The 57671-nt window shown below is 73.2% G+C and carries 41 protein-coding genes (1 of these 41 only partly in view); 32 read left to right on the top strand and 9 right to left on the bottom strand.

The features are described 5' to 3' along the window. The 9 genes from ACZ5WK_RS30155 to ACZ5WK_RS30115 all read left to right on the top strand — a co-directional run. Positions 1-260 carry the 3' portion of a DUF742 domain-containing protein gene (locus ACZ5WK_RS30155; protein ID WP_465552004.1) on the top strand. Its footprint begins 109 nt before the window's first position, so the window shows 260 of its 369 coding nt (coding positions 110-369); its start codon lies off the left edge, out of view; the stop codon is at positions 258-260. After that, the gene (locus ACZ5WK_RS30150) at positions 241-921 is read left to right on the top strand and encodes a GTP-binding protein (RefSeq protein ID WP_465552002.1); all 681 of its coding nucleotides are present in this window, start codon (positions 241-243) and stop codon (positions 919-921) included. Before ACZ5WK_RS30155 ends, ACZ5WK_RS30150 begins: the two co-directional genes overlap by 20 nt. Then, positions 918-2162 carry a cytochrome P450 gene (locus tag ACZ5WK_RS30145; protein ID WP_396323778.1) on the top strand — a complete coding sequence of 415 codons (1245 nt, stop codon included), beginning with the start codon at positions 918-920 and terminating at the stop codon, positions 2160-2162. Before ACZ5WK_RS30150 ends, ACZ5WK_RS30145 begins: the two co-directional genes overlap by 4 nt. A gap of 55 nt (positions 2163-2217) precedes the next feature. Further along, positions 2218-3423 carry a cytochrome P450 family protein gene (locus ACZ5WK_RS30140; RefSeq protein WP_465552000.1) on the top strand — a complete coding sequence of 402 codons (1206 nt, stop codon included), beginning with the start codon at positions 2218-2220 and terminating at the stop codon, positions 3421-3423. A gap of 323 nt (positions 3424-3746) precedes the next feature. Next, positions 3747-5147 carry an ABC transporter substrate-binding protein gene (locus tag ACZ5WK_RS30135; protein ID WP_465551998.1) on the top strand — a complete coding sequence of 467 codons (1401 nt, stop codon included), beginning with the start codon at positions 3747-3749 and terminating at the stop codon, positions 5145-5147. Between the two features lie 109 nt (positions 5148-5256). Beyond that, entirely contained in the window at positions 5257-6279 is a 1023-nt protein-coding gene (locus ACZ5WK_RS30130) for a carbohydrate ABC transporter permease (protein WP_465551996.1), read from the top strand. After that, positions 6276-7277, top strand: coding sequence for a carbohydrate ABC transporter permease (locus ACZ5WK_RS30125; protein ID WP_465551994.1), 1002 nt, complete (start codon positions 6276-6278; stop codon positions 7275-7277). Before ACZ5WK_RS30130 ends, ACZ5WK_RS30125 begins: the two co-directional genes overlap by 4 nt. Positions 7278-7505: 228 nt before the next feature. Further along, positions 7506-10688, top strand: coding sequence for an Ig-like domain-containing protein (locus tag ACZ5WK_RS30120; protein WP_465551992.1), 3183 nt, complete (start codon positions 7506-7508; stop codon positions 10686-10688). A gap of 451 nt (positions 10689-11139) precedes the next feature. Beyond that, positions 11140-12762, top strand: coding sequence for a DUF4153 domain-containing protein (locus tag ACZ5WK_RS30115; RefSeq protein WP_465551990.1), 1623 nt, complete (start codon positions 11140-11142; stop codon positions 12760-12762). A 149-nt stretch (positions 12763-12911) separates the two neighbouring features. Here ACZ5WK_RS30115 and ACZ5WK_RS30110 read toward each other — a convergent pair whose 3' ends face one another. After that, complete coding sequence (locus ACZ5WK_RS30110) at positions 12912-14459, bottom strand: MFS transporter (protein ID WP_465551988.1); 1548 nt, start codon at positions 14457-14459, stop codon at positions 12912-12914. A 160-nt stretch (positions 14460-14619) separates the two neighbouring features. Between ACZ5WK_RS30110 and ACZ5WK_RS30105 the strand changes: the two genes are divergently transcribed. The 3 genes from ACZ5WK_RS30105 to ACZ5WK_RS30095 all read left to right on the top strand — a co-directional run bounded on the left by ACZ5WK_RS30105 (position 14620) and on the right by ACZ5WK_RS30095 (position 17098). Then, a complete protein-coding gene (locus ACZ5WK_RS30105; protein ID WP_465551986.1) occupies positions 14620-15363 on the top strand; it encodes a TetR/AcrR family transcriptional regulator in 744 nt (247 codons plus the stop codon). A 219-nt stretch (positions 15364-15582) separates the two neighbouring features. Then, positions 15583-16287: a ribonuclease HII gene (locus tag ACZ5WK_RS30100; protein ID WP_465551984.1), complete on the top strand. Its 705-nt coding sequence runs from the start codon at positions 15583-15585 to the stop codon at positions 16285-16287. A gap of 100 nt (positions 16288-16387) precedes the next feature. Further along, positions 16388-17098 (top strand): hypothetical protein, encoded by a 711-nt coding sequence (locus ACZ5WK_RS30095; protein ID WP_465551982.1) that lies wholly within the window; start codon positions 16388-16390, stop codon positions 17096-17098. Positions 17099-17421: 323 nt separating this feature from the next. On the opposite strand, the gene ACZ5WK_RS30090 is transcribed toward ACZ5WK_RS30095, so the two are convergent. Continuing rightward, positions 17422-18117 (bottom strand): hypothetical protein, encoded by a 696-nt coding sequence (locus tag ACZ5WK_RS30090; protein ID WP_465552040.1) that lies wholly within the window; start codon positions 18115-18117, stop codon positions 17422-17424. A gap of 375 nt (positions 18118-18492) precedes the next feature. Continuing rightward, positions 18493-20748: a RecQ family ATP-dependent DNA helicase gene (locus ACZ5WK_RS30085; protein WP_465551980.1), complete on the bottom strand. Its 2256-nt coding sequence runs from the start codon at positions 20746-20748 to the stop codon at positions 18493-18495. 229 nt (positions 20749-20977) lie between these two features. Here ACZ5WK_RS30085 and ACZ5WK_RS30080 point away from each other — a divergent pair, with 229 nt between their 5' ends. Beyond that, the gene (locus ACZ5WK_RS30080) at positions 20978-22576 is read left to right on the top strand and encodes a DUF4192 domain-containing protein (RefSeq protein ID WP_465551978.1); all 1599 of its coding nucleotides are present in this window, start codon (positions 20978-20980) and stop codon (positions 22574-22576) included. 244 nt (positions 22577-22820) lie between these two features. On the opposite strand, the gene ACZ5WK_RS30075 is transcribed toward ACZ5WK_RS30080, so the two are convergent. Then, positions 22821-24134 carry an alpha/beta fold hydrolase gene (locus tag ACZ5WK_RS30075; protein ID WP_465551976.1) on the bottom strand — a complete coding sequence of 438 codons (1314 nt, stop codon included), beginning with the start codon at positions 24132-24134 and terminating at the stop codon, positions 22821-22823. 758 nt (positions 24135-24892) lie between these two features. On the opposite strand from ACZ5WK_RS30075, the gene ACZ5WK_RS30070 reads away from it, so the two are divergent. The 7 genes from ACZ5WK_RS30070 (at position 24893) to ACZ5WK_RS30040 (ending at position 35569) form a co-directional block, all read left to right on the top strand. After that, positions 24893-27085: a glycogen debranching N-terminal domain-containing protein gene (locus tag ACZ5WK_RS30070; protein ID WP_465552038.1), complete on the top strand. Its 2193-nt coding sequence runs from the start codon at positions 24893-24895 to the stop codon at positions 27083-27085. Positions 27086-27359: 274 nt separating this feature from the next. Beyond that, on the top strand, positions 27360-28118 hold the full coding sequence (locus tag ACZ5WK_RS30065) for an NUDIX hydrolase (RefSeq protein ID WP_396323763.1): 759 nt from the start codon (positions 27360-27362) through the stop codon (positions 28116-28118). A 276-nt stretch (positions 28119-28394) separates the two neighbouring features. After that, the gene (locus tag ACZ5WK_RS30060; protein ID WP_465551973.1) at positions 28395-30158 is read left to right on the top strand and encodes an ABC transporter ATP-binding protein; all 1764 of its coding nucleotides are present in this window, start codon (positions 28395-28397) and stop codon (positions 30156-30158) included. Between the two features lie 3 nt (positions 30159-30161). Then, entirely contained in the window at positions 30162-31079 is a 918-nt protein-coding gene (locus ACZ5WK_RS30055) for a hypothetical protein (protein WP_465551971.1), read from the top strand. Positions 31080-31232: 153 nt separating this feature from the next. Further along, positions 31233-32165, top strand: a complete 933-nt coding sequence (locus ACZ5WK_RS30050; protein WP_465551969.1) for a FadR/GntR family transcriptional regulator — start codon at positions 31233-31235, stop codon at positions 32163-32165. Positions 32166-32628: 463 nt separating this feature from the next. After that, the gene (locus tag ACZ5WK_RS30045; protein ID WP_465551967.1) at positions 32629-34278 is read left to right on the top strand and encodes an RNA polymerase sigma factor; all 1650 of its coding nucleotides are present in this window, start codon (positions 32629-32631) and stop codon (positions 34276-34278) included. Between the two features lie 484 nt (positions 34279-34762). Continuing rightward, positions 34763-35569, top strand: a complete 807-nt coding sequence (locus ACZ5WK_RS30040) for a S1 family peptidase (protein WP_465552036.1) — start codon at positions 34763-34765, stop codon at positions 35567-35569. Positions 35570-35832: 263 nt separating this feature from the next. On the opposite strand, the gene ACZ5WK_RS30035 is transcribed toward ACZ5WK_RS30040, so the two are convergent. Next, positions 35833-36066 carry a DUF7455 domain-containing protein gene (locus tag ACZ5WK_RS30035; RefSeq protein ID WP_396323758.1) on the bottom strand — a complete coding sequence of 78 codons (234 nt, stop codon included), beginning with the start codon at positions 36064-36066 and terminating at the stop codon, positions 35833-35835. A 594-nt stretch (positions 36067-36660) separates the two neighbouring features. Here ACZ5WK_RS30035 and ACZ5WK_RS30030 point away from each other — a divergent pair. The 6 genes from ACZ5WK_RS30030 to ACZ5WK_RS30005 all read left to right on the top strand — a co-directional run bounded on the left by ACZ5WK_RS30030 (position 36661) and on the right by ACZ5WK_RS30005 (position 43778). After that, the gene (locus tag ACZ5WK_RS30030) at positions 36661-38772 is read left to right on the top strand and encodes a DNA gyrase/topoisomerase IV subunit B (protein WP_465551965.1); all 2112 of its coding nucleotides are present in this window, start codon (positions 36661-36663) and stop codon (positions 38770-38772) included. A gap of 161 nt (positions 38773-38933) precedes the next feature. Then, complete coding sequence (locus ACZ5WK_RS30025; protein WP_465551963.1) at positions 38934-39419, top strand: DUF1453 domain-containing protein; 486 nt, start codon at positions 38934-38936, stop codon at positions 39417-39419. 34 nt (positions 39420-39453) lie between these two features. Then, entirely contained in the window at positions 39454-40611 is a 1158-nt protein-coding gene (locus ACZ5WK_RS30020) for a sensor histidine kinase (protein WP_465551962.1), read from the top strand. Then, the gene (locus tag ACZ5WK_RS30015; protein WP_465551960.1) at positions 40581-41312 is read left to right on the top strand and encodes a response regulator; all 732 of its coding nucleotides are present in this window, start codon (positions 40581-40583) and stop codon (positions 41310-41312) included. The genes ACZ5WK_RS30020 and ACZ5WK_RS30015 overlap by 31 nt, the downstream gene beginning before the upstream one ends. Positions 41313-41637: 325 nt before the next feature. Beyond that, the gene (locus ACZ5WK_RS30010; RefSeq protein ID WP_465551958.1) at positions 41638-42069 is read left to right on the top strand and encodes a DUF485 domain-containing protein; all 432 of its coding nucleotides are present in this window, start codon (positions 41638-41640) and stop codon (positions 42067-42069) included. Next, complete coding sequence (locus ACZ5WK_RS30005; RefSeq protein WP_465551956.1) at positions 42066-43778, top strand: solute symporter family protein; 1713 nt, start codon at positions 42066-42068, stop codon at positions 43776-43778. Before ACZ5WK_RS30010 ends, ACZ5WK_RS30005 begins: the two co-directional genes overlap by 4 nt. A gap of 81 nt (positions 43779-43859) precedes the next feature. Here the strand turns inward: ACZ5WK_RS30005 and ACZ5WK_RS30000 are convergent, their stop codons facing one another. Together ACZ5WK_RS30000 and ACZ5WK_RS29995 are read right to left on the bottom strand one after the other, a co-directional pair. Next, complete coding sequence (locus ACZ5WK_RS30000; RefSeq protein ID WP_465551954.1) at positions 43860-44549, bottom strand: response regulator; 690 nt, start codon at positions 44547-44549, stop codon at positions 43860-43862. Further along, on the bottom strand, positions 44549-46252 hold the full coding sequence (locus tag ACZ5WK_RS29995) for an ATP-binding protein (protein WP_465551952.1): 1704 nt from the start codon (positions 46250-46252) through the stop codon (positions 44549-44551). The genes ACZ5WK_RS30000 and ACZ5WK_RS29995 overlap by 1 nt, the downstream gene beginning before the upstream one ends. A gap of 386 nt (positions 46253-46638) precedes the next feature. On the opposite strand from ACZ5WK_RS29995, the gene ACZ5WK_RS29990 reads away from it, so the two are divergent. Genes ACZ5WK_RS29990 through ACZ5WK_RS29980 form a run of 3 tightly spaced genes read left to right on the top strand, consistent with a single transcriptional unit; the run spans position 46639 to position 49506 of the window. After that, positions 46639-47502, top strand: a complete 864-nt coding sequence (locus tag ACZ5WK_RS29990) for an ABC transporter ATP-binding protein (protein ID WP_396323748.1) — start codon at positions 46639-46641, stop codon at positions 47500-47502. Continuing rightward, on the top strand, positions 47492-48382 hold the full coding sequence (locus ACZ5WK_RS29985) for an ABC transporter permease (protein WP_465551950.1): 891 nt from the start codon (positions 47492-47494) through the stop codon (positions 48380-48382). Before ACZ5WK_RS29990 ends, ACZ5WK_RS29985 begins: the two co-directional genes overlap by 11 nt. Before the next feature lie 47 nt (positions 48383-48429). Continuing rightward, positions 48430-49506 (top strand): ABC transporter substrate-binding protein, encoded by a 1077-nt coding sequence (locus ACZ5WK_RS29980; RefSeq protein ID WP_465551948.1) that lies wholly within the window; start codon positions 48430-48432, stop codon positions 49504-49506. Positions 49507-49551: 45 nt separating this feature from the next. On the opposite strand, the gene ACZ5WK_RS29975 is transcribed toward ACZ5WK_RS29980, so the two are convergent. After that, the gene (locus ACZ5WK_RS29975) at positions 49552-50454 is read right to left on the bottom strand and encodes a sucrase ferredoxin (RefSeq protein WP_465551946.1); all 903 of its coding nucleotides are present in this window, start codon (positions 50452-50454) and stop codon (positions 49552-49554) included. A gap of 88 nt (positions 50455-50542) precedes the next feature. Next, positions 50543-52993 carry a DNA gyrase/topoisomerase IV subunit A gene (locus tag ACZ5WK_RS29970; protein ID WP_465551944.1) on the bottom strand — a complete coding sequence of 817 codons (2451 nt, stop codon included), beginning with the start codon at positions 52991-52993 and terminating at the stop codon, positions 50543-50545. A 224-nt stretch (positions 52994-53217) separates the two neighbouring features. On the opposite strand from ACZ5WK_RS29970, the gene ACZ5WK_RS29965 reads away from it, so the two are divergent. The 3 genes from ACZ5WK_RS29965 (at position 53218) to ACZ5WK_RS29955 (ending at position 57493) form a co-directional block, all read left to right on the top strand. Then, on the top strand, positions 53218-54591 hold the full coding sequence (locus ACZ5WK_RS29965; RefSeq protein WP_465551942.1) for a M16 family metallopeptidase: 1374 nt from the start codon (positions 53218-53220) through the stop codon (positions 54589-54591). 20 nt (positions 54592-54611) lie between these two features. Beyond that, the gene (locus ACZ5WK_RS29960; RefSeq protein ID WP_465552034.1) at positions 54612-55979 is read left to right on the top strand and encodes a M16 family metallopeptidase; all 1368 of its coding nucleotides are present in this window, start codon (positions 54612-54614) and stop codon (positions 55977-55979) included. Positions 55980-56299: 320 nt separating this feature from the next. Next, a complete protein-coding gene (locus ACZ5WK_RS29955; RefSeq protein ID WP_465551940.1) occupies positions 56300-57493 on the top strand; it encodes an RtcB family protein in 1194 nt (397 codons plus the stop codon). Positions 57494-57671: the final 178 nt, after the last annotated feature.

Below are 57671 nucleotides of genomic sequence, written 5' to 3'. Positions count from 1 at the left end.
TGATCGTCGCCGAGCGGGAGCCGGCGCCGGGTATGCAGTCGGAGCACGTCCGCATTCTGCGGATGTGCGAGGCCCCTACCGCCGTCGTGGAGGTGTCCGCCGAGCTGGCGCTGCCGGTCTCGGTGGTGAAGATCCTCCTCGGCGACCTGCTGGAGACCGGGGCGATCACCGCCCGCCACCCCCGGTTCGCCCCCAACAAGGCCCGGCTGCCCGATCTCGACACGCTGAAGCAGGTGCTGCATGGACTCCAACGGCTCTGAGGCACCGGCGGCCCGGCGCACCCCGCTGCGCGGCACCGCCGACAACGCGCTGAAGATCGTCGTGGTCGGCGGCTTCGGCGTGGGCAAGACCACGCTCGTCGGCGCGGTCAGCGAGATCCGTCCGCTGAACACCGAGGAGACCATGACCAAGGCGGGCGAGGGGATCGACGACCCCTCGGGCGCCTGGGGCAAGCGCTCCACCACGGTCGCGTTCGACTTCGGCCGGATCACGCTCTCCGCCAGCCAGGTGCTGTACCTGTTCGGCGCGCCCGGGCAGGAACGTTTCTGGTTCCTCTGGGACCGGCTGTTCAGCGGCGCCCTCGGCGCGGTCGTCCTGGTGGACACCCGGCGGCTGGAGGAGTCCTGGTACGCCATCGACCGGCTGGAACACCACGGCACGCCGTTCATCGTGGCCCGGAACAACTTCGGTGAGCCGACCCACACGCTGGAGCAGGTCCGCGAGGCGCTCGACCTGCCCGCGGACGTCCCCCTGGTGGACTGCGACGCGCGCGACCGGGAGTCGAGCAAGCAGGTGCTGATCGAGCTGGTCCGGCACCTGGCCGTCCGGGTCGAAGCGGCCGCCCGCGTCGGGGCCGACGCCGCCCTGCTCGCAGCAGAAGGCATCACCGACCCGTCCCTGTACGAGGAGAGCACGCCGTGACCGAGCCCGCCGCCACCCCGCCGCCGGGCTGCCCGGCGCACGCCGGCGCCACCCCGCTGTACGGGCCGCGCTTCCAGACCGACCCGGGGCAGCTCTACCGCGAGCTGCGGGCCGCCCACGGTCCCGTCGCCCCGGTGGAGCTGGCCGGAGGCGTCCCGGCCTGGCTGGTGATCGGCTACCGCGAGCTCCAGCTGGTGACCGGTCAGCCGCAGCTGTTCGGCCGCGACTCCAGCCGCTGGAACGCCTGGGAGACCATCCCCGAGAACTGGCCGCTCAAGCCGATGATGGCCCCGGTGCCGTCGATCCTGTACGCCGAGGGCGAGGAGCACGTCCGCCGTTCCCGGGCGGTCACCGACGCACTGGCCGCCGTCGACCCGTACGAGCTGCGCAAGCACGCGGAGGAGGTCGCCGACCGGCTGATCGACGAGTTCGCCGGGCGCGGCGAGGCCGACCTGGTCGCCGAGTACGCCCACCGGATGCCGCTGCTGGTGCTCTGCCGGCTGTTCGGGCTGAACGAGGAGCAGGCGCCGGTCCTGATCGACGGCCTGCTGACGATGCTGGACGGCGGCCCGGACGCGCCCGCCGGCGCGCAGCGGCTGCTCGGCGTGATGCTGCAGCTGGTCGAGGAGAAGGCCGAGCACCCCGGTAACGACATCGCCACCGCGATGCTCCAGCACGACGCGGGCCTGTCGCACGACGAGATCATGCGTGACCTGCGGGTGATCCTGATCGCCGGGCACCAGCCCAGTTCGTACTGGATCTCCAACGCGCTGCGGCTGATGCTCACCGACGAGCGGTTCGCCGCCTCGCTCTCCGGCGGCCGGCGCAGCATCAGCCAGGCGCTGAACGAGGCGCTCTGGGAGGACACCCCGACGCAGATCTTCGCCGGCCGCTGGGCGACCCGGGACACCCAGCTCGCCGGGCAGCGGATCGCCGCCGGGGACATGGTGCTGCTCGGCTTCGCGGGCGCGAACGCGGACCCGTCGGTGCGTCAGCCCGACGGCAGCCCGGCCGAGGGCAACCGGGCGCACATGAGCTACTCGTACGGCGAGCACGGCTGCCCGTTCCCGGCGCAGGAGGCGGCCGAGGTGATCGCCACCACTGCGATCGAGGTGCTGCTGGACCGGCTGCCGGACCTGCGGCTGGCGGTGGCCGAGCACGCGCTGGTCTGGCGCCCGTCGGCCTGGGTGCGCGGGCTGGTGGCGCTGCCGGTGTCGTTCACCGCGGGCTACCACGCCTGAGCCGGCCGGCTGTCCGGCTGTTGCAAGAACCAGGACCTCAAGGAGAGTTGTGCCGATGACCGCCCCGATAGCCCTCGATCCGCTGGCGCGCGACAACGCCGCCGAGGGTGCGCTGCTGCGCGCCGCCGGCCCGGCGGTGGCGGTGGAGCTGCCCGGCGGGGTCGCCGCCTGGGCGGTGACGCAGCACGCGGCCGCGCGGGACCTGCTGACCGACGCCCGGCTGGTGAAGGACGCCTCGCACTGGGCTGCCTACCAGCGCGGCGACGTGCCGAAGACGTGGCCGCTGATCGGCCTGGCGGTGCCCGGCCCGAGCATGGTGACCACCGACGGCGCCGAGCACCGGCGGCTGCGCGCGCTGGTGGCCCAGGCGTTCACGCCGCGCCGGGTGGAGCTGATGCGCCCGCGGGTGGAGGAGATCACCCTCGGGCTGCTGGACGCGCTGGCGGCGGGGGAGCGGGAGGTGGACCTCAAGACCGCGTTCGCCTTCCCGCTGCCGATGACGGTGATCTGCTCGCTGCTCGGCGTGCCGGAGTCCGACCACGGCCACCTGCGCGACCTGTACGAGCGGTTCTTCGGCATCCGGCCCAACCCCGAGGGCATCCAGGCGACCATCGCCGGGCTGAACGCCTTCGTCAACGACCTGGTGGCGCAGCGTCGTTCGGCGCCCGGCGACGACCTGGCCAGCGTGCTGCTGGCGGCGGACACCGAGGGCGGCGCGCTGAGCGACGCGGAGGCGGCGGCCACCCTGCGGGTGATCATCGCGGCGGGCCACGAGACCACCGTGAACCTGATCGGCAACGCCGTCCGGGCCTTGCTGGCCCACCCGGACCAGCTGGAGCTGGTGCGCTCGGGCAAGGTCGGGTGGGACGCGGTGGTCGAGGAGTCGCTCCGCTGGACGCCGCCGACCAGCAACTTCCTCTTCCGGTTCACCACCGGGGACGTCGAGGTGGGTGAGGTGGTGATCCCCGCGGGCGAGCCGGTGCTGATCTCGTACAACGCGATCGGCCGCGACCCGGCGCAGCACGGCATGACCGCCGAGCTGTTCGACATCACCCGTGACCCGATCCGCCACCTCTCGTTCGGCCACGGCCCGCATGTCTGCCCCGGGTCGCCGCTGGCCCGGCTGGAGGCGGGGGTCGCGCTGCCGGCACTGTTCGAGCGGTTCCCGGAGCTGGCGCTGGCGGTGGGGGACGAGGAGCTGCGGCCGAGCCCGTCGCTGGTGGTCAACTCGCTGCGGGAGCTGCCCGTCCGGCTCCGCTGACGGCAGGTCGTCGCACGGCCCCGTCCGGCCCGTCAGGCCCGGGCGGGGCCGTGTGGCGTTCGGGGGTGCCGTGCGACGGTAGGGCGGGGCCGTGTGGCGTTCGGGCGGGGCACGGCCCCGGGTCTCGGGTGCGGGCGGGGCACGTGCCCGGGTCACAACTTGGGCGATGCGTGGATGAAGGTCGAACGCGGACCTTGGCGAGGGGTGGCCGCTGCGTTAACGTCGTCAAACCGGCCGCCGCCGCGTCCATGTCGATCTCCGGTACAGCGCAATGTCGTTCTGTCGTACTGCCGGCGCTCTGCGCCCTGGCGAGGAGGACCGCATTGACCCCCACCCCGACCGTGCCGTCCACGTGTACGCCCTCCACCCGTTCCCGCCGTCTGGTCGCCGTACCCGCCCTGCTGGCGGCACTGGCGCTGACCGCGGCCTGCTCCAACAGTTCGAGCAGCTCGGGGGGCGGTTCGGGCGGCGGGGGGCAGACCCTGGCCGGTGACTGCGCCAAGTACCAGCCGTACGCGGGGCATTCGGGCACCACGGTGACGGTCTTCGCGTCGATCCTCAGCCCGGAGTCGGACAACCTGGAGAAGTCCTGGTCCGAGTTCAGCTCCTGTACCGGCATCAAGATCAGCTACGAGGGCTCGAACGACTTCGAGTCCCAGCTGCCGGTCCGGGTGACCGGCGGCAACGCCCCCGACTTCGCGATCATCCCGCAGCCCGGGCTGCTGGCGCAGATGGTGAAGAGCGGCAAGGTGGTGAAGCCGCCCGCGCAGACCGTCGCCAACCAGGAGAAGTGGAGCCCGGTCTGGAAGACCTACGGCTCGGTGAACGGCACCTTCTACGCGGCGCCGATGAGCGCCAACATGAAGTCCCTGGTCTGGTACTCGCCGAAGACCTTCAAGCAGGCCGGCTACGAGGTCCCCAAGACCTGGGCCGACCTGATGGCGCTCAGCGACCGGATCGCCAAGGCCGGCGGCGGCAAGCCGTGGTGCGGCGGCATCGCCTCCGGGACGGCCACCGGCTGGCCGGCCACCGACTGGCTGGAGGAAGTGGTGCTGGGCTCGTACGGCGGTGACGTGTACGACCAGTGGGTGAGCCACAAGGTGAAGTTCTCCGACGAGAAGATCACCACGGCGATGAAGACCGTCGCGGACTGGATGCAGAACCCGGCCTGGGTCAACGGGGGCTACGGCGACGTGAAGTCGATCGCCACCACGACCTTCCAGGACGCGGGCGCGCCGATCCTCACCGGCAAGTGCCTCCTGCTCCAGCAGGCGTCCTTCTACAAGGCGCAGTGGCCCAAGGGCACCAACGTGGGCCCGGACGGCGACATCTTCGCCTTCCACCTGCCGGCGGTGAACCCGCAGGTCGCCAACCCGGTCGAGGGCGGCGGCGAGTTCCTGACCGCGTTCGCGAGCCGGCCCGAGGTGCAGGCGGTGCAGAACTACCTGTCCAGCTCGGACTGGGCGAGCAGCCGCGTGAAGACCGCGACGGGCTGGGTCTCCGCCAACCAGGGCGTGGACAAGAGCCTCTACACCGACCCGATCGACCGGCTCTCCGCCGACGCGCTGACCGACCCGGCGGCCACCTTCCGCTTCGACGGTTCGGACCTCATGCCGGCCGCGGTCGGCGCCGGGCAGGAGTGGAAGTCGCTGACCGCCTGGTTCGCCGAGGGCCAGTCCGTCCAGAAGACCGCCGCCGACATCGACGCGGCCTGGCCGCAGTAGCGGCGCGCCGGGCGCCACGTGAGGACCATCTGTCGAGGGCGGTGCGGGGCCACCCACCCGCACCGCCCGCCCCTCCTCTCTGCCTGCGGCAGGGAAAGGACGCGCAGCCATGTCCCTGACCGCCACCGCGCTCGCGGACGGCACGCCGGCCGCCGGTGCCTGGGGTGACGCGGCCGTCAAGTTCGGCAACAGCTTCGGCGCGATCGCGGGCTTCCTCGGAATCCTGCTGCTGGTCTTCCTGGCCGCCGGCCGGGCGTCCGGCCGGATCGCCCGCCCGCTGGCCGTCGCGGTCTTCCTCGGCCCGGCGGTGGTGCTGCTGCTGGTCGGCCTGGTCGCCCCGCTGGTCCGCACCGTCTACCTGAGCCTGTACAACGACGACAGCAGCCGGTTCGTCGGCGGCGAGAACTTCGGCTGGGCGTTCACCACCGACTCGGTGCAGAAGATCCTGGTCACCACCCTGCTCTGGCTGGTGGTCGCGCCCCTGGCCGCGACCGGCCTGGGCCTGGTGCTGGCGCTGCTGGTGGACCGGATGCGCGGCCAGGCGGTCTACAAGTCGCTGATCTTCATGCCGATGGCGATCTCGCTGGTCGGCGCCTCGATCATCTTCAAGTTCGTCTACGAGTCCCGGGACGCCTCTCAGCACCAGATCGGCCTGCTCAGCCAGCTCGCCATCGCGCTGGGCTGGGAGCACCCGCCGAACTGGATGCTCTCCCAGCCGCTGAACACCTTCCTGCTGATGGCGGTCATGGTCTGGGTGCAGACCGGCTTCGCGATGGTGGTGCTCTCGGCCGCGATCAAGGCGATCCCGGACGAGGTCACCGAGGCCGCCCGGCTGGACGGCGCCGGCGGGGTGCGGCTGTTCTGGTACGTCACGGTGCCGATGATCCGCACCACGGTGGTGGTGGTGCTCACCACCGTCATGATCACGACGCTGAAGGCCTTCGACATCGTCCGCACCATGACGGGCGGCAACTTCGGCACCCAGGTGCTGGCCAACGAGATGTACTCGCAGTCCTTCGTGCAGTTCAACACCGGGCGGGGCAGTGCGCTCGCGGTGATCCTCTTCCTCGCGGTGCTGCCACTGGTGGCCTACAACATCGTCCAGCTGCGGAAGGAGCGTGGGGTCCGATGAGCGTGCTCGATCCGGTGCGCGGGCGCCGTCCGTCGGGTGGGAGCCGTTGGCCGGGCGGGCGCCGTCGGTCGGGTGGGCGCCGGCCGGCGGGCGACCGTCGCGGCCCGGTTCGGCAGGCCTTCAGCAGCCCGCTCGCCTCGGTCTTCGTGATCGCGGTGACCGTGCTCTGGACCATCCCCACCCTCGGCCTGCTGGTCACCTCGCTGCGCCCCAAGCAGGACGTCACCGCCGACGGCTGGTGGAACGCCCTCCTCCACCCCGACCTCGGCCTCTCCAACTACCACACGGTGCTGTTCGAGGGCGGCTCCGGCGTCTCCACCGGCCTGATGCCGTTCCTGGTGAACTCGCTGGCGATCAGCGTCCCGGCGACGCTCTTCCCGTTGGTGCTGGCGGCGATGGCCGCGTACGGGCTGGCCTGGGTGCGGTTCCGGGGCAGTGACACGGTGTTCTTCGTGGTCTTCGCGCTCCAGGTGGTGCCGATCCAGATGGCGCTGATCCCGCTGCTGCGGCTGTTCTCCGGCGGCGCGCACCTGGGCTCGCTGACGCTGATCCCGGCGGTGGACCTGAAGGGCACGTATGCGCCGGTCTGGCTGGCGCACACCATGTTCGCGCTGCCGCTGGCGATCTTCCTGCTGCACAACTTCATCGCCCAGCTGCCGCGCGACCTGATGGAGGCGGCGGTGGTGGACGGCGCCTCGCACTTCAAGATCTTCCGGTCGATCGTGCTGCCGCTGTGCACACCGGCGCTGGCCTCGTTCGCCATCTTCCAGTTCCTCTGGGTCTGGAACGACCTGCTGGTGGCGCTGACCTTCGCCGGCGGCACCCCGGAGGTGGCTCCGATGACGGTCCGGCTGGCGCAGCTCTCCGGCTCCTTCGGCGGGCGCTGGGAGCTGCTCACCGCCGGGGCGTTCCTGTCGATCGTGATCCCGCTGGTGGTCTTCTTCGGCCTCCAGCGGTACTTCGTCCGCGGCCTGCTGGCCGGATCCGTCAAGGGGTGACGCTCGAAAGGGCGACGGTTCAAGCGGTGGCGGTCGAAGCAGGACTGTCACGGGGGGCGGCGGTCAAGCGGTGGCGGTCAAGGGGTGCCAAAGCGGTGACGGTCGAAGCGGCGACGGTCAAGGGGTGACGCGTCCCGGCGGGGGATTGTGGCGGTTCCGTGGACACGCTCGCCGCGCAACCGGTACACCGTTAGGGGCAGTTGGCCGAAGCGGGCATAGGGGGCGGTCATGGCAGGTACAGGCCTACGCACAGGCACTCGTCCGGGCCTCCGGGCAAGTGCGGGCCCGGGCACCCGGTGGCGGAGGAGGATCGCGGCCCTGCTGGCGGCCCTGAGCACGGCCGCGGCGCTGGCGGCCGGCCCGGGAGCCGCCCCCGCGGCGGCCGCCACGGCTACCCTGGGCTCCACGGCGGTCGGTCCGTCCACCGACTCGGACGACTCCGACTACCTCAACGCGTCCCGGTACGTCACCGGCGCGGCGGGCGGCACGGTCAGCAGCATCAGCGTCTACGTGGGCGCGGTGGACGCCGCACCCGACAACCAGTTCCAGGCGGCGGTCTACCGCGACAACGCGGGCAGCCCGGGCGCCCTGCTGGCGAGCAGCGGCTCCGCGACCCTCACCGCCAACAGCTGGAACACCGTGCCGCTGACGGCGGGCCTCTCCGCCAACACGCCCTACTGGCTGGCCTACAACAGCAACGGCTCGGGCGCGGCCGTCAACAACCTGCACTACAGCGCCGGCGGCACCAGTGTGTACGGCAACGGCGGCCGGGCGTTCGGCAGTTGGCCGGCCGACTTCGGCGCGTCCACGGCCAGTGGCCTGAGCTTCTCGATCTACGCGACGTACACCCCGGAGGAGACCCCGCCGCCCCCGCCGCCCGGCGCCGGACCGGGCGGCGAGGGGCCGATCCTGCTGGTCACCAGCCAGGCCAACCCGTACAGCCGCTACCTCGCCGAGATCCTCAAGGCCGAGGGTCTCAACTCCTACCGCACGGTGGACATCTCGGCCGTGACCAGCTCGCTGCTCGCCTCCTACGACGTGGTGCTGCTCGGCGAGACGCCACTCACCGCGGCCCAGGCCGCGACACTCACCAGCTGGACCAGCGGCGGCGGCCGGCTGGTCGCGATGCGCCCGGACAAGCAGCTCGCGCCGCTGTTCGGCCTCACCCCGGCGGCCGGGACCCGCGCCGACGCCTACCTCAAGGTGGACACCGGCGCCGCGCCCGGCACCGGGATCACCGGCGACACCATGGGCTACCACGGGCCCGCCGACCTCTACACGCTCAGCGGCGCCACCGCCGTCGCCACCCTGTACAGCGACGCCGCCACCGCCACCGCCAACCCGGCCGTCACCCTCCGCACGGCCGGCAGCGGACGGGCCGCCGCGTTCAGCTACGACCTGGCCAGGTCGGTGGTGCAGACCCGCCAGGGCAACATCGCCTGGGCCGGCCAGCAGCGCGACAGCACCGACGGCTACGAGGCCAGCGAGATGTTCTTCGGTACGGGCGGCCAGCCGGACTGGAACAACCTCGACAAGGCGCTGATCCCGATCGCGGACGAACAGCAGCGGCTGCTGGCCAACCTGATCACCCTGGTCGACGCCGCCAACAAGCCGCTCCCGCGCTTCTGGTACTTCCCGCGGGACGTCAAGGCCGTGGTGGTGATGACCGGCGACGACCACGGTGTCGGCGGTACGGCCGGCCGCTGGGACGGCTACATCGCCCAGAGCCCGCCCGGCTGCTCCGTCGCCGACTGGGAGTGCGTGCGCGGCTCCTCGTACATCTACACCGACGACCCGCTGACCCCGGCGCAGGCGCAGGCCTACACCGACCAGGGCTTCGAGGTGGGCGTCCACGTCACGACCAACTGCCGCCCCTGGGGCACCACCGCGGCCCTCCAGGGCTTCTACCGCGACCAGCTGGCCCAGTGGCGGGCCAAGTACCCCTCGCTGCCGGGCCCGTCGAGCAGCCGCACGCACTGCGTGGAGTGGGACGACTGGGCCACCCAGGCGAAGACCAAGCTGGCCAACGGGATCCGGCTGGACACCGACTACTACTTCTACCCGTCCAACTTCACCAAGGACCGGCCCGGTTACTTCAACGGCACCGCCCAGATCATGCGCTTCGCCGACACCGACGGCAGCGTGATCGACGAGTACCAGGCCACCACCCAGCTCACCGACGAGTCCGGCCAGTCCTACCCGGGCACCATCACCACGCTGCTCGACGCCGCCTACGGCGCCAAGGGCTACTACGCGGCGCTCACCGCCAACATCCACACCGACTTCGCCGCCTCCTCCGCCTCGGACGCGGTCATCGCCGCCGCCAAGGCGCGCGGCGTCCCGGTGGTCTCCGGCCGGCAGATGCTCGCCTGGCTGGACGCGCGCAACGGCTCGGCCTTCTCCAAGCTGGCCTGGAGCGGGAGTTCGCTGACCTTCGACATCACCGGCGGGGCCAACGGCCTGCGCGCGATGCTGCCGGTCTCCGCCGCCTCCGGCACGCTGACCGGCATCTCCTCCGGCGGCCGCGCGGTCCCGTACCGGATCGAGACGATCAAGGGCGTGTCGTACGCGTTCTTCGACGGTGCGGTGGGCTCCTACGCCGCCTCGTACGGCCGGGACACCACCCCGCCCACCGTCACCGGGACCAGCCCGGCAGCCGGCGCCACCGGGGTCGCCCCGGGCACGGCGGTGCGCTTCTCGTTCAGCGAGCCGCTGGACCAGGCGAGCGTCACCGCCTCCGCCGTCACCCTGCGCACCGCCGGCGGCAGCGCCGTCGCGGGCACGGTGGCCTACGACGGCGCCACCAACGGCGTCGTCTTCACGCCGGGCGCCCCACTCGCGCTCACCACCGGGTACACCGCGACCGTCCAGGGCGTCCGCGACACCTCCGGCAACGCGCTGGCGAACCCGGCCACGCTCTCGTTCACCACCGGGGGAGGGCCGCCGAAGACGCTCGGCAACACCGTGGTCGGCTCACTGATCGACGACACCGACTCCAACCACCTCAACGGAAGCCGGGTCACCACGGGCGCCGCCGCCGTGCCGCTGACCTCGCTGAGCGTGCACGTCGGCCCGGTCAGCGCGGCGCCCGACAACCAGTACCAGCTGGCGGTCTACACCGACGCGGGCGGCTCGCCCGGCTCCCTGGTGGCGGCCACCGGCAGCGGCACGCTGACCCCCAACGCCTGGAACTCGTTGCCGGTCAGCGCCACGCTGAGCGCCAACACGGCGTACTGGTTCGTCTACAACAGCAACGGCACCGGCGCCACGGTCAACAACATGAACTACTCCACCGGCCCGGCCGGCTCGGGCGCCTACAGCAACGCGGCGGTGCCCTTCGGTACCTGGCCGGCGGCCTTCGGGCCGGCGGTGAAGGACTCGCTGGCGTACTCGCTGTACGGCTCCTACTGAGCCCCGGGTCTTCTCCGGCAAGCCGCTGACCTGCCCTCACTTTCGCGTCCAGGGCAGAGGGGCGCTTCTGTCACAGCCCTGTGACGGAGGCGCCCCGGTGTTTTTGAACCTGTTCAGAATGGTCTACAGTCGGCTCCAGTCGCGGCGCCTGTGCGCCTGCCGGCGGACTGCCCCCAGGGTGGCTTCCGCATGCCCACCGACCTCTGAGGGGGTACTCATGTCCGGTCTCTCCACGCCCGCCCCGGCCGACGGACCGTCCGAATCCGGCTCGTCCGGCGCCGGCTCGTCCGGTGCGGATTCGGCCGGTGCCGGTCCGTCCGGTGTCGCTCCGTCCGGTGCCGGTCCGTCCGGTGTCGCTCCGTCCGGTGTCGCTCCGTCCGGTGTCGCTCCGTCCGGTGCGGGTCCGTTCGGTACCGCTCCGTCCGGTGCGGGTGCGTTCGGTCCCGGCCGGGTGGCCGGCGCACCGTTCGGCCCCGGCACGGCGGGGGCCGGTCAGTCCGGCTTCGACCCGTACCGCGGACCCGTCGGACCGAACCCGTACCGCCCGCCGGTCGCCGGACGGGTGCCACGGCCCGACGGCTGGCTGCGCCCCAGCGACCCGGGTACCAAGGCCCCGGCCCCGCCGAGGGCGCTGCTGGCCGCCGTACTGACCGGTCTGCTGACCGCCTGGCTGCTGGGCGACGGATTCGGCGTCAACCTGCTGATCTGCGGCGCGGTGGCCGCCGTCGGCGCGGGCCTCGCCGCCCGGTCGGCCGGCCGGAAGGTACGCCCCTGGACGGTGGCCTGGAGTCTGGTCGCCCTGGTCCTGCTCGCCGTGCCCGCGATCTCCGACGCCGGCTGGCCGACGGTGCTGTCCACGGTCTGCGCGCTGGCCCTGGCCTCGCTCGCGCTCCACGGCGGCCGCCGCTGGGCGGGCGTACTGCTCGCCCTGCCGGGCATTCTCTGGCAGCTCGTGCCCGGCCTGCGCTGGGCCCGGGACAGTCTGCGCGGCCTCGCCCTGCCCGGCCGCGGCAAGCTGGTTCCGGTGCTGCGCGCGGCGGTGGTGGCGGTCCTGCTGCTGATCGTCTTCGGCCGGCTGTTCGCCAGCGCCGACGCGGCCATGGCGGACATCCTCGGGAGCCTCAGCCCCAGCTTCGCCCCCGGAGAGATCCCGCTGCGCCTGGTGCTGTTCGTCCTCGGCTTGGCCACCACGCTGGGCTTCGCCCGCATCGCGGCCGGTCCGCGCCGCTGGGACCGTACGGTGGTCCGCCCCGGCCGCGAGCGCGGCCGGCTGGAGTGGGCGCTGCCGCTGGTCGCGCTCAACCTGATGTTCGGCGCCTTCGCGCTGGTCCAGGCCGTGGTGGTGCTCGGCGGCCGGGACTCGATCATGGAGAACACCGGGATGAGCCGCTCCGAGTACGCCCGGCAGGGCTTCTGGCAGCTGATGGCCGTCACCGTGCTGACGCTGGTCGTGGTCGCCGTCGCCAAGCGCTGGGCGCCGCGCAGCTCCGAGTCCGACCGCCGACTGGCCCGGATCCTGCTCGGCGTGCTCTGCCTGCTCACCCTGGTCGTGGTCGCCTCGGCGCTCGGCCGGATGTGGTTCTACGTCGACGCCTCCGGGCTGACCAGGCTCCGGCTCTGGGTGCTGGTGGTCGAGGTCTGGCTGGGAGCCGTCTTCGTCCTGCTGATCACGGCCGGGCTGGTCCGCTCCGCCGCCTGGCTGCCTCGCGCCGTGGTGCTCAGCGGCGCGCTGACCGTCGCCGTCTACGGGCTGATCGGGCCGGACGCGATCGTCGCCGAGCAGAACGTGGCCCGCTTCGAGCGCACCGGTCAGATCGACCTGCGCAATGTCCGCGACCTCTCGCTCGACGCCGTCCCGGCCCTGGACCGGCTGCCGCAGGACTACCGGATCTGTGCTCTGGAGAAGCAGTGGTCCGAGCTCCCCGAGGAGGCCTCGCCCTGGTACGCCACCAGCTTTGCCGAGTCGCGGTCCCGCGGGATTCTGCTGGAGCGCCCGCCGGTCGGCCCGCGGAACGCGACCTCGGACGCCTGCGCGTCGGTGGGGCTGCAGCGCGGCTTCTTCGAAGGGTACTGAGCCGCTGACCTGGCGGGTGCGAGCCGCCTCCGCGGTGCAAAGGGCCGGGGCCGGCCGGGAGCGTTGTGCTCCCGGCCGGCCCCTCGCGTTCGTTCAGCCCCTCGCGTTCGTTCAGGCCCTCGCGTTCGTTCAGGCCGGTGGTGTGCGACTCAGTGCATCGCGACACCCGAGGCGTCCGACGGCAGGTCGCTGGCCTTGGCCTTGATCACGACGAGCGCGACCACCAGGGCGAGGCCGGCGAGCGCCGCCCCCGCGATGAAGCCGTGCGAAATGCCCTGCGCGAGCACCTCGTTGGCCGCGCCGGTGCCCTTGGGGAACTCGTGCTTCTCCAGGAACTCCGCGCGCTGCTCCGGCGTGGCCGTGGCCAGGAAGCCGGGCGCCTGCAGCTTGGCCTCGGCGGTGGCGTAGTGCGCGAACACCGTGGTCAGGATCGACAGGCCGAGGGAGCCGCCGATCTGCTGCATGGAGTTGAGCAGGCCGGAGGCGGCGCCGGTCTCCTCGCCGGCGACCCCCGCAACCGCGAGCAGCATCACCGGCACGAAGGTCAGGCCCATGCCGAAGCCGAAGATCACCGTCGGGCCGAGCACCCCGTCCACGTAGCCGCTGTCCGCGCTCATCTGCGTCAGCCAGGTGAGCCCGATGGTGACCAGCAGCGCGCCGCCGGCCATGAACGGCTTGGGGCCGTACTTGGCCTGGAGGGCGGAGGCGAGCTGGGCGGCGATGATGATCGACACGCTGATCGGCAGGAAGGCGAATCCGGCCTTCAACGGGCTGTACCCGAGCGGTCCCTGTACGAAGAGCGTGACGTAGAAGAAGATGCCGAACATGGCCGCAGCCAGGCAGAGCATCATCACCAGGCCGCCGGTGCGGTTCCGGTTGGCGAACAGGTGCAGCGGGGTGATCGGCTGCGCGGTGCGGTTCTCGATCACCAGGAACGCGGCTATCAGCAGCACGCCGGCCGCGAAGGAGCCGAGCGTGAGCGGATCCGTCCAGCCGTCCGAGGCGGCCCGGATGAACCCGTAGACCAGGCCGACCAGGCCGAGCGTGGAGGTCATCGCGCCGGGCAGGTCGAAACGGCCTTCGTGGCGCTCCGACTCGGCGATGTAGCGGGGCGCGGCGAGCGCGATCAGGACCGCGATCGGCACGTTGACGAAGAAGACCCAGCGCCAGTCGAGGTACTCGGTGAGCACACCGCCGGCCAGCAGGCCGATCGCCGCCCCCGCCCCGGCCACCGCGGAGAAGACACCGAACGCCTTGTTGCGTTCGGGGCCTTCCTCGAAGTTGGTCGCGATCAGTGCGAAGGCGGTCGGTGAACAGATCGCGCCGCCGATGCCCTGCAGTGCGCGGGCGGCCAGCAGCAGGCCGCCGTCCTGCGCGAAGCCTCCCAGCAGCGAGGCCAGGCCGAAGAGCAGTGTGCCGGCGATGAACACCCGGCGGCGGCCGAGGATGTCACCCGCGCGACCGCCGAGCAGCAGCAGGCCGCCGAAGGTCAGTGTGTAGGCGTTGATCACCCAGGACAGGTTGGTGGTGGAGAAGTTCAGCGCGTCCCGGATCTGCGGCAGCGCGATGTTCACGATGGTGGCGTCGAGGACCACCATGAGCTGCGTGGCCGCGATGACGGTCAGGGTGATGCCCTTGCGCCGGCCCTTGCTGCCTTGCGATGGTGAGCTCTTGCTGAGTGTGTCGGAGATAGCCAAGTTGATGCCCCCTGCTGGCTATTGCTTCGTATGCCGTGGACCAGACGCCCGGCACGGTCCCACGGCGTCCCGCAGGCTATGAAGGAACGGGATCGTTCACTAATCTGGACGATATCCTCGGCGATATTGTGAACGCAAGCGTTCTCTAAGGTTGGTGGCGATGGATCAGTTGGTGCGGCGCCAGGCGAAGGCTCCGGTGACCGACCGGGCGGCAGGACGGACCGTGGAGCGGGCGGGGGAGCGCCCGGCCGCTCCCGAACCAGCGCCTGCCCCGGTAGCTGCGCCCGCGGCGCTCTGCCCGGTCAGGGCGGCCGCCGAGGTCCTGTCCCGGCCGATGCGCCGCCGGGGCAAGGAGCTGGAACAAGCGATCTTCGAGGCCGCGCTCGACCAGCTCACCTCCGGCGGATTCGCGCGGCTGACGATGGAAGGCGTCGCCAGTGCCGCGCGGACCGGAAAGGCCGCGCTGTACCGGCGTTGGGCGTCCAAGGTGGACCTGGTCGTCGATGCCCTGGACTCCACTCTGCCACGGCCTGCCGACACCCCCGACCTCGGGTCCGCCCGCAGCGAATTGCTGCTGCTCATCGAGGGTTTCACCGAGGCGATGAGCTCCCGGGCGGGTGGCGCGATGCACGCGTTGATGGCCGAGCTGGACCACGAACAGGCCGAGCTGTTCAAGGACTTCATCGTTCAGCGGGTGATCGAGCCGACCAAGGGCACCATCCTGGACATCCTCCGCCGGGGTGCCGAGCGCGGCGACGTCCGGCCCGGCGCGGCCACTCCGCTGGTCGCCGACGTGGCCCCGGCGATGCTGCTGTACCGGGTGAAGACCTCCGGCCGGGGGATCGCCCCCGGGTTCGCGGCCGAGCTGGTGGACGAGGTGCTGGTGCCGCTGATCCGCGTCTGAGGCGTGCGGGCGTGGGGTGGGCGTGGGCGCTGGTAGGTGTGGCCGTAGCCGTAGCCGTAGCCGTAGCCGTGGACGTGGGGTGGCGTGGGCGTGGGCTGGCGGGCGCGGGCGCGGGCGCTGGCAGGCGTGGGCGTGGGCGGGTGCGGCGGGGGTGAGCGTGGTCGGGGCTGCTCCGGGCGGGGCTTACGCTGGAGGTTGCCCCACTCGAAGGACACCGCGATGCCCATCGTTCCGCCGACGCACTCCGTCGAGCGCTCGCTCCGCCGGGCCGGCGCCAAGATCGTCGTCGGTCTCGACGAGGTCGGGCGCGGCGCCTGGGCCGGCCCGGTCACCGTGGGCGCGGCCGTCACCGGCCTGCGCAAGCCGCCGGAGGGTCTGACCGACTCCAAACTGCTCACCGAGCTGCGCCGTGAGGCGCTCGCCCCGGTGCTCGCCGACTGGGTCACCGCGTACGCGCTCGGTCACGCCTCCGCGCTGGAGTGCGACGAGCTCGGGATGACCGCCGCCCTCCGGCTGGCCGCCGTCCGTGCGCTGGAGGCGCTGCCGGTGGAGCCGGACGCGGTGATACTCGACGGCAAGCACGACTACCTCGGCGGGCCCTGGCGGGTGCGCACCGTGATCAAGGGCGACCAGTCCTGCATCTGCGTCTCGGCCGCCTCGGTGCTCGCCAAGGTGCACCGCGACGGGATGATGGCCGAACTCGGCGAGGCGCACCCGGAGTACGGCTTCGCCGACAACGCCGGCTACCCGTCCCCGGTGCACCGCGCCGCGCTGGAGGAGTTCGGCCCGACCGAACAGCACCGGCTCTCCTGGGCGTACCTGGACGGGCTGCCCCAGTGGCGCCATCTGAAGCGGAGCCGGTTCGGCGCGGGCGGACCGGGTTCGGAAGGCCCGGCCGACGAGCAGTTGATGCTCGGTTTCTGACGTTCCGTCGTGAATTGCCGGGGTGGGGGCGGGCGGTTCGTGGTGCCCAATAGGTGGGGTGCCCGTGCGCTCCCGACCGGCATTTGATAGATATCCGGGTATGCCTGTCTTCCCCGAGGAGCCGGAGATTCACGAGAGCCTCCCGGGCCCCGGCGTTCCCTTCCCCCGCGAGTCGGACGCACAAGCCCTTCGCACATCTGCCACCGCCGGCTCGACCGCCGCCGTACCGTCGGCCGTCACTGCCGCACCGCCGGTCGTCGCACCGGTGCCGGGCCCGCGCCCCGCACCGCCGCGCCCCGCACCGCCGCGGCCGGCGCCGTCGCGCGCCGACCGTTCGGGGCCGCCGCCGCGTACGGCCCAGATCCCCAAGCCCGGCCCGCGACGCCCGGCGCCCGCCGCACCGCAGGTCGCCGTCCAGCAGGTCGCTGCCTCCCTGGCGGACGCCCTGGGCCGCGCCGACGAGGCGGTCGACCAGCTGCTGGAGAGCGGCCGCAACCCGGGCGACATCCTGGTGCTGACGGTCGGTGAGGCCCACCCCTGGCAGCAGCACGAACTCTCCTTCGGCGAGGAGCGCTACTGGGCGCAACTCGCCGAGGGCGATGACGTGTTCTACGCCGACGCCGCGCTGAGCCGCCCGGCCCGCCGTGAGGTGGTCGTGCTGGTCGTCAACGGCGGCACGGCCGACCGCGCCGCCGAGGCGTACACCAAGGCGCTCGGCCACGCGGCTGCGCTCCTGGTGGTCTGCGGCAACGCCGGCCCCGTCGCCGCGGCTGCCGCCGGCGCGCCCACCAGCCGCCCCGTTCGCGTCTGAGACCCCTGGACCGTCCGGGCCCGATGCCGCGAGGCACCGGGCCCGGTTCGCGTTGTGCCGGGGCCGGGGCTGGGGCCGGGGTCGGGGTCGGGGCGGGGTCGGCGCGGGTGCCGGTGGGCGGTGGGCGCTCGGGCAGGGCCGGCGCGGCCTCTGGTGACGAGGCGCGCGCCGACGGCCCGTTGGCGGTCCGCGACCCGTCGTCCGGGCGCTGTGCCCTGCGGTCGGCGGCGCGCCGTGCCCTGCCTCAGGCCGTAGCCGTAGCAACTGCAGCTGCAGCCGTGGGCTCGGCCGCCGTTGCAGCCGCCGTTGCAGCCGCCGTTGCGTCAGCCGGTGCCGGTGCGCCGGGCCGCCGGCTCGATGGCCGTCACCCGGGCCGGAGCCCACGGAGGTTCGGACGCCCGCGGGCGCTGCGACCGCTCGCCGAGCTGGCTCCGCTCCGCCGGCTGGCGCAGCGCCGACCGGGGTGGCAGCTCGGTCACGGTGTGGACCGGCCCGCCCTCCCACGAACCCGCGTGCGGGGTGCGTCCGCTGCGATCCTCGCCGAGGATCTGCCAGCCCGCCGGGGTGAGTGCGACGTACGAACCGCAGCGCAGCCCGTGCAGCACAGCCGCGTCCTGCAAGGCCCACATCCAGGCGCCGTCCTGCTCCGTCCAGCCGGCCGCACCTTCGCGGCAGCGGAGCAGTACGGCCGTCCGGGTCGGGGCGGTCTGGCGCAGGTCGTGCGGGGTGACCTGGCGCAGGTGCGCAAGGATCGCGTTGCGGTGCTGCCAGCCGTCGGTGTGCCGGGGCCAGGGCGCGAACGAGGCCGAGGCGGTCAGCCGTTGCGACGCGTCCACCACCCCGACCACGACCGTGCCCGGCTGGGGCAGGTGGCGTTGGTGCAGCTCCAGGACGAATTCGCGCGGATCGCGCAGCAACGGGATCCCCGCGGCCGCCCACGTCTCCAGGTCGAGCACCCGTCTGGGCGACGAACTCCGGGCGAGGGGATACTGACCTCGGCCGATACCGTTGATCACGATCCTCCTTCCCGACCCACGGGCGCGCGGGTACGTGCGTACGCCGAAGTCCTGGTCCGTCGGACCGGGTTCCGGGTACGGTCCAATTCTCAGGGCAGATGGGGTGGAGCGGCAATGATGAAATGATGAACGCCGCCCGAAAGCCAACGTTCTGCCGGATATATTCCACAGCCGCGTGCACTCCACTCGGGTGGCGCCGGATCGCGATCACGGCCACCCGAAGGCCTCTGCGGAGCATCTCAGGCAACATCCGCCCTCCTCGTCCCCGATCGGTGGGTCCTGCGTTCGCGGGTGTTCCGGTGATCACCTCCATTGCTCCATTCGAGTGACGGCCGCTCTCGGGCTTCCGGCTTCTTCCGCCGCCTCCGCCCCGGTACCTCAGCCCTGCACGGCCAGTACCAGGGGCAGGACGGCGCTCGCCCCGGCCTTGCGCAGCAGCCGGGCGGCGACGGTGACCGTCCACCCGGAGTCGACCAGGTCGTCCACCAGCAGCACCGGCCCGCCCGCTCCGGCCACCGCGGCCGCCACTTCGGGCGGCAGGACGAGTGCGCCGGCCAGCGAGTGCAGCCGCTGGGCACTGTTGCTGCGCGCGCCGTGCGGGGGCTGCCCGGTCGCGTACTCGATCTGCCCGAGCAGCGGCAGCCGCCCGATCTCGGCGATCCGGGCACCGAGGCTGCCGACCAGTTGCGGCCTCCGGGAGGAGGCCATCGTCACCACGCCGACGGGCCGGTCCAGCCGGGTGCCGTCGCTGGTCTCGGGACCGGCCCAGCCGCCGGGGCCGCGCGCCCAGTCGGCCAGCACCGCCACCAGCGCGTCCACCGCCTCCCCGGGGACGGGCGTGTCGGGCGCCTGGTCGGCCAGCAGGGTGCGCAGGCGGTTGCCCCAGCCGATGTCGGAGAGCCGGCCGAGGGCCCGGCCGGTCTCGGCCTGCTCGCCCGCCGGGATGCGGCCCTTGAGCGGCACGCCCAGCGCGTCCATGCCGGTGGGCCAGAGCCGGCGCGGCTCGAAGCTGACCCCGGGCCGGCCGAGCGCGGCCCGGGCGGCGTCCAGCGCCTCGGCGGAGACCTCCGGGGTGTGCAGCGGCCCGGCGCAGTTGTCGCAGCGGCCGCACGGCACGGCCTGCTCGTCGTCGAGCTGCCGCCGCAGGAACTCCATCCGGCAGCCGGTACCCGCCGCGTACTCGCGCATGGCCCGCTGCTCGGCCTCGCGGGAGGCCGCGACCTTGGCGTACCGGGCGGTGTCGTACTCCCAGCTCTGCCCGGTGGCCGTCCAGCCGCCCTTGACCCGCCGCACCGCGCCGTCCACGTCGAGGACCTTGAGCATGGTCTCCAGCCGGGCGCGGCGCAGGTCCACCCGGGGCTCCAGGGCGGCGGTGGAGAGGGGCCGGCCGGCCCCGGCGAGCGCGTCGATGGTACGGCGCACCTGCTCCTCCGGCGGGAAGGCCAGCGAAGCGAAGTAGCGCCAGATCGCCTCGTCCTCGCGCCCGGGCAGTAGCAGCACCTCGGCCCGGTCGACGCCGCGGCCGGCCCGGCCCACCTGCTGGTAGTAGGCGATCGGCGAGCTCGGAGAACCCAGGTGCACCACGAAGCCGAGGTCGGGCTTGTCGAAGCCCATGCCGAGCGCGGAGGTGGCGACCAGGGCCTTGACCCGGTTGGCCAGCAGGTCGGCTTCGGCGGTCCGGCGCTCGGCGTCCTCGGTGCGGCCCGAGTACGAGGCCACCGCGAAGCCCCGCTCGCGCAGGAAGGCCGTCACCTCGTCCGCGGCGGCCACCGTCAGGGTGTAGACGATGCCGGAGCCGGGCAGCCGGTCGAGGTGGTCGGCCAGCCAGGCGAGCCGGTGCGCCGGATCCGGCAGGGCGAGCACGCCGAGGGTGAGGCTCTCCCGGTCGAGCGGCCCGCGCAGCACCAGCGCGTGCGCGTCGGTGGTGCCGGTGCCGAGCTGCTCGGCGACATCGGCGGTGACCCGGGCGTTGGCCGTGGCGGTGGTGGCCAGCACCGGGACGCCCGGCGAGAGGTCGGCGAGCATGGTGCGCAGCCGGCGGTAGTCGGGGCGGAAGTCGTGGCCCCAGTCGGAGATGCAGTGGGCCTCGTCGACCACCAGCAGGCCGGTGGAGGCGGCGAGCTTGGGCAGCACCTGGTCGCGGAAGTCGGGGTTGTTCAGCCGCTCGGGGCTGACCAGCAGGATGTCCACCGCGCCGGCCGCGACCTCGGCCTGGATGGCGTCCCACTCGTCGGTGTTGGCCGAGTTGATGGTGCGGGCGTGGATGCCGGCCCGGGCCGCCGACTCGACCTGGTTGCGCATCAGGGCGAGCAGGGGGGAGACGATCACCGTCGGCCCTGCGCCGCGGGCGCGCAGCAGGGCGGTGGCGATGAAGTAGACGGCGGACTTCCCCCAGCCGGTGCGCTGCACCACGAGGGCCCGTCGGTGGTCGACGACCAGGGCCTCGATGGCCGTCCACTGGTCGTCGCGGAGCGTGGCGGCCGGCCCGGCGAGTTCGCGCAGGACGGCCTCGGCCCGCGCCCGGACCTCGGCGCGGTCGGCGGCCGTCGCGGTGCCGGCGCCGGAGGCGGCCGTGCCGGTGCCGGACGTGGCGGAAGCGTCGGTGGCGGTGGTGTGGGTCTGCGGCTGCTGCATGGCGTCCATGTAACCCCGAGGTGCCGACAATGGGCGAACGGCGGTGACCCGTGGACACGTGGAGCGCGGGTGCATTTCATCCGTTCTTCCGCTGAACGGCCGTCAAATATCCCTCGGGAGGGTGGGTGTGTATGCCCCGAACGAGGGAGGTTTTATCCACAGGGCGGGTTTATCCACAGGAAAAAAGAAAAATCCGGGGGCGTTCTCGAATTGCGGCAATCTTCCGGCCATGACGAACGAACGCATCACCCTCCCCTTCGGCCGCCCCTCCGAGGCTCGGCCGGTGACCATGCGGGGCCCGGCCGACATGGCCGAGCTGCTGCCCTACCTGCTCGGTTTCTTCCCCGACGACAGCATCGTCGCCGTCGGCCTCCAGGGACCGGAGCTCCACCAGGGCGGGGTGATCCGGCTGGACATCCCGGAGTCGCCGGCGCAGTGGCCGGCGGCCGCGGCCGAGACGGCCGCCCTGCTCGTAGGCCTGTCCGAGCAGCGGGACCGCCGCCCGGCCCAGGTGCTCCTCTACCTCTGTCAGGACCCTCGCACCGAGCACGGCCCGCCCGTGCTCGACGGGCTCAGACCGCTCGCGGCGGAGCTGCGGGCGGCCTTCGAGAGCAGGGGGGTGCCGGTGAAGGAGTCACTCTGCGTCTCCGCCGGCCGCTGGTGGTCCTTCCTCTGCCGCCGCGACGGGTGCTGCGACCCGGCGGGGCATCCGGTCCGGCACGCGCCCGCTCCCGGAGCGGTGGCCGTGGCGGCCACCGTGGCCGGTCTCGCACCGCGCGGCAGCCGCAAGGCGATCGTCGCCGGGCTGGCACCGATCGGCCCGCCGGGCGCCGACTCCCAGCGCCTGGCGCTCGCCCGGGCCGAGGGCGGCGGGGGAGCCGGGCGCGGGCCTGCGCTCTCCCCGGAGCGGGGCGCCGAGCTGCTCGACCGGGCCGTCGCCGAGTTCATGGCCGGCGCACACGAGCTCGACGAGCGCCGGACGGCAGAGCTGCTCATCGCCCTCCGGGACCGGCGCACCCGGGACCGCGCCGCCGAGTACGCCCGGCCCGCCGAGCTCGCTCCCGCCCAGCGGCTCTGGCGCTTCCTCGCCGTGCGCTGTGTGCCGCCCTACACGGGCTACGCCCCGCCCCCGCTCACCCTGCTGGCCTGGGTGTCCTGGGTTGCGGGGGACACCGCGACGGCGCGGGTCGTCCTCGCCCACGCGCTCCGCCTCGACCCCTCCTACCGGCTGGCCCAGCTGCTCTACGAGTCGCTGAACGGCGGGCTCTCCCCGACTTCCCTGTTGGCGAGGGCGGACGCCGAGCGCCGCCGCCGCACTGGGGAGGCTCAGGGAACCGAGACGGCCGCCGGCCTGGAAGCCGACCCGGCCCGCGAGTCGGAGCGAGACCCGGAGGGCGGCCCGCCGGGCGAGCCGGAGCGGGGGGCGAAGCGGACTCCCGAGCGGGCTCCGGGCCAAGGGCCTGACAAACCGCGTGATCCCGCCCCGTCCACGACCCGCCGACGGCGCGCCCGCCCGGGCCCGGCCGGGCCGGCCGCCCCCACCGCCTCGGGCGCCGTTCCGTCCCCAGAACCGGTGGACCGGACCGAGGGCGCGTCCGGCGCGTCCGATACGTCCGTCGGCTCCGCCGGGGGTACGGTCGCGCAGCTTCGCCAGCGGACGGACCACCCGGAGAGGTGCCGGCCGTCGGCCCAGCCGCGCCCTGCGCGCAGGCTGCGGCTCGGCCGCGCGTCGCCCTGGGCGCCCGCCGCCCCGGCCGCTCCGAACGGCCGGCGCGGCCGGTGCCGGGGCGCCCGGCGCCCGGTGATCGGATCCCGGCATGCGGAGTGACACCGCCGTCGGCCGGTCGTGCCCGCTGATCCCCTCCGCCGGCCGGACGGGGCAACCGCTCCGCCCGGCCGGCGGGGGCACCGGGCCCGCCCCGCGGCAGGCCCGGGCGGCCCGTTCCTTGCTGCTGCGCCTCAAGCTGCTGCGCCTCGGCCGGCCGCGCCCAGGCGCAGCGCACCGCGGCCTGCCAAACCCCGGCCGGCCGCGTCCGGAGCCAAGACACCCAGGCCTGTCGCTCCTCGGCCGGCTACGCCTCGCCGTGGGCCATCGCGAGCAGGCGGTCGAGTACCTTGCCGCCGCTCACCCGCAGGCCGTCGTGCTCCCACTCGTTGGTGATCCACGTCCGCAGGCCGCGCACGGCGCGGGCGGTCGCCAGCGAGTCCGCGGTGTCGACGTACATGTCGTCGTGGTAGACCGCTGCGACCACCGGCACCTCGTTGCCGGCCAGCCGCGCCGGGTCGTACAGGTCGGCCCAGTCGGTGCGGGCGGCGAGCAGCTCCGCGGTCTCCTTGAGCGGCCGCAGCGCCGGATCGGTGTCGAACATCCAGGGGTAGATCATCTCCCCGGTGAACAGCACCGGCTCCCCGGACTGCAGGGCGGCCCGGGCGTCGAAATCCGGGAACTCCTTGCGGACGCGCTCGGCCGACCACGCCGTCCCGGCCCGGTCCACCGACCGCTGCCCGTAGATCGACTCGTGCAGCACGGCGTACAGCGGCCCCCCGGCGAAGGAGAGCTTCGCCTGCGCCTCGGCCAGGAAGGTGTCGGACAGCTCGGGCCCGGCCGCGCCCTCCACCCACGCCTCCTCCAGCAGGTAGTGCAGGCTGCCGGAGCCGCTGCCGCCGCCGAGCACGATTCCGAGGGCCTGGAACGCCTCGACGGTGAGCAGCCCGCCGCCGGGCAGGGGCGCAGGCGAGGCGGTCAGGTGCGCGGCGATCCGCCGCACCGCCTCGACGTCCTGCGGGAAGCGGGCGTAGTGCCCCTCGTTCTTGCGGACGACCCGGGGGTACGCCGCCCGGTAGACGTCGTCGGCCGAGCTGTGCAGGCCGGCCAGGCCGCCGGTGATGAAGGCCTCGTGCAGACCCTCGGGTGCGATCGAGAGGTAGGTGAGGGTGCAGAAGCCACCGAAGCTCTGCCCGAGCACGCTCCAACGCCGGTCGTCGCCGAGCAGCCGGCGGCGGATCAGCTCGGCGTCACGGACGATCGAGTCCGCGCGGAAGTGCGCCAGGTAGTCCGCCTGCTGCCGGGCGTCGCCGCGCCGGGCGAGAGTCTGCCGGTTCGCGGGCGTGGACCGCCCGGTGCCGCGCTGGTCGAGCAGGAGCACCCGGTAGTCGTCGAGGGCGCGCTCCAGCCAGCCGTCACGGCCGAGTGGGCGTCCGGCCTTGCCGCCGGGCCCGCCCTGGAGGAAGAGCAGCCAGGGCAGGTCGTCCTTCTCGCGGCCCGGAGCCACCACCTCACGGGCGTACACCTCGATCTGCTCGCCCTGTGGGGCGGTGTGGTCGAGGGGCAGCTGGAAGACGTGGTCGGTCGTGACAATCCCGGGCAGCCGACTGGCGGTGGACATACAACTCCTCGGTACGTGCAGGTCACAGCGGTCACGTCGCTCTCCACGGTGTTGCCGGTGCGGGCGCCGCGACCCCCGCACCGTATCCTGGCGGCGGTCGGGCCGGTCCGGCGGTTGCCACTCCCGGTCACCCGCCTGCTGCGCCGTCAGCCCGTTGTGCCGGGCGCGACCGGCCGGCGACCCCGGCGGGGGCGCGTTCGGCCCGGAACGACACCGGCACGGGGTGGCAGGGCTCCGTCGACGGCAGTGGCACGACCGCCCGCCAGTGCCGACCGGAAGGCCGAACCGGCGCACCGGGCGTTACCTGCGACCGGTCGGCAGCGTTCACCCCGGGGGCACTGCGCCGGAACGGCCTCCGGGCCCCGGAGGCGGACGGAGTCGCGGCGCGCCCACGGCCGCCGGGGCGCCGACGGCGGCCGAGCCAGGCGGACAGGTGCCCGCGGGGTACGGCGTGCTGCCGCCGCCCGGCGACGGCCGGTCCGGGCACCGGCCGGGACAGGGGGTCATGGGCACGGCCGGACGCCGGACACGACGACGCCCGGGGCACAACGGCGTGCCCGGGGCGCGGCGGGGCCGGTACCGGAGCGGTACCGCGCGTCGCATGGCACGACCCGGCGCAGGGTACGGCCAGACACGGCACAGACGCCGACGGGAACCTCCGCCGGCCAGGCACCATCAGCACGCGATCGAGCATGCTCGCGGCCCACCGGCCTGACCGGCCACCGGACCGCCGAGGGGAGGAGAGTCCGGTGACCGCCATGAGGCCACCACAGGCGAGGCCGCCACAGGCCATGCCGGCCGAGAGCGTGGTCGGCGCGCCGAGACCGGTCGGCCGTCCCGACCAGGTCCAAGGAGGCGCCCCCGCCGGCCAGGCCCGGTCCGCGGCGCCGCCGCGCCCGCAGCCTGCCGCCGTCCACCACGCGGTGCTCTGCGTCAACGCGCCCGCGATGGCCGCCTCCGGCCCGGACGGGCAGCTGCGCGGCCACGGTCTCCACGGCTTCTACCGCTCCGGCGTCCGGGTGCTGGCCCGGATGGAGCTGCGGCTCGGCGGCATGGAGCCACTGCCCCTCCAGGGCACCTCGACCACGGCGGCTCAGGCCCGCTTCCTCGGTGCCGTCCGGATCCCCGGGGACCCCGACCCCGACCCGGCGCTCACCGTCGAGCGGCTGCGGCACGCCGACGGGGTCGAGACCGTCACCGTCCGCAACACCGGTAGCCGGCCTGCCCGACTACCGCTGGAGATAGCGCTCGGCACCGACCTCGGCCCGGTCGGCGAGATCGCCGCCGGGCACCGCTCGCCGGATCTGCCCGGCCAGGTGCAGTCCGCCGGGCTGCGCTGGGTCGGCCCCACCCACAGCGCCGTCGTCAGTGCCAAGCCGTCGCCCCACGCCGTCCTGGCCGGCGCCGGCGTACTGCGCTGGGACCTCGAGGTGCAGCCCGGCGCCCGCTGGTCGGTCGAGCTCCGCACCGAGCTGGAGAGCACCCTCCCCGGCCCCCGGCCGCCGGGCGGGCGCGGCACCGGTGTCCCGTTGCCCTGGGCGGAGCCGGAGGTCCGCAGCGACGACCCCCGGGTCGAGCTGCTGGTGCCGCGTTCCCTGGACGCCCTCGGTGGCCTGCTGTTCGCCGACCCGGACCGCCCCACCGATCTCTACCCGGCCTCCGGCGCGCCCTGGCGGTTCGGGCTCGCCCCGGCCGACGCACTGTGGGCGGCCCGGCTGATGCTCCCGCTGGGCACCCGGCTGGCCGCCGGCACCCTCCGGGCGCTGGCCCGCCGTCAGCAGCTCGGCTCCGTCGCAGGCCCGGCAGGGCCGGTGCACGGGCCGGGCGGCCAGAGCGGCGGTCAGGGCGGGCCGGGCCGTCGCCCCGAGGGGCTGCTGCCCGGCGCCCTCCGGCACGGCGGACCGGAGCTGCCGCCCACCTGCACCGCCACGGAGGCGACGCTGCTGTTCATCACCGTGCTGGCCGAGGCCTGGCGCTGGGGTCTGCCGCGGCAGGAGGTCGCCGAGCTGCTCCCGGCCGCCGAGCGTGCGCTCGGGGCACTCCGTGACGGCCTGGTCGACGGCTTCGTCACCGATCTGAGCCGCCCGGTGGAGGACCGCGCAACCCACCCGGTGGCGGCCCGGGCCGAGGTCCAGGCCCAGGCGCACCGCGCCGCCCTGCACGGCGCCGACCTGCTGGAGGCCTTCGGCCGCCCGGGCGCCGAGGAGTGGCGCGGCTGGGCGGCCGCACTGCGCGGGCGGTTCCGCGAGCGGTTCTGGATCGACGACCTCTCCGGCGGCCGCCCGGCGGCCGGCCTCGGCCTCGGGCCGGGCGGCCAGCCGCTGCCCGCGGTCGCCTCCTCCTTCGTCCACCTCCTCGACCCCGGTCTCTCCGCAGACGGCGGGCGGCACGAGAGCCTGTTGGAGCGCGAGCAGACCAGGCTGCTCGCCCAGCGCCTGGCCGCGCCCGAGCTGGACAGCGGCTGGGGCCTGCGCACGCTCAGCGCCAAGTCACCCCGGTTCAACCCGCTCGGCCACCGCAGCGGAGCCGTGCGGGTCCACGAGACCGCCCTCGCCATCGCCGGGCTGGCCGAGGCGGGCCACGAGAACGAGGCCGGTGCCCTGCTGCAGGGCCTGCTCGGCGCCGCCGCCCACTTCGAGGGGCGACTGCCCGAGATGTACGCGGGGGAGCAGCGCACGCTCGGCTGCCCGCCCGTGCCGCACCCGGCGGCCTGCCGCCCGGCGGCGGTCTCGGCGGCCGGCGCGGTGCACGCGGTGTTCGCGCTCGCCGGGGTCCGCCCCGACGTCCCGGGCGGGCGGGTGCTGGTCCGCCCGGCCAGCACGGCGCCGCTCGGCGAGCTGCAGCTGACCGGCCTGCGGGTCGCCGGGGAGCCTTTCTCGGTCCGGGTGAGCCGGATCGGCGTCGCGATGGTGGAGGAGGCGTCCGCGGAGCTGCAGCTGGTCGCCCGCTGACGCCGCCACCGCCACGCGGGTGGCACCCGGGGCGGGCGGCTGCCGGAAAGGGCCTGCCCCGGACCACCCCCGGCAAGGACTGGCCCACGGGTCCCACCCCGTGGCAGGGCCCCCCCGGGGAAGGCCCGACTCCCCCGGGGACCCGCCCCCGGGGGGCCCTGCCACGGCCTCGGCCCGGGGCGCGCGCCCCGGGCAGGGTGGTCACCGGACCGTCACTGCACAGTCCGTGCACGGGCCTGTGCTTATCGTCAGAGAGACGACTATGATCGTCGCCATGTCGCGTTATGACCCGTCGGCCTTCCCCCCGTTCGCTGTCACGGTTGACCTGGTGGTGCTGACGGTGCGGGACCACGCGCTGTGTGCCCTGCTGGTCCGACGGGGCGAGCCCCCCTTCCAGGGCTACTGGGCCCTGCCCGGTGGCTTCGTCCGCCCGGACGAGGGTCTGGCCGAGGCGGCTTCCCGGGAGCTGGCGGAGGAGACCGGCCTGCGCGCCTACTCCGCCCCGGGCCACGAAGCGGCGAGCCCCGGCACGGCCGGCGCCCACCTGGAACAGCTCGCGACCTACGGCCACCCCCAGCGCGACCCCCGGATGCGGGTGGTCAGTGTCGCGTACCTGGTCCTGGCGCCCGACCTGCCGACCCCGCGCGCCGGCGGCGACGCCAGCAGCGCCCGCTGGGCCCCGGTCACCGAGCTGCTGGGAAAGAACCCGGCCGACGAAGTCCCGCTCGCCTTCGACCACGGGCTGATCCTGGCCGACGGTGTCGAGCGCGCCCGATCCAAGATCGAATACTCCTCACTGGCCACGGCCTTCTGCCCGCCCGAATTCACCGTCGGCGAGCTGCGCCGGGTCTACGAGGCCGTGTGGGGTGTGGTCCTCGACCCACGGAACTTCCACCGCAAGGTCACCGGCACCCCCGGTTTCCTGCTGCCCTCCGGCGGCACGACGACGCGTCAGGGCGGTCGTCCGGCGCAGCTGTTCACCGCGGGCGGGGCCACCGTGCTCAACCCGCCGATGCTGCGGCCGGAGTCCTGAGCCGACGGCCCGCGGCCTGCTCCGCCGCCCCGGCTGCTGCCTGCTCCAACCCTTGCCCCAGTCCCTGCCAAACCCCTGCTCGCCCCCGGCCCGGTGGCGTCGCAGGACCGGATTGTCCCCTGATCGGGTGAGGTGTGCGGGCAGCGAGCCCGTGCCGCTCCCGTAATGCCCGGAATCCCCGTGGCGGCCCCCTAATGTGCTGGCGCGGGGCCGTGCGGGCACGGCCCCGCGTCGCGCAGGGACGCAGGTCGGCCGAGGGCATGGGAGCAGCCAGCGATGATCCAGATCACCGGACTGACCAAGGTCTACCGCAGGGGCGGCCCGCCGGCGGTGCTCGATCTGACCTTCGACGCCCGTCCGGGCGTGGTGACGGCGCTGCTCGGCCCTGAGGGCGCGGGCAAGTCCACCGCGCTGAGGCTGATGCTCGAACTCGAACGCGGCCAGGGCGTCACACTCTTCGACGGCCGCACCTACCGCCGGCTGCGGCGCCCCGAGCGGGAGGTCGGCGTGCTGCTGCCCGGCCCGGGCGGGGCCGCGGGTGCAGTGGCCGGGCACCCCGGCCGGAAGGCCCAGAGCCACCTCAGGATGCTGGCGGCGGCCCTCGGAGTCCCGGCCCGGCGGGCCGACGAGCTGTTGGAGCAGACCCGGCTCGCCAGCGTCTGCGGGCAGCGGCTACGCACCTTCTCGCCCGGCATGCACCGTCGGCTGGCGCTCGCCACCGCCCTGCTCGGAGACCCCGGCACCCTCATCCTCGACGCGCCCACCGAGGGCCTGTCGCCTCGCAATGTGGAGTGGTTCCACTCCTTCCTGCGCTCGTTCGGTGTGGCGGGCGGGACGGTTCTGGTGACCACCCGGACCCCGCAGGAGGCCGCCCGGCTCGCCGACCGGGTGATCACGCTCGACCAGGGCCGGATGGTGGCCGACCAGCCGGTGTCGGAGTTCTGCCGTACCCGGCTCAGCCCGGAGGTCGCCGTGCGCGGGCCGCAGATGGCCCGGCTCGCCGATCTTCTGGTCGGCCAGGGCGCGCAGGTGCGCCGCGACGGCGGGGCGGGCCTCGCGGTGGCCGGGATCGGTCGCACCGAGATCGGCGAACTCGCCTACCAGCACGGCATCCTGCTGCACGAACTCGCCGACCGGGTGGTCGAGCAGCCGGCTCCCCGCGCCACGCTGCCCGTGGCCTCGGGCCGCTCCGGCCACCTCCAGGTCCACCCGGCACCGGGGGAGCAGACAACGGGGGGTCAGGCACCGGCCGGGCAGAAGCCGGGCAGGCAGGCACCGGAGCAGGCGCCGGCCGCTCAGGCCCCGGCCGGCCGGAGGCTGGCTGGACCCGTGCCGGACCGTCCGGTCAGGACCCGCCCGGTGAAGGCCCGTCCGTCGGCCGACAAGCAAGTGGCGGGCCCGACGATGGTCACCCAGGCGATGCCGGTGGCGAGCGAGGAGGCGGCGAGGCCGGAGCCGGAGCGGCCCCGGGCATCGGGGGAGGCCGGGGCCGGACACGCCCACGTGCCCCAGCCGAGCACGGGGACACCGGGCGGCGTCGCGCTCCCCGCTCTCGCGCTCCCCTCCTCGCCCGCCCCTGCCGTCTCCTCCGCCCCTGCCGCCTCCACAGCCGCCCTCACCGCCGCCTTCACCCCAGCCGCTCCCGCCGCCGAATCCTCCGGCTCCGCCTCCGCAGCGACCGCGCTGTCGGCGGCGGCCGCCCGAGCGACACGGCCGGCCCCGCCCGCCCCATCCTCCGGGCCGGACCCGGCCGATCCGGCCGACCCTGCGGAGACCTCCCCGACCGTCGCCGTGGACCGCCTCTTCCGGGACGGCCTCAGCGCTCTGGTCCGGCCCGCCGGTGGTGGTCAGGCCGCCACCGCACCCCGCGACCGGTCCCAGGAGGCCGCCGCCGGATACCTGCTGACCGCCGACACCATCCGCCTCGGCCGCCTGGATCCGGAGGCCGTCCCCACCCGCAGCGCCCACAGCTCCACCCCCGCCCACAGTCCCACCCCGACCCCCGCGTCCGCCCACACCCCCGACCACCGGAGCGAGTGAACCGTGCGTGCCCTGGCCTACGAGCTGCGCCGGCTGCGCGGCATTCGCTCCACCTGGTTGCTTCTCGCCGCGGTCCTGCTCTGCGACGCCGTCGTGGCCGCCGTGCTGGCCGCCCAGACGCCGGCCGGTCAGGTGTCCGGTCCGCTGTCCGGCCCGGCGGGCGTCCGGCTGCTGACGGCGACCGTCCCGCTGATCCCGCTGCCCTTCGCGGCGCTCGGCGCCGGATTGCTGGGTGCCCTCTCCTACGGGCACGAGGTGCGCCACCCGGGGCTGCCGGCTTCGCAGGTGTCGTACCTGCGGCGGGTGCGGCTGCTGCTGGCCAAGCTGGCGGTGATCGGCCCGGTCGCGGGGCTGCTGGCGCTGGCCACCCTGCTGGTCGACGCGGTGGCCGTGCACCTCGCGCTGCCCGCGGGGGTGACGGCGGCCGCCTGGTCGGACCCGGCCGCGCTCTCGGACCGGGTGTCGGTGGCGCTGTCCTCGGCGGGTCTGACGGGGCTCGCAGACCTCCCGGGCCTGCTCGCCCCGGTGGGGCTCGGGGCCGGCCACGGGGTGCCGGGGGCGCTGCTGGCCTTCGTCGGGCTGGTCGTCGTGGCGGGCTGGACGGGCGTCCTGACGGCCTCGCTGACCCGCAGCGCCGCGGCCGGTGTGCTGCTGCTCTGCGCGCTGCCGGCGCTGCTGGAGTCCGGGGTGGCGTTGCTGCTGCGGCAGACGGGGACGGCCTGGCCGATCCGCGCGGCGGAGCTGCTGCCGTTCCAGTCCGGCATCGAGTGGGCGTACGGATGGGTGTACGGCGGGGACCGCCGGGTTGCGGAGGGCGGTTCGGCGCTGACCGATCCCGCGCTGCTGGCGGCGGTGGCGGCGCCCGCCCTGGTGCTGCTGCTCGCGACCCTTCTGGTCCAGGCCCGTCGCCGGGCTCTCTGAGGCCCCTGAAGCCACGGCCCCGGCTCCTGCGGGAAGCCCCGCCGGGGCCCGGCCGTCGCTGACGGTCCGCCAAGATCGACCAGCTGTGACCGTAATGCGCGGTTCTTCCTGATAAGAAGTCAATTATCCAGTCACGGTCGATCACCCTTTCGTGTGCTTTTCACGAGAATCCTCAAGCTGTGCCCGCCGATCGCCGACAAAGGACCTGTGAGTACCCTTGCGCACCCCACCATGACCCCCGCCCGTTCCGCCGAAGGTGCCATCCCCGGCTCCGGCGACCTGGACCGCTTCTCGTACGCCGACCGGCCGGTCCCGCCGGCGCCCCGCTGGGAGGGCGCCGAGTCGGATCTGGCCCGGGTCGGCCGCAAGACCACCAGCAGCCGGGGCCGCGGTCTGCACGGCCAGCTGGTGCAGCAGCTCGGTCAGATGATCGTCTCGGGTGACCTCGGCGCCGACCGCCCGCTCGTCCCCGAGGAGATCGGCCAGCGGTTCGAGGTCTCCCGCACCGTGGTCCGCGAGTCGCTGCGAGTGCTGGAGGCCAAGGGCCTGGTCAGCGCCCGGCCGAACGTCGGCACCCGGGTCCGTCCGGTCGGCGACTGGAACCTGCTGGACCCGGACATCATCGAGTGGCGTGCCTTCGGGCCGCAGCGCGACGAGCAGCGCCGGGAGCTGTTCGAGCTCCGCTGGGCGATCGAGCCGCTGGCGGCCCGGCTGGCCGCCGGCCACGGCCGGGAGGACGTCCAGCAGCGGCTGGTCGAGCTGATCGAGATCATGGGCCACGCCTCCGCCCAGGCCGACCTCTCCACGTTCTCGCGGGCCGACGCCGAGCTGCACGCCCTCGTCCTGCAGATGGCCGGCAACCGGATGCTGGAGCACCTCTCCGGGATCGTCTCCGGCGCGCTCCAGGTGTCCGGTGGTCCGGCCACCGCCTGCGAGCGCCCCTCGGAGGCCTCGGTCAGCCTGCACGCCCGGCTGGTGGACGCGCTCGGCACCGGTGACGGCACCGCGGGCGAGGTCGCGATGCGGGCGCTGCTCACCGTCCACCCGGAGATCGAGCCGTCCGTCCCGGCCCCCCGGGAGCACTGAGCCGCCCACCTTGCGACCGAGCGACCCCGGCGAACCCATGGCCCTCCGGCTGCACCCCACGGCGCGGTCGGAGGGCCCCTTGTGTGCCGGGCCGCCGACCCGCCCGCCTCGGCCCCCGGCCTCCCGCCACGCCGATATGGCCTGGCCATGCCAACCAACTTCGGCGCGAGTGCGCGATGATGGAAGCCGGCCCCGGGCCGCGGGCGCCGAGTGGTGTGACCCGCGACACGAAGGCCATGCGTAACACTTGACGAGTAGCAGCGATGTCTCCAGAGCGGAAGCAGCTCCGGAATACCCCAACATGTCAGAATGCTGTGTTGGTCTGCGGCGCTGCTGCCGTCCTGCAAACCCAGTCCTCAAGCCCGAGTCGGTCGGAATCGACACCGCGTGCCTGACGCGCGATTTCCTTCCCCGCCCGCTCGGGCGGCCGGTACGGGTTCGAGTCCACTCATCGTCCGAGAGGTTGTTCGTGTCGGCCAGCACATCCCGTTCACTTCCCCCCGAGATCGCCGAGTCCGCGGCTCTGCTGGCGCTCATCGAGCGGGGCAAGGCCCAGGGGCAGATCGCCGGTGACGACGTGCGCCAGGCGTTCGAGGCGGACCAGATCCCGGTCACCAAGTGGAAGAACGTCATGCGCAGCCTCAACCAGGTTCTGATTGAGGAGGGGGTGGATCTCATGGTCAGCGCGGCCGAACCGGCCGGCGCCAAGCGCAAGAGCGTCGCGGCCAAGAGCCCCGCCAAGCGCACTGCCACCAAGGCGGTCACCACCCGGAACCCGGCTGCCCCGGCGGCCCCGACCAAGCCGCCCGTGCGCATCGCCCCCGGTGCCCCCGTCGCCGCTCCGGCCGTCGTGGCCGCCTCGGCCACGGTCAGCACGGTGTCCGCCGACATCACCGTCGAGGGGACGACCACCGTCGTCGCCGAGGCGAAGGCGGTCGCGGCGAAGAAGGCGGCCCCGGCCAAGAAGGCCGCGGCCAAGAAGACCGCCGCCCCGGCCAAGAAGACCGCCGCCAAGAAGACCGCGTCCGCCAAGGCGGGCAAGGGCGACGAGGAGATCGTCGGCGAGGAGGAGCTGCTCGAGGACGTCGCCCTCCCCGGCGACAAGTCGGGCGAGGAGGCGGAGCCCGAGGAGGAGTCGCAGGGCTTCGTGCTCTCCGACGACGACGAGGACGACGCCCCGGCCCAGCAGGTCGCCGTCGCCGGTGCCACCGCCGACCCGGTCAAGGACTACCTGAAGCAGATCGGCAAGGTCCCGCTGCTCAACGCCGAGCAGGAGGTCGAGCTCGCCAAGCGCATCGAGGCCGGCCTGTTCGCCGAGGACAAGCTCTCGGCCGCCGACAAGCTGGCTCCCAAGCTCAAGCGCGAGCTGGAGATCATCGCCGAGGACGGCCGCCGCGCCAAGAACCACCTGCTGGAGGCCAACCTCCGACTGGTCGTCTCGCTGGCCAAGCGCTACACCGGCCGCGGCATGCTCTTCCTGGACCTGATCCAGGAGGGCAACCTCGGTCTGATCCGTGCGGTCGAGAAGTTCGACTACACCAAGGGCTACAAGTTCTCCACCTACGCCACGTGGTGGATCCGCCAGGCGATCACCCGCGCGATGGCCGACCAGGCCCGCACCATCCGTATCCCGGTGCACATGGTCGAGGTCATCAACAAGCTGGCCCGCGTCCAGCGCCAGATGCTCCAGGACCTGGGCCGCGAGCCCACCCCGGAGGAGCTGGCCAAGGAGCTCGACATGACCCCGGAGAAGGTCATCGAGGTCCAGAAGTACGGCCGCGAGCCCATTTCGCTGCACACCCCGCTGGGTGAGGACGGCGACAGTGAGTTCGGTGACCTGATCGAGGACTCCGAGGCGGTCGTCCCGGCCGACGCGGTCTCCTTCACCCTGCTCCAGGAGCAGCTGCACTCGGTGCTGGACACCCTGTCCGAGCGCGAGGCGGGCGTGGTGTCGATGCGCTTCGGTCTGACGGACGGTCAGCCGAAGACGCTGGACGAGATCGGCAAGGTGTACGGGGTCACCCGTGAGCGCATCCGCCAGATCGAGTCCAAGACCATGTCGAAGCTGCGCCACCCGTCGCGCTCCCAGGTGCTGCGCGACTACCTGGACTGATCGGCAGGACCATGTAGGGCGGTAGCCCTGCGGAAGAGGCCCGGAGCGCACCGCTCCGGGCCTCTTCGCATGCCTGCCCGGCCGCCGTCGCACGTCCGTGCGACACCGCCTGTCCCCGCCGGGCCTCGTCGCACGTCCGCCGCGTACCCGCCGGGCCTCGTCGCACGTCCGCCGCGTACCCGCCGGGCCTCGTCGCACGTCCGCCGCGTACCCGCCGGGCCTCGTCGCACGTCCGCGGGGCCTTTTCGCACGTCCGGGGCCGGGTGCGTCAGCGTCCGGGTGGCCGTTGTCGCTCGTCCGGGTGGCGGCACCGCGGGAAGCGGTCGCAGGGCGTAGTCGATCACCTACGCTGTGCCGGTTGCCTGCTGCCGAGCCAACTGGAGACACGGTGCTGCCCAACCCGGACCGCGCGGATCTGCCGACCGCCGCCCCGACACCGGCATGCCCGGCCGCCCGGCCGGCACGCCGCCGCCACCGGGCCGCCGTGCTGGCCCTGATCGCGGCGCTGCCCGCGCCGCTGATCGCGCTCGGCCCGGCGGCCGCCCCCGCCCGGGCACAGGGCAGGATCGTCGGCGGGGCCGGTTCGAGCACCGGCGACCACCCGTGGATGGTGGCGCTCGCCAGCCGCCAGCAGTTCGGCAACGGCCGGTCCGGGCAGTTCTGCGGGGGCGCGCTGGTCACCCCGACCAAGGTGGTGACGGCGGCGCACTGCTTCTACGACGAGTCCAAGGGCCGGCGGGTGGACCGGCCCGGGCTCAAGGTGGTGGTCGACCGGGACGATCTGCGCGGCTCCGCCGGCCGCGAAGTGGCGGTCCAGTCGGTCTGGATCCACCCCGACTACGCCTTCGCCGCGAACATGAACGATGTGGCGGTGCTCACGCTCACCGAGTCGCAGGGTGCCCGGCCGGTCATCGACCTGGTGGGCCAGGGCGAGACCGAGCCGTACCAGCCGGGCACCAGGGCGCAGGTCTACGGCTGGGGGGACACCACCGGGATGGGTAGCTACTCACCCACGCTGCGCAGTGTCGATGTGCCGATCATCCCGGACCAGACCTGCGCGCAGGCCTACCCGGGCGGGTCGGACGGGCGGTTCGACGCCCGCGGCATGGTCTGTGCCGGGGAGGAGAAGGGCGCCAAGGACGCCTGCCAGGGGGACAGTGGCGGCCCGCTGGTCGTCGCGGGCCGGCTGGCCGGGCTGGTCTCCTGGGGAACGGGCTGCGCCGAGGCGGCACACCCGGGCGTCTACACCAGGCTGGGCGCGGTCTCGGACACGGTGCGCTCCGCACTGTAGCCGCGGAGTCACGTTCTGACGCGACGTCGGCCGGCCCGGAGGAGTCGCCGGAGACGGGGGGAGTCACCGGAACGGGAGTTACCGGAAACGGGCCGTGCCGGGGGCGGGCAGTGCGGGGAGCGGGACGCACCCGGGAGCGATGGCCGGAGAACAGCAGAGCCGGGCGACCGGCCCCGGAAGGGGACCTGTCGCCCGGCTCGCCGGTCGCGCGCTGTGCGCGGCCGGACACAGCTCGTCGCTGATTGCTGCTGTGGCGCCTGGACTCAGCGCTCTTCGTCGCTGGCCGTGGCCGTGGTGGTGCCGCTGAGACGGCCGCTCTCGTCCTGTATCTCCACGGCGATCTTCTTGAGCTCGGGCTCGAACTTCCGGCCGTGGTGGGCACAGAAGAGCAGCTCTCCGCCGCTGGCGAGTACGACGCGCAGGTAGGCCTGGGCGCCGCAGCGGTCGCAGCGGTCAGCCGCGGTGAGCGGGCTCGCAGGTGTCAGAACAGTAGTCACGTCGCCTCTTCTCTAGCTCGACGAGCTGTCGTACCAGGGTCAACATCCAACCAGGCCGAAAACGTTCCCGCTCGTGGCTTTTCTTCTTTGAGGATTCTGCTGTGTTGATGAGGACGTGCCCCGGGGGCCGGTGGTTCATGCGTACCGAATCCCAGGATCCGCCTCTCGCTCGAACGCCCGATCGGGACCGGGTGCGAGGTCCGCGTAGCATAATCCTCTGCTGGGTTGGAGCATAAGCCCCGTCCCGGGCCCCGGTAGCCTGCATAACGGCAGTTCCGGAGCCTGCGCCCGGCCCCACGATCCGCCAGGACCGGTGGTACCGGGAGGAGATGGCGCCCCGGCGTCCGTCGTCCAGTGCGGCGCTTGTTCGCGCAGCGCGTACAAGCTGCGCGGGACCGGACCGCCGTGCTGTGCACTCGGCGGAGCGGTGTGCACACGCAGGGGAACGGCTGTCGGTGCGGTGTGCTGCACTGGCGGACGATCCGGCTGCGGCCGGATGCCACCCCGGATCTGACCGAGCCGGATGTGACCGAGTCGGACATGGCCGGCTCGGATGTGACCGATGAGACAGAACTTCACCGAGGAGAGTGCCGCGTGAGTGCCGAAACGACCGTGCCGTCCGCACTGCTGGCCGGCGACGACGGTTCCAACTACACCGCTCGGCACCTGCTCGTCCTGGAGGGCCTGGAGGCGGTCCGCAAGCGTCCCGGCATGTACATCGGCTCGACCGACAGCCGCGGCCTGATGCACTGCCTCTGGGAGATCATCGACAACTCCGTCGACGAGGCGCTCGGCGGCCACTGCGACCGCATCGACGTCGTCCTGCACGAGGACTCCTCGGTGGAGGTGCGCGACAACGGCCGCGGCATCCCGGTGGACGTCGAGCCCAAGACCGGCCTCTCCGGCGTCGAGGTCGTGATGACCAAGCTGCACGCCGGCGGCAAGTTCGGCGGCGGCTCGTACGCGGCCTCCGGCGGTCTGCACGGCGTCGGCGCCTCCGTCGTCAACGCGCTCTCCGCCCGCCTGGACGTCGAGGTCGACCGGGGCGGCCACACCCACGCGATCAGCTTCCGCCGCGGCACCCCCGGCATCTTCACCGAGACCAGCCCGGACGCCCCCTTCGAGCCCGCCAACGGCCTCACCAAGGCCCGCAAGGTCCCGAAGGCCCGCACCGGCACCCGGATCCGCTACTGGGCCGACCGGCAGATCTTCCTCAAGGACGCCAAGCTCTCGCTGGAGCACCTGCACAGCAGGGCCCGGCAGACGGCCTTCCTCGTCCCCGGCCTGACCATCGTCGTCCGTGACGAGCGGCTGACCGAGAGCGACAAGGTCGAGGAGTCGACCTTCCGCTTCGACGGCGGCATCGCCGAGTTCTGCGAGTTCCTCGCGCCCGACAAGCCGGTCTGCGACGTGCTGCGGCTGCGCGGCGAGGGCACCTTCAAGGAGACCGTCCCCGTCCTGGACGAGCTCGGCCACATGACGCCCACCGAGGTCACCCGGCACCTCGGTGTGGACATCGCGCTGCGCTGGGGCGCCGGCTACGACACCACGCTGCGTTCCTTCGTCAACATCATCGCCACCCCCAAGGGCGGCACCCACGTGACCGGCTTCGAGCGCTCGCTCGCCAAGACCGTGAACGAGGCGCTGCGCGCCGGCAAGCTGCTGCGCGTCGCCGAGGACGACATCACCAAGGACGACGCCACCGAGGGTCTCACCGCGGTGGTCACCGTCCGGCTCGCCGAGCCGCAGTTCGAGGGCCAGACCAAGGAGGTGCTGGGCACCTCGGCGGCCAACCGGATCGTCGCGGCCGTGGTCGCCAAGGAGCTCAAGGCCTTCCTGACCTCCGGCAAGAAGGACGAGAAGGTCCAGGCCAGGGCGGTGCTGGAGAAGGTCGCCGCCGCCGCCCGTACCCGGGTCGCCGCCCGCCAGCACAAGGAGGCCCAGCGCCGGAAGACCGCGCTGGAGACCAGCTCGCTGCCGGCCAAGCTCGCCGACTGCCGCAGCGACGACGTCGACCGCACCGAACTCTTCATCGTCGAGGGAGACTCGGCGCTCGGCACCGCCAAGCTGGCCCGCAACTCCGAGTTCCAGGCCCTGCTGCCGATCCGCGGCAAGATCCTCAACGTGCAGAAGGCGTCGGTGAGCGACATGCTCAAGAACGCCGAGTGCGCCTCGATCATCCAGGTGATAGGGGCCGGTTCGGGCCGCACCTTCGACATCGACCAGGCCCGCTACGGCCGGGTCATCTTCATGGCCGACGCCGACGTCGACGGTTCGCACATCCGCATCCTGCTGCTGACGCTCTTTCAGCGCTACATGCGCCCCATGGTCGAACAGGGCCGGATCTTCGCCGCCGTGCCGCCGCTGCACCGCATCGAGCTCACCAACCCCAAGCGCGGCCAGGAGAAGTACCACTACACCTACTCCGACGCCGAGCTGCGCTCCACCTTGCTGGACTTCCAGCGCAAGGGCCTGCGGTGGAAGGACCCGGTGCAGCGGTACAAGGGCCTCGGTGAGATGGACGCCGACCAGCTGGCCGAGACCACCATGGACCCGCGCCACCGCACGCTGCGCCGGATCAACCTGGGCGACCTCGAGCAGGCCGAGAAGATCTTCGACCTGCTGATGGGCAACGACGTCGCCCCGCGCAAGGAGTTCATCGTGGACTCGGCGGCCACCCTGGACCGCTCGCGCATCGACGCCTGAGCAGCCGGCCCCCTCCGCGGCAGGGCCCTCCACCCGTGGGTGGAGGGCCCTCGCGTTTTCCGGTCCACCCCTGGTCCACCCCGGCTCCGATCAGCGGACGGCGCCGGATCCGTAGCGTCGGAGAGGTCAGCCCAGCCCCTTCCGCCGGAACGGAGAGACCGATGAGCGGCCTCGTCAACATCCTCGTGATCATCGCGGTGATGGTCCTGGTGGTTCAGCGCCAGATGCGCGCCCAGCGCCTGGACACCGAGCGCCGCTTCTGGCTCGTGCCGCTGATCCTCGCCGCGCTCGCGCTGCGTGACCCGCAGCTGGTCGACCACGCTCACCCGGCCCCGGCCGTCGCACTGCTCGTCGCCTCGCTGCTGGTGGTGTTGGCCATGGGCTCCGTCTGGGGCTGGACCGTCCGGCTCTGGCACGGCAAGGACGGCGAGCTCTGGGCGCAGGGCACCACGGCCACGGTCGCGGCCTGGGCCGGCATGGTCGCCATCCGGCTCGGCCTGTTCGGGATCGGCTCGGCGCTGCACGTCCGCCAGAGCGGCAGCTCGCTGCTGCTCGGCCTGGCGGTCCTGCTGCTGGTCAGGTCGCTCGTGGTGAACTGGAGGGCGCGGAACCTGGAGCCCTCGTACCGCGCCACCACGACCGGCTGACCGCCGCCGATCCGTCGAGCCAGGAGGAGTGCCCGTGCCCGGGTGGAGCTGGACCCGCTGGCCCTCCCGGGAGGGGCTGGAGCGGGAAGAGAGCCCGGCACGGCGGACCCTCACCGTGCTGGGCCGGACGGTGCTGTTCGTCACGCTGGTCTGGGGGACGTACTCCCGGGGGACGTTCGCCGGTTGGGGCGTGGTCGCGGTCAGCGCCGGGCTGGTCGCCGTCGTGGCGCAGTGGTTCGCCTTCCTGAAGGTCAGCCGGGAGCAGCGGGCGCGGCCCACGTTCGTGCTGGCCGCCACCCTGATCGGCTCCGCCTGGCTCGGCGAGTGGGGTCACGCCTACGTGCTGGCGGACTTCACCTGGGCCGGCCTCGCGGTGACCGCCCTGGTCCGGCTGCCGATCGTCGCCGCGCTGGTCACGGCCGTGGCGGCGTTCGGCTCCTACGCGGCGGCCAGTTGGGAGAGCTGGCTCGCCGTCTGCGCCACGATCGGGGGGCTCGGCGTGCTCGGCTACCTGCTGCGGCTCGACACCGAGGCGCGCGGCACCGCCCGCCGGCTGCTCACCCAGGAACGGGCGGCCCGGGCCGCCGAGGCGGAGAGCGTGGCGCTCGCCGAACGGGCCAGGATCGCCCGGGAGATCCACGACGTGCTGGCCCACAGCCTCTCCGCGCAGCTCGTCCACCTGGAGGCGGCCCGGCTGATGCTGGACGCCGGCACCGACCGGGAGCAGATCCGCGAACGGGTGGTGGCCGCCCGGCGGATGGCACAGGACGGCCTGGCCGAGACCCGGCAGGCGCTCTCCGCGCTGCGCGGTGAGTTCACCCCGGTCGGGGAGTTCCTGGTGGAGCTGACGGGGCGTGAGCGGGCCGGTCTCTCGGTCACCGGCACGCCGCGCCCGCTGGCCGCCGAGGCGGGGCTCGCGGTGCGGCGTACGGCGCAGGAGGCGCTGACCAATGTGCGCAAGCACGCCACCGGCGCACGCTGCACCGTCGAACTGCGCTACCTGCCGGAGGAGGTGGAGCTGGAGGTGCACAACACCCGCCCGGCGCGCGGCGGGCCCGCCGGCGAGCTGGCGGCCAGCGGCAGCGGGTACGGTCTGCTGGGGATGCGCGAACGCGCGGAACTGCTCGGCGGCACCCTGCTGGCGGGCCCTGACGAGGGGGGATGGCGCGTGCTGCTGCGGGTTCCGGCGTGAGCGTGATCCGCGTGGTGGTCGCGGACGACCAGACGGTGGTGCGCGAGGGCATCGTCATGCTGCTCGGGCTGCTGCCGGGCATCGAGGTGGTCGGCGCCGCCGGCGACGGCGAGGAGGCCGTCGCCCTGGTCGAGCGGCACCACCCGGACGTGGTCCTGATGGATCTGCGGATGCCCCGCTGCGACGGCGTCGAGGCGACCGGCCGGATCCGGACCGCCCACCCGGAGACCGAGGTGGTCGTCCTCACCACCTACGCCGACGACGATTCGCTGTTCCCGGCGTTGCGGGCCGGGGCGCGCGGCTACCTGACCAAGGACGCGAGCGGCGAGGAGATCGCCCGGGCCATCGCGGACGTCCGCTCGGGCGCGGCCGGGCTCTCACCGCAGGTGCAGCTGCGGCTGCTGGAGCGGCTGGCGGACGCGGCCCCCACGGCCGGCCCCGCACCCTCCCCGGGGCGCGCGGCGGGCTCCCCGGCGGCGCCCTCGGGCGTGCTGCCGGACGGGCTGACCGCCCGCGAGGCCGAGGTGCTGGCGCTGATCGCCGAGGGGCTCTCCAACACCGAGATCGCCCGGCGGCTGTTCGTCAGCCCGGCCACGGTGAAGACCCACATCAACAACCTCTTCGCCAAGACCGCCGTCCGGGACCGGGCACAGGCGGTCGCGTACGCGTTCCGACACGGAATCACCGGTACGCAGCAGTAGTCGCATGAGTGTCTGTCGGATCATCGATCACCTCATCGAGTGAACGTATCTGCAATGGGAGTTGGCGGGGTCTGTAGGCCTCCATCATGGTCCGGTCAGCACACCCCTCGGTCCAGGAGCAGCAGTGCCACAGCAGCAGACGAGCAGCCCCGGCCAGGGGCAGCGATTCGACTGGTGGGCCGCTCCCGCCGCCGCACCCCGGCCCGGTCGGCCGACACCGACACCGAGACCGGCCCCTGCCCCGAGCCCGACGTCGGCCCAGACGCCGGCCCTGGCGTCGAACCCGGCCCCGTCATCGAACCCGGTGTCGGCACCGGCCTCGACCATGGCCTCGGTACCGGCCTCGGCCTCGGTACCGGCCGAGCCGGCACCCCGCGCGGTCCGCGGTGAGGCGGCGCCCCCGCAGCCGGTCCCGCCCGTCGTGGAACCGCCGGTCGTCGACGCGAGCACCGAGGTGTACCGGGCCGTCCAGGCCAGCGACGCCTTCCAGGACATCAAGCGCAGCTACCGCGCCTTCGTCTTCCCCATCAGCGGCGCCTTCCTCGGCTGGTACCTGCTGTACGTCGCCGCCCAGGCCGGTGCGCCCGGCGTGATGCGCAGCCCGATCGCCGGACCGCTCAACGTGGCCTGGCTGCTGGGGCTGCTGCAGTTCGCCTCGACCTTCGTGCTCACCTGGCTCTACGCCCGCAACGCCCGCACCAAGCGCGACCGGGCCGCCCTGGGGCTCCGCTGGGACACTCAGGACCAGCTGCGATGAGGACCGCCACCCCGCCCCCCGTCGCCCCCACCGGGGACCACCACGACCTGGCCATCGTGCTGTTCGCCGTCATCGTCCTGGTCACCCTGGGCATCACCCTCTGGGTGGGCCGGCGGGGCAGCGCCGCCGAGGACTTCTACGCCGGCGGCCGGGACTTCACCCCGCTGCAGAACGGCTTCGCGCTCTCCGGGGACTACCTCTCCGCCGCCTCCTTCCTCGGCGTCGCCGGGCTGATCGCGCTGTACGGCTACGACGGCGTGCTCTACAGCATCGGCTTCCTGGTCGCCTGGCTGGTCGTCCTGATGCTGGTCGCCGAGCTCGTCCGCAACGCCGGCCGGTACACCCTCGCCGACGTGCTCGCGCTGCGGCTGCGCCGTCGCAAGGTCCGGGCGGCGGCCGGCGGCGCCGGCGTCGTCGTCACCCTGTTCTACCTGGTCGCCCAGATGGTCGGCGCGGGCAGCCTGGTCGCCCTGCTGCTCGGCACCAACAGCTCCGAGGCCCGGACCTGGACCATCGTCGCGGTCGGCGCCCTGATGATCGTCTACGTCACGATCGGCGGGATGCGGGCCACCACCTGGATCCAGATCGTCAAGGCCGTCCTGCTGGTCGCCGGCTCGGTGCTGCTCACCGTGCTGCTGATGGTCCGCTTCCACGGGGACGTCGCCGAGCTGATGCGCCAGGCCGCCCAGCACAGCGGCGCGGGGCAGCGGTACCTGGAGCCCGGGCTCAAGTACGGCAAGACCTTCACCAGCCGGCTGGACTTCTTCAGCCTCGGCCTGGCCCTTGTCCTGGGCACCGCCGGGCTCCCGCACATCCTCTCCCGCTTCTACACCGTGCCCACCGCGCGGGCCGCCCGGCGCTCCACGATGTGGGCGATCGGGCTGGTCGGCGGCTTCTACCTGATGGCCATCGTGCTCGGCCTCGGTGCCACCGCCCTGGTCGGCTCGGCGGAGGTCCGGCACGCCAACCCGGCCGGCAACACCGCCGTCCCGCTGCTGGCCCTGGTGCTCGGCGGCGGCAACGGCTCCACCGGAGGGGTGGTGCTGTTCGCGCTTATCTCGGCGATCGCCTTCGCCACGATCCTCGCCGTGGTCGCCGGGCTGACGCTCGCCTCCTCGGCGGCCTTCGCCCACGACATCTGGGCGGGCGCCTGGCGCGGCCGTCCGCGCCGCCGCCCCCGGGGCCGGCGGGCCGCCGTCCCGGCCTCCCGGCGGGTCCGCGCCGACCAGGCGGACGGCGACGCGGCGGGGAGCGAGGCCTCCGAACGCCAGGAGATCGGCGTCGCACGGATCGCGGCGGTGGGGATCGGGGCGGTCGCGATCGCGCTCAGCCTCTTCGCCCAGCAGATGAACGTGGCCTTCCTGGTCGGCCTGGCCTTCGCCGTCGCCGCTTCGGCCAACCTGCCGGTGCTGCTGTACTGCCTGTTCTGGCGGCGGTTCACCCCGCGCGGCGCGGTCTGGTCGGTCTACGGCGGGCTGATCCCGGCGGTGGTGCTGGTGGCCTTCTCGCCGGTGGTCTCCGGCACCAAGATGGCGCTCTTCCCGGGGGTGGACTTCCACTGGTTCCCGCTGGAGAACCCGGGCATCGTCTCCATCCCGCTGGGCTTCCTGGCCGGCTGGATCGGCACGATCACCTCGCCCGAGCCGACCGACGCGGACCGCTACGCCGAGCTGGAGGTCCGCTCCCTCACCGGCGCCGGAGCGGCCTGAGCGGCGCCCCTTCCCGAACCCCGGCGGGCCCAGGCCCGCCGGGGTTCGGCGTGTCCGGGCCAGGGCGCGGGCCGAGGGCACTCAGGCGCGGGCCGCCAGCACGTAGCGGTGCTCGGGCCGTCCGGTGTCGCCGTAGCGCAGGGTCAGCCGCAGCCGGCTTTCACGCTCCAGCTGCTTGAGGTAGCGCTGGGCGGTGGAGCGGCTCAGCCCGGTGGCGTCCGCGACCTCCTGGGCGGAGAGCGGCCGGCCCGCCCGGCGCAGCACCCCGAGGACCAGGTCGGTGGTGGGCGCCGAATGGCCCTTGGGCAGGGCCGCCGCCGGGGCCGTCGCGCTGCGCAGGGTCGCGAACAGCCGGTCCACCTCGTCCTGGCCGGCCTCGCGGGCGGCCGGGCCGGCCAGCGCGTGCCGCAGCTGCGCGTAGGCGACCAGCTTCTCCCGCAGGCCGGCGAAGGTGAACGGCTTGACCAGGTACTGCAGGGCGCCGTGCTGCATCGCCGCGTGCACGGTGGAGACGTCCCGGGCGGCCGTCACCATCATCACGTCGCAGGTGATGTCGCGGTCGCGGAGCCGGCGGACCAGGGCGAGGCCGGTCTCGTCCGGCAGGTGGTGGTCGAGGAGGAGCAGGTCGACCGGGCGGCGCTCCAGCGAGGCTAGCGCCTCGGCGGCCGAGTGCGCGGTGCCGGTGACCCGGAAGCCGGGCACCTTGGCCACGTACGCGGCGTGCACGTCGGCGACCCGGAAGTCGTCGTCCACCACGAGTACGTCGATCATCACGCCTCCACGAGCGGTGCGGTGGGCAGGGCTCCGGCCTCGGGGCGCCGGGAATCGGCGACCGCGGTGGTGGGCGGGGCATCGGCAAACGGGGCATCGGCAAACGGGGCGTCGGCGTGCACAGCCTCGTCGTGCAGCGCCTCGGGCAGCTCGACGGTGAACCGGGCGCCGCCGAGCGGGCCGGTGTCGAGCACGATCCGGCCGCCGGTCCGCCCGACCAGCCGCCGCACCATCGCCAGCCCCAGCCCGCGCGGCCGGTGCGCGGGCGCGTCCTTGCTGCTCCACCCCTCCTCGAAGACCCGCTCGCGCAGCTCCTGCGGCACGCCCGGGCCGCTGTCCGCGACCTCGACCAGCAGGGTGGAGCCGGCGGCGGCCAGCGTCACGTCCACCCGGCCGCCGCCGCCCGGCGCCAGTGCGTCCACCGCGTTGTCGATCAGGTTGCCGAGCACGGTGACCAGCGTCCGCGCGTCGACCACCGCGTCCGGCAGGTGGGCGGCGGGGGCGACTGCGAGCCGGACGCCCCGCTCGCCCGCCACCGCCGCCTTGCCGGCCAGCAGCGCGGCGACGTGCGGGTCCTGCACCTGTTCGGCGATCCGCGCCGCGACCACCGCGTGCGAGCCCGACTGCTCGGAGATGAACGCCACCGCCTGCTCGTGCCGGCCGAGCTCCAGCAGTCCCAGCAGGGTATGCATCCGGTTGGCGTGCTCGTGATCCTGTGCCCGCAGTGCCTCGGTGAGGCTGCGGGTGGTGTCCAGCTCGCGGACCAGCGACTCCAGCTCCGTGCGGTCGCGCAGTGTCACGACGGCGCCGCCCTCGGCCGTGGCCATCCGGTTCACCACCAGGACGCGGTCGTCCCGGACGGCCGGCAGGTCCGTACCGGTGATCCGGCCGGCCAGCACGTCGGCCAGCCGGCCGGGTGGCAGCACCTCGTCGATCGGCCGGCCGGTGCAGCCCTCGGGCAGGCCGAGCAGCCGCAGCGCCTCGTCGTTGGCCAGCCGGATCCGGCCGTGCTCGTCCAGCGCCACCATGCCCTCGCGGATGCTGTGCAGCATCGCCTCGCGTTCCACCAGCAGCGCCGAGATGTCGGCCAGCGCGATGTTGTGGGTGCGCCGCTTCAGCCGGCGGGCCAGCGCCAGGGTGGCGACGGTGCCCGCGGCCAGGCCGGCACCCGCGCAGAGCAGGATGCCGGTGAGCATCTTCAGCAGCCGCCGGCGGATCGAGCCGTCGCTGATCCCGACCGACACCTCACCGACGATCCGCCCGTCCGCGATCCGCAGCGGCACCTTGCCGCGTGCGGTGCGCCCCAGGGTGCCCTGCTGGATGGCGGTGACGCTGCGGCCGCCGAGCGCCGGCTCGGGGTCGGTGGAGACCCGTTGGCCGATCCGGTCCGGGTCGGTGTGCGAGAGCCGGATCCCGTCCAGATCGGTGACCACGACGAAGCTGGCGCCGGTGGCCAGCCGGATCTGCTCGGCGTTGCGCTGCGCGGTCGCGGAGTCTCGGGCCTCGGCGGCCCGGGCGATCACCTCGTCGTTGGCGGTGGCCTGGGCGATCGACAGCGCGCGCTGCATCGCGTCGTGGTCGAGTTCGGAGCTGACCGGCGCCAGGAAGAGGCCGGCGGTGACGATGGTGACGCCGACGGTGACCACGGTCTGGCTCAGCAGCAGCTGGGCGAAGACCCGGCGGGGCCAACGGGGGTGCTTCATCCGGGCCTCCTCTCGGCGGGCGTTCGGGCGTTCGGGCAGGTGGGCGGGCGTTCGGGCGGGCTTTCGTGAGGCCTTGGGCCGGGCGGGCTTCGGGCGGTCTCCCGGGCGGTCTCCCGGGCTTTCCGGCGGGCGGGGTGGTCTGGCGGCCTGGTCTGGCGGCCCGCCGGTGGGCCGGCTTTCCGGCCGGTCGGCGGGTGGTGGGGCGGGCGGTCGGCACACCCTATGTTTCCGAGGTGTTTCTGTCAGCCGCGTCCCCGCTGTTGTAGCGGAAGCAATACGAGCAGAACACCCCTCAACGCGGAGAACCCGCAGTACGCCGAGAAGCCTCCCGCCACCGCCCCGACCGCTCCTAGCCTCCCGGAGCAAGCACAGACCCGGGAGGTCACATGAGCACAACCCCGGCGGCAGCCCCCACAACCCCCACGGCGCAGGCGGTACCGGCGATCGAGCTGGCCGGCGCGACCAAGCGCTTCCGCACACCGTCCGGCACCCTGCACACCGCCGTCCGCGATCTCGACCTGACGGTGGCGCAGGGCGAGTTCGTCGCCGTCGTCGGCCCCACCGGCTGCGGCAAGTCCACCACGCTGACCCTGGTCAGCGGCCTGGAGGAGCCCACCGAGGGCGACGTCCGGGTGTACGGCGAGGCGGTCGACGGGATCAACCCGCAGGTCGGCTTCGTCTTCCAGCAGGACGCCGTCTTCCCCTGGCGCACCGTCCTGTCGAACGTGACGGCCGGCCCGCGGTTCCGCGGCGTCCCTGCCGCCGAGGCCCGGGAGCGGGCCCGCGACTGGCTGGCCCGGGTCGGCCTCGGGGCCTTCGAGGACCGCTACCCGCACCAGCTCTCCGGCGGCATGCGCAAGCGCGTCGCGCTCGCCCAGACCTTCGTCAACGACCCCAAGATCCTGCTGATGGACGAGCCGTTCTCGGCGCTGGACGTGCAGACCCGCGCCCTGATGTCCGACCAGCTGCTGGACCTGTGGGCCGGCACCAGTTCTTCCAGCACCGCAGCCTCCGTCGTCTTCGTCACCCACGACCTGGACGAGGCGATCGCACTGGCCGACCGGGTCGTGGTGATGACGGCAGGCCCGGCCACCGTCAAGGAGATCTTCACCGTCGACCTGCCGCGCCCGCGCACGGTGGAGGCCGTCCGGCTGGAACCGAGGTTCGTCGAGCTGTACCGCGAGATCTGGGCCTCGCTCGGCGAAGAGGTGCGCATCACCCGTGAGAGAGGAGCGGGTCGTGCCGCTTGAGACCGCGTCCACCGCGTCCACCGCTTCCGCCGTCGCCGGCAAGCCCACGGCCGCCCCCACCACCAGGACCGAGGCCCGCGAACGGGCCGCCCGAAACCGGAAGGTGCGGGTGTACGGGGCCCGGGTCGCGGTGCTCCTCGCCTTCCTCGGGCTCTGGGAGCTGTGTGCCCGCACCGAGGTCATCGACCCGTTCAACTTCTCCCAGCCGTCGAAGATCTGGGCGCAGATCTGGCAGTGGATCACCCACGGCACCGCCCAGGGCTCGCTCGGCGAGCAGATCGGCTACACCCTGTACGAGGCCCTCACCGGCTGGGTGATCGGCGTCACCGGCGGTGTGCTGCTGGGCATCGCGCTCGGCCGGATCCGGTTCCTGGCCGACGTGTTCGGGCCCTACATCAAGGTGCTGAACGCCATCCCGCGCATCGTGCTGGCCCCGATCTTCCTGATCTGGTTCGGCCTCGGCCCGGCCTCCAAGGTGGCCTCCGCGGTGGTGCTGGTGTTCTTCCCGGTCTTCTTCAACGCCTTCCAGGGCGCCCGCGAGGTGGACCGCAATCTCGTCGCCAACGCCCGCATCCTGGGCGCCAACAACCGCAAGGTCACCCTGCAGGTGGTCATCCCCGCCGCCACCACCTGGATCTTCACCAGCCTGCACGTCAGCTTCGGCTTCGCGCTGATCGGCGCCATCGTCGGCGAGTACATCGGCGCCACCAAGGGCCTCGGCCTGCTCGTCGCCGCTGCCCAGGGCACTTTCAACGCGGCCGGCGTGTACGCCGCCATGACCATCCTCGCCGTGGTCGCGCTGCTCACCGAGGGGCTGCTGACCTTCGCCGAGAAGAAACTCTTCCGCTGGAAGCCCGCAGACTCCGGCGACGGCCGCTGACCCCCGTTCCCTCCCCTCCCGTCGTACGTAGAGAGGCACCCCACCCCATGCGCTCGAACCCGACCGGCAGAGCCGCCGCAGCCGCCCTCGCCGCCGCCCTGATCCTCCCGCTCGCCGCCTGTGCCAACGACGCCGCCTCCACCTCCCACAACGGCGCCGCCCCGGCCGGCCAGCAGGTCGACGGACCCAAGGTGAAGATCATGGTCGGCGGCCTGGACAAGGTCATCTACATGCCCGCCATGCTCACCCAGCGCCTCGGCTTCTTCGCCGAGGCGGGCGTCAACGTCGAGCTGATGAGCGAACCGGCCGGCGTCAACGCCACCACCGCCCTGCTCGCCGGTGACGTCCAGGGCGCGGTCGGCTTCTACGACCACACCATCGACCTCCAGGCCAAGGGCAAGAACGTCGAGTCGGTCGTCCAGTTCTCCCAGGCCCCCGGCGAGGTCGAGATCGTCTCCACCAAGCAGGCCGACGCCATCAGGTCCGGCGCCGACTTCAAGGGCAAGAAGCTCGGCGTCACCAGCATCGGCTCCTCCACCGACTTCCTCACCAAGTACCTCGCCGTCAAGAACGGCACCGCGGTGGCCGACTTCAGCCCGATCGCGGTCGGCGCCGGCCAGACCTTCATCGCCGCGCTCCAGCAGGGCTCCATCGACGCCGGCATGACCACCGACCCCACCGTCGCCAACATCATCGACAAGGGCCTCGGCAAGATCCTCTACGACATGCGCACCCCCGAGGGCTCGCGCGCCGCGCTCGGCGGGCTCTACCCCTCGTCCTCGCTCTACATGAACACCGACTGGGTGGCGAAGAACAAGGACACCGCCCAGAAGCTCGCCAACGCCTTCGTGAAGACCCTCAAGTGGATGTCCACCCACAGCCCCGAGGAGATCGCCGCGAAGATGCCCGCCGACTACGCGCAGGGCGGCGCCGACCAGTACGCGGCCGCGATCAAGGCGACCCTGCCGATGTTCACCACCGACGGCGTGATGCCCGCCGACGGCCCCGCGACGGTCCTCGCGGTGCTCGCCGCCTTCCACCCCGACGTCAAGGGCAAGGAGGGCACGATCGACCTCGCCCGCACCTACACCACCGAGTTCGTCAGCAAGGCCGCCACGGGCTGAACCCGAGCCGACGGTCCCGCGCTCACCCCCACGGGCGCGGGGCCGTCACCGCTCCCGGACGGACACGACGTCCATCCGGGACGGCGTCCCCGCGGCCTTGCCGCAACTCTCCGGGCGGGGCGGCTCACTCGCGCCCTCGACCACCTCGACCTCCCAGGCGCGGCCGTCCTCGTGGCGCACCGTCACCAGCCAGCGGCCGTCACCGGACGGCTGCTGCATCAGCGTCAGCGCGTCGGCCCGGGTCTCGCCGGTGGCCAGCCGCACCGCGTGGTCGGCGGCCTGGCCCGGGCGCTCCCAGCCGGAGCAGCCGCGGGCCCACTCCGGCACCATGTGCCCGGCCGCCGTCGCCGCCAGCACGTCCTTGGCGGTCTCCGCCGTCAGCCGCCCGTACGCGTAGCCGTACGGCAGCACCAGCATGGTGGGGGAGAAACGGTGCCCGCCCAGGTGCGTGACCTCCCACACCTCGCTGTGCCCGGCCGCCGCCAGCTCGGCCGCCAGCGGCCGGCCGAGCAACGCGCAGCAGCGGTCCCGGCGGCCGTTGGTGCACACCAGGGCGACCGGCCCGCCGACGTGTTCCGTCCCGAGACCGCCGTGCTCCCCGGCGCCCAAGGCCGCGAAGTCCAGCCCCAGCAGCTCCGCCGGATCCGCCACCTCGGCCCGCCGCACCCAGCCCCGGCCCGGCACGCTGTGCGCCACGATCACCTCGTGGCGCGCCGTCGGCAGGCAGTCCGCATGCCGCCCGGGCCGCCGGATCAGCGCCACCCGCACCCCGGTCCCCGCCGCGGCCGCCTCCAGCGCCCGCCCGACCGCCGAGTCCAGATGGCTCTCGCCGAGCGCCTTCGCCCCCCACGGCCCGCTCTGCTCGACCAGCAGCCAGGTCGTGGCGGTCGCCGCCGTGGCGGCCAACGGCTCCGACAGTTCACGCGACAACGTCGCACAAGTGCTCACGCAGGTAAGGCTACCCGTACTGAAAAGACCGCGGCGGGACACCGAAAGGTGCCCCGCCGCGAGCATGTGCTCCGTCCGCCCGGCGCCGCTACGCCGGGCCGGCGACCACCGCGATGGGCGTCGTCACCGGCGTACCCGAGCCGTCACGGCGCGGGTCCCGCTCGGGCAGGTCGACCGGGGCGCCCTTGGCGGTGGCGGCCCGGGCGGGGGAGGGGCCGGCCCAGGCGAAGGCCAGGGCGTCCTCACCCCGCAGGAAGCGCTGACAGCGGACACCGCCGGTGGCACGGCCCTTGCGCGGGTACTGCTCGAACGGGGTGACCTTCCACGAGCTCTGCTCCTCGCCGGTCAGCGTCCCCGCGGCACCGGCCACCGAGACCACCACCGCGTCCGCCGCCGGATCCACCGCCGTGAACGAGAGCACCCGGGCACCGTCCGACAACTTGATGCCCGCCATGCCGCCCGCCGGGCGGCCCTGCGGACGGACCTGGCCCGCCGGGTAGCGGAGCAGCTGCGCGTCCGAGGCGATGAAGACCAAGTCCTCCTCACCGGTGCGCAGTTCGACCGCACCGATCACCTCGTCGCCCTCCTTCAGGGCGATCACCTCGAACTCGTCCTTGTTGGCGGGCCACTCGGGCACCACCCGCTTGACCACACCCTGCACCGTGCCCAGCGCCAGACCCGGCGACGACTCGTCCAGCGTGGTCAGCGCCAGCGCCCGCTCGCCCGCCTCCAGGCGCAGGAACTCGCCCACCGCGGCGCCGCCCGCCAGCGTCGGCGACGGCGTCGGCGGCAGAGCCGGCAGATCGATCACCGGCAGCCGCAGCACCCGGCCCGCCGACGTCACCACACCGACGTCCGCACGCGCCGTCGCCGGCACCGCCGACACGATCACATCGTGCTTCGCCCGCTTCTCCGACAGCTCGAACGGCTCACCGTCCGCCGTCCGCGCCAGCAGACCCGCCGACGAGAGCAGCACCCGGCACGGATCGTCCGCCACCTCCAGCGGCACCGCCAGCGACGCCGACGGCACCGCCCCCGCCTCCAGCAGCACCGTCCGCCGCTCCGTGCCGAACTGCTTGCCCACCGCGGCCAGCTCCGTCGACACCACACTGCGCAGCCGCGTGTCCGACTCCAGGATCTCCGTCAGCTCGGCGATCTCCGAGTTGAGCTTCGCCTGCTCCTCCTCCAGCTCCACCCGGTCGAACCGGGTCAGCCGGCGCAGCGGGGTGTCCAGGATGTAGGCCGTCTGCGTCTCCGACAGCGAGAAGCGCTCGATCAGGCGCTCCTTCGCCTGCGCCGCGTTGTCGCTCGACCGGATGATCGCGATGACCTCGTCGATGTCGACCAGCGCCACCAGCAGGCCCTCGACCAGATGCAGCCGCTCCTGCCGCTTACGGCGACGGAAGTCGCTGCGCCGGCGCACCACCTCGAAGCGGTGGTCGACGTAGACCTCCAGCAGCTCCTTCAGCCCCAGCGTCAGCGGCTGGCCGTCCACCAGCGCCACGTTGTTGATGCCGAAGGTCTCCTCCATCGGCGTCAGCTTGTACAGCTGCTCCAGCAACGCCTCCGGCACGAAACCGTTCTTCACCTCGATCACCAGCCGCAGCCCGTGCTCGCGGTCGGTGAGGTCCTTGACGTCCGCGATGCCCTGCAGCTTCTTCGCGTTGACCAGGTCCTTGATCTTCGAGATCACCTTCTCCGGGCCGACGTTGTACGGCAGCTCGGTGACCACGATGCCCTTGCGGCGGGCGGAGACCGCCTCGATCGTCGTGGTGGCACGGATCTTGAAGGTGCCGCGGCCCGACTCGTACGCGTCCCGGATGCCCGACAGGCCGACGATCCGCCCGCCCGTCGGAAGATCCGGACCGGGAACGAACCGCATCAGCGTGTCCAGGTCCGCGTTCGGATGCTTGATCAGGTGCCGGGCCGCCGCCACCACCTCGGACAGGTTGTGCGGCGGCATGTTCGTCGCCATGCCGACCGCGATGCCCGTCGCACCGTTCACCAGCAGGTTCGGGAACGCCGCCGGCAACGCCAGCGGCTCCTGCTCGCTGCCGTCGTAGTTCGGGCCGAAGTCGACGGTGTCCTCGTGGATCGACTCCACCATCGCCATCGACGCCGCCGTCAGCCGCGACTCCGTGTACCGCATCGCGGCCGGCGGGTCGTCGTTGCCCAGCGAACCGAAGTTCCCGTGCCCGTCGATCAGCGGCAGCCGCATCGAGAACGGCTGCGCCATGCGCACCACGGAGTCGTAGATCGACGCGTCACCGTGCGGGTGCAGGCGGCCCATCACCTCGCCGACCAGGCGCGCGCACTTCACGTGCCCGCGCTCCGGCCGCAGGCCCATCTCGTTGGCCTGGTACAGGATCCGCCGGTGCACCGGCTTCAGACCGTCCCGCGCGTCGGGCAGCGCGCGCGAGTAGATCACCGAGTAGGCGTACTCCAGGAAGGAGCCCTGCATCTCGTCCACAACGTCGACATCGAGGATCCGCTCCTCGAAATCTCCGGGCGGCGGGGTCTGCGAACTGCGGCGGGCCATCGCGGCGGGGCTCCCTTGCGTCTGTCTGATGCGTCTGTCTGCTTCGGATCACGGCTCAGCGCCCCCATTGTGGACCCTTCCGCCGACACTCCCGCCCAGCGCCCCTCTTCCGCCCCTGGCGAACGCACCGTCCGCGCGGACACATCCGCGCCCTTCACGCGTTGCACCACAATGGGGGACGCCACACGAACCCCCGACATCGACGACGGGAAGGACCCGAGCGCATGGCCAACCCGGCCCCCGCATCCGCCTCCACCGGAGGAAATGGCGCTGCCATCGCCATCACCGAGCACCGCCTGGCCAACGGCCTGCGCGTCGTCCTCTCCGAGGACCACCTCACCCCGGTCGCCGCCGTCTGCCTCTGGTACGACGTGGGCTCCCGCCACGAGGTGAAGGGCCGCACCGGGCTGGCCCACCTGTTCGAGCACCTGATGTTCCAGGGTTCGGCCAACGTCTCCAACAACGGCCACTTCGAGCTCGTCCAGGGCGCCGGCGGTTCCCTCAACGGCACCACCAGCTTCGAGCGCACCAACTACTTCGAGACCATGCCCGCCCACCAGCTGGAGCTCGCCCTCTGGCTGGAGGCCGACCGCATGGGCTCCCTGCTCGCCGCCCTCGACGACAACTCGATGGAGAACCAGCGCGACGTCGTCAAGAACGAGCGCCGCCAGCGCTACGACAACGTCCCCTACGGCACCGCCTTCGAGAAGCTCACCGCGCTCTCCTTCCCCGACGGCCACCCGTACCACCACACCCCCATCGGCTCCATGGCCGACCTGGACGCCGCCACGCTGGAGGACGCCCGAACGTTCTTCCGCACGTACTACGCGCCCAACAACGCCGTCCTCTCCGTCGTCGGCGACATCGACCCCGAGCAGACCATCGCCTGGGTCGAGAAGTACTTCGGCAGCATCCCCGCCCACGACGGCAAGCAGCCCCCGCGCGACGGCACCCTCCCCGACACCATCGGCCGCGAGCTCCGCGAGTCCATCCGCGAGGACGTCCCCTCCCGCGCCCTGATGGCCGCCTACCGCCTCCCGCACGACGGCAGCCGCGAGGCCGACGCCGCCGACCTCGCGCTCACCATCCTCGGCAGCGGCGAGTCCAGCCGGCTCTACAACCGGCTCGTCCGCCGCGACCGCACCGCCGTCGCCGCCGGCTTCGGCCTGCTCCGCCTGGCCGGCGCCCCCAGCCTCGGCTGGCTCGACGTCAAGACCTCCGGCGACGCCACCGTCGAGCAGATCGAGACCGCCGTCGACGAGGAGCTCGCCCGCTTCGCCGCCGAAGGCCCCACCGCCGCCGAACTCGAGCGCGCCCAGGCCCAGATCGAGCGCGAATGGCTCGACCGGCTCACCACCGTCGCCGGCCGGGCCGACGAACTCTGCCGCTACGCCGTCCTGTTCGGCGACCCCAAGCTCCTCAACAACGCCCTCCCCAAGGTGCTCGACGTCACCGCCGAGGAGGTCCGGGACATCGCCCGGGCCCGCCTCCACCCGCAGAACCGGGCCGTCCTCGTCTACGAGCCCACCACGGCCGACGACACCGACGCCGACCAGACCGCCACCGCCGCGACCGAAGAGGAGGGCGCTGCCGCATGAGCACCGACTACGTCCCCGCCATGACGTTCCACCCCCAGCCCCAGCCCGGCACCCCCAGCCCGTGGGCCTTCCCCGCCCCCGAGCGCGCCGCCCTCGGCAACGGCGTCACCGTCCTGCACTGCCACCGCCCCGGCCAGCAGCTCGTCGCCGTGGACGTCCTCCTCGACGCCCCCCTCGCCGCCGAACCCGACGGCCTCGACGGCGTCGCCGGCATCCTGGCCCGCGCCCTCAACGAAGGCACCGACACCCTCACCGCCGAGGAGTTCGCCGCCGAACTCGAGCGCGCCGGCGCCACCCTCGACGCCCACGCCGACCACCCCTGCATCCGGGTCTCCCTCGAAGTCCCCGCCAGCCGGCTCCAGCGCGGCCTCGGCCTCCTCTCCGACGCCCTGCGCGCCCCCGCCCTCCCCGAGGACGAGATCGAGCGCCTCGTCGCCAACCGCCTCGACGAGATCGTCCACGAGCAGGCCAACCCCGCCCGCCGCGCCGCCAAGGCCCTCTACGCCGAACTCTTCGACGGCGCCGACCGCCTCTCCCGTGCCCGCGGCGGCACCGCCGACACCGTCAAGTCCATCGACCGGGCGGCCGTCAAGGCCTTCTACGACGCCCACATCCGGCCCGCCACCACCACCGTCGTCGTGGTCGGCGACCTCACCGGCACCGACCTGCCGGCCCTGCTCGAAAGCACCCTCGGCGCCTGGACGGCCGACACCGCCGCCCCCAGCACCCACGCCCCGGTCACCGCCGACGACACCGCCCGCGTCGTCATCGTCGACCGCCCCGGCTCCGTCCAGACCCAGCTGCTCATCGGCCGCATCGGCCCCGACCGGCACGACCCGGCCTGGGCCGCCCAGATCCTCGGCACCTACTGCCTCGGCGGCACCCTCACCTCCCGCCTCGACCGCGTCCTGCGCGAGGAGAAGGGCTACACCTACGGCGTCCGGGCCTTCGCCCAGCCGCTGCGCTCCGCCGCCGACGGCACCGGGCGCGCGCTGCTCGCGGTCAGCGGCTCGGTGGACACCGCCTCCACCGCCCCCGCCCTCGCCGACACCTGGACCATCCTGCGCACCCTCGCCGCCGAGGGCCTCACCGACGCCGAGCGCGACGAGGCCGTGCAGTTCCTGGTCGGCGTCGCACCGCTGAAGTTCGAGACCGCCGGTTCGGTCGCCGGCACCCTGGCCGACCAGGTCGAGCAGCACCTGCCCGACGACTACCAGGCCGAGGTCTACCGGCAGCTCGCCGAGCTCCCGACGGCCGCCGCCACCGAGGCCGTGGTCGCCGCCTTCCCGCCGGACCGCCTGGTCACCGTCCTCGTCGGCGACGCCGCCCAGATCGCCGAACCCGTGCGCAAGCTCGGCATCGGCGAGGTCACCGTGATCAGCGCCTGACCGCCTGAACCCCCGTACGGGAAGGGCCCGGTGGAGCATTCCGCTCCGCCGGGCCCTCCGTCGTTAAATCCCTTGCGGGGCGTGATCGCCCTGTGGGTAGATATCCCCCGGCAGCCGGTACGACGACGGAAAGGAGGCGGTCACCATGAGGGTCGAGCCGACCACAGTGCGCTCCCCACGACCGTTTCTCCCGTGTGCCCCGGCCCGCCCCCTGGCCGCCTGAGCGCCGCCACCCCAGATCTTCCCCGAGCCGCACCGGGACTCTTCGCGCGGCACCACACCTAGGCTTGAACCAACCGACCTTTGGAGGTCGTTCAACCATGTCGTACACCGAGGTACCCGGCGTCCGGGTCCCGATCCGGATGTGGACCGACCCGGCCACCGTCGAGGGCCAGGCCATGCAGCAGCTGCGCAACATCAGCTCGCTGCCCTGGCTGCACGGCCTCGCCGTGATGCCCGACGTCCACCTGGGCAAGGGCGCGACGGTCGGCTCCGTGATCGCCATGCGCGGCGCCGTCTGCCCCGCGGCGGTCGGCGTGGACATCGGCTGCGGCATGAGCGCCGTGAAGACGTCGCTCACCGCCAAGGACCTCCCCGACGACCTCTCCCGCCTCCGCTCCAAGATCGAGCAGGCCATCCCGGTCGGCCGCGGCCTCCACACCGACCCGGTCGACCCGCGCAGGCTGCACGGCTTCGCGACGGCGGGCTGGGACGACTTCTGGGAGCGCTTCGACGGGGTCGCGCCGGAGGTGAAGTGGCGGCGCGAGCGGGCCATGCAGCAGATGGCAACGCTCGGTGGAGGTAATCACTTCATCGAACTGTGTGTTGATGACACCGGCACTGTCTGGCTGATGCTGCACTCCGGCTCGCGGAACATCGGCAAGGAGCTGGCGGAGCATCACATGGGTGTCGCCCGCTCGCTGCCGCACAACCAGGGGCTGGTCGATCACGACCTGGCGGTGTTCATCGCGGACACCCCGCAGATGGGTGCCTACCGGCAGGACCTCTTCTGGGCGCAGGAGTACGCCAAGAAGAACCGCGCGGTGATGATGGCACTGTTCCAGGACGTCGTCCGCCGTGAGTTCGCCAAGGCGAAGGTCGCGTTCGACGAGGTGATCAGCTGCCACCACAACTACGTGGCGGAGGAGCAGTACGACGGTGTCGATCTCCTGGTGACCCGCAAGGGTGCGATCAGGGCCGGCTCCGGAGACTACGGGATCATCCCCGGCTCGATGGGCACCGGTTCGTACATCGTCCGCGGCCTCGGTAACGAGGCGGCGTTCAACTCGGCCTCGCACGGCGCCGGCCGCAAGATGAGCCGGAACGCCGCGAAGAAGCGGTTCACCACGCGTGATCTGGTCGAGCAGACCAAGGGCGTGGAGTGCCGCAAGGACAGCGGAGTCGTGGACGAGATTCCCGGTGCGTACAAGTCGATCGAGAAGGTCATCGAGCAGCAGAAGGACCTCGTCGAGATCGTGGCACACCTGAAGCAGGTCGTCTGCGTCAAGGGGTGAGCCCCCACACGAGGAGGGCCCCGGGTGCATCGGGGCCCTCCTCGCGGTGTTCGTCCCGTGGACGCACAGAAGCGGGCGGGAGGGTTGTTCCCGCCGGGGGAGTTTTTGGTTTGGAAACAGCTCCCGCGACAGCCGGCAGCCCGTCTAAACCCCCCCCGAACCACCTTGCGAGGGAGTG

The sequence above is a fragment of the Kitasatospora sp. NPDC032757 genome (assembly GCF_055579305.1).
Note: the sequence above shows the minus strand (reverse complement) of the source record. Positions and strands in the feature narration are given on the sequence as shown.

Coding starts and splice junctions, on each gene's coding strand:
- ACZ5WK_RS30150 (WP_465552002.1), top strand. CDS start 241: ATGGACTCCAACGGCTCTGAGGCACCGGCGGCCCGGCGCACCCCGCTG.
- ACZ5WK_RS30140 (WP_465552000.1), top strand. CDS start 2,218: ATGACCGCCCCGATAGCCCTCGATCCGCTGGCGCGCGACAACGCCGCC.
- ACZ5WK_RS30130 (WP_465551996.1), top strand. CDS start 5,257: ATGTCCCTGACCGCCACCGCGCTCGCGGACGGCACGCCGGCCGCCGGT.
- ACZ5WK_RS30125 (WP_465551994.1), top strand. CDS start 6,276: ATGAGCGTGCTCGATCCGGTGCGCGGGCGCCGTCCGTCGGGTGGGAGC.
- ACZ5WK_RS30120 (WP_465551992.1), top strand. CDS start 7,506: ATGGCAGGTACAGGCCTACGCACAGGCACTCGTCCGGGCCTCCGGGCA.
- ACZ5WK_RS30105 (WP_465551986.1), top strand. CDS start 14,620: ATGGATCAGTTGGTGCGGCGCCAGGCGAAGGCTCCGGTGACCGACCGG.
- ACZ5WK_RS30100 (WP_465551984.1), top strand. CDS start 15,583: ATGCCCATCGTTCCGCCGACGCACTCCGTCGAGCGCTCGCTCCGCCGG.
- ACZ5WK_RS30095 (WP_465551982.1), top strand. CDS start 16,388: ATGCCTGTCTTCCCCGAGGAGCCGGAGATTCACGAGAGCCTCCCGGGC.
- ACZ5WK_RS30085 (WP_465551980.1), bottom strand. CDS start 20,748: ATGCAGCAGCCGCAGACCCACACCACCGCCACCGACGCTTCCGCCACG.
- ACZ5WK_RS30080 (WP_465551978.1), top strand. CDS start 20,978: ATGACGAACGAACGCATCACCCTCCCCTTCGGCCGCCCCTCCGAGGCT.
- ACZ5WK_RS30075 (WP_465551976.1), bottom strand. CDS start 24,134: ATGTCCACCGCCAGTCGGCTGCCCGGGATTGTCACGACCGACCACGTC.
- ACZ5WK_RS30070 (WP_465552038.1), top strand. CDS start 24,893: ATGAGGCCACCACAGGCGAGGCCGCCACAGGCCATGCCGGCCGAGAGC.
- ACZ5WK_RS30065 (WP_396323763.1), top strand. CDS start 27,360: ATGTCGCGTTATGACCCGTCGGCCTTCCCCCCGTTCGCTGTCACGGTT.
- ACZ5WK_RS30060 (WP_465551973.1), top strand. CDS start 28,395: ATGATCCAGATCACCGGACTGACCAAGGTCTACCGCAGGGGCGGCCCG.
- ACZ5WK_RS30025 (WP_465551963.1), top strand. CDS start 38,934: ATGAGCGGCCTCGTCAACATCCTCGTGATCATCGCGGTGATGGTCCTG.
- ACZ5WK_RS30015 (WP_465551960.1), top strand. CDS start 40,581: ATGGCGCGTGCTGCTGCGGGTTCCGGCGTGAGCGTGATCCGCGTGGTG.
- ACZ5WK_RS30010 (WP_465551958.1), top strand. CDS start 41,638: ATGGCCTCGGTACCGGCCTCGGCCTCGGTACCGGCCGAGCCGGCACCC.
- ACZ5WK_RS30005 (WP_465551956.1), top strand. CDS start 42,066: ATGAGGACCGCCACCCCGCCCCCCGTCGCCCCCACCGGGGACCACCAC.
- ACZ5WK_RS30000 (WP_465551954.1), bottom strand. CDS start 44,549: ATGATCGACGTACTCGTGGTGGACGACGACTTCCGGGTCGCCGACGTG.
- ACZ5WK_RS29995 (WP_465551952.1), bottom strand. CDS start 46,252: ATGAAGCACCCCCGTTGGCCCCGCCGGGTCTTCGCCCAGCTGCTGCTG.
- ACZ5WK_RS29990 (WP_396323748.1), top strand. CDS start 46,639: ATGAGCACAACCCCGGCGGCAGCCCCCACAACCCCCACGGCGCAGGCG.
- ACZ5WK_RS29980 (WP_465551948.1), top strand. CDS start 48,430: ATGCGCTCGAACCCGACCGGCAGAGCCGCCGCAGCCGCCCTCGCCGCC.
- ACZ5WK_RS29970 (WP_465551944.1), bottom strand. CDS start 52,993: ATGGCCCGCCGCAGTTCGCAGACCCCGCCGCCCGGAGATTTCGAGGAG.
- ACZ5WK_RS29965 (WP_465551942.1), top strand. CDS start 53,218: ATGGCCAACCCGGCCCCCGCATCCGCCTCCACCGGAGGAAATGGCGCT.
- ACZ5WK_RS29960 (WP_465552034.1), top strand. CDS start 54,612: ATGACGTTCCACCCCCAGCCCCAGCCCGGCACCCCCAGCCCGTGGGCC.
- ACZ5WK_RS29955 (WP_465551940.1), top strand. CDS start 56,300: ATGTCGTACACCGAGGTACCCGGCGTCCGGGTCCCGATCCGGATGTGG.